Below are 45,426 nucleotides of genomic sequence, written 5' to 3'. Positions count from 1 at the left end.
GACGGCCGCATCGTCGACGAACTCCACAACCCCACCGCCGACACCGTCCTGGACCGCATGCGCCGCTTCGACGCCAAGGGCCGCACCAGCTGACCTTCCGGCACCCGAACGCCCGCACCTGAACCCAGGACACCTCATGTATCGCACCGCTTTGCGCAACGTGCTGGCCCACAAGGGCCGGCTGCTGATGACGGCTCTGGCCGTCATGCTGGGCACCGCCTTCGTCGCCGGCACCATGGTCTTCTCCGACACCTTCGGCAAGGCCATGCGGGACAGCAACTCCAAGAGCTACTCGGACGTCTCGGTCCAGGTCGTGGACAACGCGGCCGGCTCCCGCGTCTCGGCCAAGGAGAAGAGCGAGAACGGCTCCGCCACGCTCACCGACGCCAGTGTCCAGCAGTTGGCCGCACTTCCGGGCACCGCCGGCGCCCGTGGCGTCGTCAGCGGCTTCACCGGCGTCGCCGACCGCAGCGGCAACCTGATCGGCCAGTTCTGGGCCGCCAGGGGCGCCAACTTCACCCCGGGCCAGGACGGCAGGGACGCGCGCTACCCGATGGCCGAGGGCAGGGGGCCGACGAACGGCAAGGAGCTCGCGCTCGACCGCAAGACCGCCGACAAGGCCGGTTACAAGGTCGGCGACACCGTCCGGGTGGCCGCCAACGGGCCGGTCATCGAGGCGAAGCTCACCGGCATCTTCACCACCGACGACCCCGTGGTGAACACCGGCGGCACGCTCACCCTGTTCGACCGCACCACCGCCCAGCAGCTGCTCCTGGAGCCGGGCCGCTACAGCAGCATCGTGCTCACGGCCAAGCCCGGCACCACCGAGGACGCGCTGCTCGCCCAGGTCCAGCCCGAGGTGCCGGCCGGCAACCAGTTCGACGTCGAGACCGGGGCCAAGCTCAAGGCCGACGAGCAGAAGCAGATCGCCGAGGGTACCGACACCCTGCGCACCGTGCTGCTCGCGTTCGCCGGCATCTCGCTCTTCGTCGGCATCTTCATCATCGCGAACACCTTCACCATGCTGGTCGCCCAGCGCACCAAGGAACTCGCGCTGCTGCGGGCGATCGGCGCCAGCCGCAAGCAGGTCACCCGCTCCGTCCTGGTGGAGGCGCTGGCGATCGGTGTCGTCTCCGCGGTGGCCGGTCTGCTCGCCGGCGTCGGGATCGGCGCCGGGCTGCAGTCCCTCATGCGCACGCTGAACGCGGACATGCCGCAGGGCTCGCTGGTGATCAAGCCGGTCACCATCGGCGTGACCCTGCTGGTCGGTGTCCTGGTGACGGTGCTGTCGGCCCTGCTGCCGGCCATGCGCGCCTCGCGGATCGCCCCGGTGGCCGCGATGAGCAACGGCGACCAGCCGACCAGTCAGAAGAGCCTGGTGGTCCGCAACACGATCGGTTCCCTCCTCGCCGCCGGCGGTCTCGCGCTGATCGGCTTCGGTGCCTCGACCGGCAACGACACCGGCCGGATGCCGGTCGCGATCGGCGCCTTCCTGGCCCTGATCGGCGTGTTCGTCCTGCTGCCGCTGCTCTCCCGTCCGGTCATCGCCCTGGTCGGCCCGGTGCTGCGCAAGCTGGCCGGCACCCCGGGCAAGCTGGCCCAGCAGAACGCCGTGCGCAACCCGCGCCGCACCGCCTCCACCGCCGCCGCGCTCACCATCGGCCTGACCCTGGTCACCGGCCTCACCGTGCTGGGCGCCTCGGTCACCGGCGTGATCGACCGGGCCATCACCAACTCGATGAAGGCCGACTACGTGGTCGGCGCCGCCAACGGCATGGGCCTGTCCGACCAGGTGCCCGGCGAGATCGCCAAGGCCCCCGGGGTGGCAGCCTCCTCGCCGCTCACCTCCGTCTACTGGAAGCTCGACGGCACGAGCAAGTCGATCAGCGGCCTGAACGCGGACAGCTTCGACCAGCTCGCCGCGGTCAAGCTGACCAGCGGCTCCACCGCCGCCCTCGGCCAGGGCCGACTCCTGGTGGACCAGGACGTCGCCACCAAGTTCAACGTCACCACCGGCTCGACCATGGCCGTGACCTTCCCGGACAAGTCCACCGGGCAGCTCACCGTCGGCGGCGTGTACGAGAAGGGCGGCATGCTCGGCCCGGTCGTCCTGGCCAACAGCGAGATCGTCAAGCACGAGCCGAAGGCGCAGATCACCGACGTCCTGGTCAAGGGCAAGGACGGTGCCACCGACGCGCTCAAGCAGTCCCTCAAGGACGCCACCGGCGCCAACCCGGTGATCGAGGTCAAGTCCAAGCAGGACGTCCGGGACCGCTTCAGCCAGTCCATCACCTTCGTCCTGAACCTGATGTACGGCCTGCTGGCGATGTCCGTACTGGTCGCGGTCCTCGGCGTGATCAACACGCTGGCGATGTCGGTCTTCGAGCGCAAGCGCGAGATCGGCATGCTGCGGGCGATCGGCCTGGACCGCCGGGGCATCAAGCGGATGGTCCGTCTGGAGTCCGTGGTGATCTCGCTGTTCGGCGCCGGGATCGGCGTGCTGCTCGGCTGCTTCATCGCCTGGGCCATCAACGGCACCCTGAAGTCCAGCCTGGCCGGGCTCACCACGGTCGTGCCCTACGGCCAGCTGCTGCTCTTCCTCGCGCTGGCCGGGCTGGTCGGCCTGGTGGCCGCGATCTGGCCGGCCCGCCGGGCGTCCAAGCTGGACATCCTGGAGAGCATCAAGACCGACTGACGGTCGGTCCGGGAACGCGGAAGGCCCCTGCCGGAGAGTTCGGCAGGGGCTTTCCAACTTCTGTACTCCGCCCGGTCACACGGCCGGCTGAGCACCACGGAGGTCGTGGTCCGGCGACACTGCCGGGCGGAGGGCCTCCGACTCATACCCCGGCGCTCCCACACCGGGGTCTCAGTCGCTTACTTGCTCGCGAGTTCCTTCTCGGCGGCCGGCTTGGCGGCCTCCACGGGCTTCGTGGGCGGGGTGACCTCCTGGATGGGCAGGTACGGCTGCTCCATCTGGGACAGGCCGACCATCTCGCGCTTCAGGAAGACGGCGAGGGTCCAGTCGGTGAAGACGCGGACCTTGCGGTTGAAGGTCGGCACCATGGCGCCGTGGTACGCGCGGTGGAACCACCAGGCGAGGCGGCCCTTCAGCTTGAACTTGCCGAAGAGGATCGCGACGCCCTTGTGCAGGCCGAGACCGGCCACCGCACCGAGGTTCTTGTGCTTGTACTCCTTCTGCGGGAAGCCCCGCATGCCGGAGATCACGTTGTCGCCGAGGACGACGGCCTGGCGGCAGGCGTGCTGCGCGTTCGGCGGGCACCAGGCGCCCTCGCCGGCGGCGAGGTCCGGCACCTGGGCGTTGTCGCCGGCGGACCAGACGTAGTCGAAGCCCTGGACCTGGAGGGTCGGCGCCGTGTCGACGTGGCCGCGCGGGCCCAGCGGCAGGCCGAAGTGGGCCAGCACCGGGTTCGGCTTCACGCCGGCCGTCCACACGATGGTGGAGGCGTCCATCTCCATGCCGTTCTTCAGCACGACGTGGCCGTCGACGCAGGAGTCCATGGAGGTCTCGATGTAGACCTCGATGTTGCGCTCGCCGAGCTTCTCCTTGGTCCACAGACCGAGGTCCGGGCCCATCTCGGGGAGGATGCGGTTGGCCGCCTCCACCAGGATGAAGCGCATGTCGTCGCGGCTGACGGTCTTGTAGATCTTGGCGGCGTCGCGCGCCATGTCCTCGACCTCGGCGATCGTCTCGACGCCGGCGAAGCCGCCGCCGATGACGACGAAGGTCAGGGCCTTGCGCCGGATCGCCTCGTCCGTGGTGGACTCGGCCTTGTCCAGCTGCGCCATGACGTGGTTGCGGAGGGCGATGGCCTCCTCGACCGTCTTCATGCCGATGCCGTTCTCCGCCAGACCCGGGATCGGGAAGGTGCGGGAGACCGAGCCGGTGGCGACGACGAGGTAGTCGAAGGGCAGCTCGTAGGAGTCGCCGGCCGCGGGCGCGATGGTGGCGACCTTGCGGGCGTGGTCCACAGCGGTCACGTGACCGGTGAGCACCTCCGCCTTCTTGAGGGCGCTGCGCAGGGGCGCGACGAGGTTGCGGGGCGCGACGTTGCCGCCGGCCGCCTCGGGGAGGAAGGGCAGGTACGTCATGTACGACCGCGGGTCGACGACCGTGACGGTCGCTTCGCCGTAACGCATCTTCTTGAGGATGCGCATCGCGGCATACAGGCCGACGTAACCACCGCCGACAATGAGGATGCGAGGACGCTCCGTGGTGCTCATATCCGAAAGTATCCAGCACCGTCCGGAGCAGCCTTCGTGAGCCCGGTCACAAGCGGATGGACACCCCGTGCTACACTGCGCGGCCACAAAACGGCCCCCTCGGGGACACCTCACCGCACCCACGGGCACCCCGTGAGCACCGGGGGCCACACCACCCGGCTGAGCAGCAACGATCCGTACAGCACCCGGGTTCCCGCTCGTGATTCCGATTTTCAAACCTCAAGTGAGGCCTGACCTGCGATCCAACGGGCCACGCGCGGCGGCAGCCTTCGGTCCCACAATTCGGACGTAGCGGACGAGCGGGTGCGACGAATGGCCGGATCGCCATGTGAAGAAATTCACGAACTTTTCCGCCCGTCCCCGGGCGCGCCCCGGCCCCGGCCCCCCGTTCGGGGTTCCGGAGCCGGTCGGGTAAGGCCCGCAACGGGTCAGGAGGCAATACTCCAGGCGATGCCGTCCAGGATGTCGTGCTCGCTCACGACGACCTCGGCGGCGCCGGTGCGCTCCATGATCTCCAGCAGCTCCAGCGCGCCGGCCGCGATCACGTCCACCCGGCCCGGGTGCATCGACGGGATCGCCGCGCGCTCGGCGTGGGTGGCGGCCAGCAGCTCGCGGGCGATCTCCGCGACCCGCTCCCGGCCGATCCGCGAGTGGTGGATCGCCGCCGAGTCGTAGGCCGGCAGGTCCAGGGCGATCGCGGACACCGTGGTGACCGTCCCGGCGAGGCCCACCAGGGTGGCCGCGCCGGTCAGCGGGACGGTCTCCTCGGCCTTGTCCAGCTCGGCCCGCACGTGTGCCCTGGCCTCGGCGACCTGCTCCTGGGAGGGCAGCTCGGCGCCGCCGAAGTGCCGCTCGGTCAGCCGGACGCAGCCGATGTCCACCGAGCGCGCGGCCTGGACGTCGTCCGTGCCGAGCACGAACTCGGTCGAACCGCCGCCGAGGTCGAACACCAGGTACGGCGCGGCGAACTGACCACCGGTCAGCTCCTTGGTGGCGCCGACGAAGGACAGGTGCGCCTCCTCCTCGCCGGAGACCACCTCGGGCTCGACGCCGAGGATCTCGCGCACGCCCTTGACGTACTCGTCGCTGTTCTCGGCGTCCCGGGAGGCGCTGGTGGCGACGAAGCGGATGCGCTCCGGGCCGACCCCGAAGCCGTCGACGACCTCCCGGTACTCCCGGCAGGCCGCGAAGGTGCGGGCCAGCGCGTCCGGGTGCAGCCGGCCGGTGCGGTCCACGCCCTGGCCCAGCCGGTTGACGATCATCCGGCGGTCCAGGTCGGTGATCTCGCCGGTCGCCGGGTCCAGGTCGGCGACCAGCAGCCGGATCGAGTTGGTGCCGCAGTCGATCGCGGCCACGCGGGTCGTGCTCACTCGGACTCCCGCGCCTCGGCCTCGTTCGCGGCGCGCTTCTTCGCGGCGCGCTCGGCGGCCTTCTGCTCCTTGGCGGCGATCACGGCCGCGTGGTCCTGGTCCTTGGCCCGGTTGCGCAGGACCCGCTCGCCGGCCGCCTCGACCTCGGCCGGGGAGACGCACGGGCCCTTGGCCCACCAGTCCTCCAGCATGCCGATCGCCTCGTCGCCGAGCGGGTTGACGCCCTCTCCGGCGGCCAGCGAGTGGCCGACCAGGACGTGCAGGCACTTGACCCGGTCCGGCATGCCGCCGGCGCTCGGGAAGCCCTCCAGCACCTCGATGGCATCGCGCCGGGCGATGTAGTCCTCGTGCGCCTTCTGGTACGCGGCCGCCAGCTCCGGGTCCTCGGCCAGCCGGGCGGTCTGCTCCTTCATCACGCCGTCCGCCTCCAGGGTGCCGATCAGCGAGGCGGCCTTGGGGCAGGTCAGGTAGTAGAGCGTCGGGAACGGCGTGCCGTCGGGCAGCCGGGGGGCCGTCTCCACGACGTCCGGGTTGCCGCACGGGCAGCGGTGGGCCACGCCGCGCAGGCCGCGCGGGACCCGGCCCAGCTGGGCGGCGATCGCGGCGACGTCGGCGTCGGAGACGGCGGGGTGGTTCTCAGTGGTCATGGGGGGAGGGGTCTCCAACGGGGGACGGTGGGAGCGGACGGGTCGACGGCGCGATGGGGGCCAGGGCCGCGGTGTCGGCGGCGTCCACCGAGTCCCAGACGCTGGAGTACCAGGGCTTGGCGGCCTTCACCGCGCCGCCGGCCGTGCCGTCGGAGGGGGCGGGCGGAGGGGCGGAGGACGGGGCGGCGCCCGCTCCGGCCGGATCCACCGCGATGTACGGGGTCTCCCCCGGCATCGCGTAGTGCAGCCGGGCACGGGCCTGCGCCTTGACGTACTCCGGGTCCTGCCAGCGGGCCTTGTCCCGGCGCAGCTGCTCGACCTGCTGCCGGGCGTGCTCGGCCTTCGCCCGCTGGGCGGAGATCTCGGCGCGCTGGGAGATGAACTGCCGCGTCGGGTAGGCGAGGATCGCCACCAGCGAGCAGAGCACCAGGACGAGGACGGTCGCCCGGCTCGTGAAGCGAGGACGGGCCGCCAAGCCCGGGATCCTCCAGCCAGCCATCTCCCGTTCCCCTCCTGGTCGCGACGGTGCCCCGCCGTCCACCCTACGGGGTGAACGGCGGGGCACCGGTCAGGCGTGCACCACCGGAGGTGTCCAGCCCTCGTACCTGCCGTGCTTACTGGTCCGCGGAGCGGAAGCGCGGGAAGGCGCCGCGGCCGGCGTACTCGGCGGCGTCGTCGAGGATCTCCTCGATGCGCAGCAGCTGGTTGTACTTGGCGACGCGCTCGGAGCGGGCCGGGGCACCGGTCTTGATCTGGCCGCAGTTGGTGGCGACGGCCAGGTCGGCGATGGTGACGTCCTCGGTCTCGCCGGAGCGGTGCGACATCATGCAGCGGTAGCCGTTGCGCTGGGCCAGCTCGACGGCGTCCAGGGTCTCGGTCAGCGAGCCGATCTGGTTGACCTTCACCAGCAGCGCGTTGGCGGTGCCGGTCTCGATGCCCTTGGCCAGGCGGGCCGGGTTGGTGACGAACAGGTCGTCGCCGACCAGCTGGACCTTGTCGCCCAGCTTGACGGTCATGGCCTTCCAGCCGTCCCAGTCCGACTCGTCCAGCGGGTCCTCGATGGAGACCAGCGGGTAGGCGGCGACGAGCTCGGCGTAGTACTCGATGAGCTCGGCGGCCGAGAGGGCCTTGCCCTCGAACTGGTAGGCGCCGTCCTTGTAGAACTCGGAGGCGGCGACGTCCAGGGCCAGCGCGACGTCGCGGCCGGGCACGTAGCCGGCCTTCTGGATGGCCTCGGTGATGAGGTCCAGGGCCTCGCGGTTGCTGTCCAGGTTCGGCGCGAAGCCGCCCTCGTCGCCGAGGCCGGTGGACAGGCCGCGCTCCTTCAGCACGCCCTTGAGGGTGTGGTAGACCTCGACGCCCCAGCGGACGGCCTCGGAGAAGGACTCCGCGCCGATCGGGGCGATCATGAACTCCTGGATGTCGACGTTGGAGTCCGCGTGCGAGCCGCCGTTGAGGATGTTCATCATCGGGACCGGCAGGACGTGCGCGTTCGGGCCGCCCAGGTAGCGGAACAGCGGCAGGTCGCTCGCCTCGGAGGCGGCGTGCGCGACGGCCAGCGAGACGCCCAGGATGGCGTTGGCGCCGAGCGAGGACTTGTCCGGGGTGGCGTCCAGGTCGAGCATGGCCTGGTCGATCAGGCGCTGCTCGGTGGCGTCGTAGCCGACCAGCTCCGGGCCGATCTGCTCGATGACGGCCAGGACGGCCTTCTCGACGCCCTTGCCGAAGTAGCGGTTCTTGTCACCGTCGCGGAGCTCCAGCGCCTCGAAGGCGCCGGTGGAGGCACCCGACGGGACAGCGGCACGACCGGTGCTGCCGTCGTCGAGGCCGACCTCGACCTCGACCGTGGGGTTGCCACGCGAGTCGAGGATCTCACGGGCTACGACGACATCGATGGACGGCACGAGGCATCTCCTTGCGGAAGCAGGGTCCCGCTGACCAGTGGTGCGGTCGGCGGGATGATTGCGGAGTCGTTACGACCAGAGCCTAACCGCACGTGGTCCCGGGGCCACGCCGACCTCGGTACCGTCTCAGCGTGTGGCCGGGCTACTTACCGGTAGTTCACCTGGGCTCCCCGGGAAAAGGGACGGAAGCGGACGAAGGGGGCCGATCCGGGGTCGGCCCCCTCCGTGGCGTGTCGCACCGGTGCCGGCCGGCGTCAGCCGAGGTGCAGCACCTGGCCGGGCAGGATCAGGTTCGGGTCGCCGCCGACGGTGCCGCGGTTGCCGTCGTAGACGGACTGCCAGCCGCCGTGCACGCCCTGGGCGGACGCGATGCCCGACAGCGTGTCACCGGCGCGGACGGTGTAGTCGTGGCCGCCCTGCGGGGCGACGGCGGCGCGCGGGGCCTGCTGCTGCGGCTGGACGTACTGCTGCTGGACCTGCTGCTGGACCTGCTGCTGGGCGGCCTGCTGCTGGGCCTGGCCCGCGTACTGCTGGTAGACGCCCTGGTGGCTGGTCCAGTACCAGGTGCCGTTGTTCTGGTACCAGTACACCTTCGCGTCGGCGTCCCAGCCGGCCTTGCCGGAGAAGCCCGGGGCCTGCGGCTGCTGCTGGGCCTGCTGGGCGTGCTGCTGGTACTGCTGCTGAGCGGGCTTCTGGGCCGGCTTCGGCTGCGCCGGCTTCGCCGCGGGCTGCTGCTGCGCCGGCTGGGAGTGCTGCTGCGCGGCGGGCTTGGCGTCCGAGGTGTCGACGGCGGCGGGGGCGCCGCCCTTCGACAGGCCGGCCTTCTTCGAGCAGACCGGCCAGGCGCCCGGACCCTGCGAGGCCAGGACCTTCTCGGCGACCGCGATCTGCTGGCCCTTGGTGGCCTGGTTCGCCTGAGCCGCGTACGCGGTGCCGCCGAAGGCCTTCCAGGTGCTGGAGGTGAACTGCAGGCCGCCGTAGAAGCCGTTGCCGGTGTTGATGCCCCAGTCGCCGCCGCTCTCGCACTGGGCGACGGAGTCCCAGGCGGAGGCCGGGGCGGCGGAGGCACCGGTGGCGGTGAGGATCGGCATCGCGAGTCCGACGCCGGCCACTCCGGCGACGGCGATGGCCTTCTCGGTCTGGGTGCGACGGCGGTGACGACCGGTTCCAACGAACAGCATGAAGGGGTCCCTCTCCGCACGCCTGCGAGGTGAGCTGTCGGGTTCGGACCGGGAGGTGGCCCGGCCGCCGTCTGCGGAAACGATTCCGCTCGGGCGGCTTCACCCCAAGCCGTGGAGGAACGGCAACAAACCTGGTTCCCCCGCCCCTGCCCAGGGTTCTGGTCGGTTTCCCGTGGCGCGGCGGGCAGGACTCGGCGTTCCGCGCTCGGGGTCCGCAGCTGCGAACTCCAGGGAGAGTAGACAGATCCTCAGACCAATCACAAGCTCATATCGCCGACATCACACAGAAATTACGGCACGTGGCCGATCGCCTACCAACGGCGGCCGTTTGTCCGGATTGATGGGTGTTCATGCGGCCTAACCCTGCCGATTCGCGACGCACCGTCAGTGTGTCGGAGCGTCTGGAAGCGCGTGCGGCGAACGGCGCTCGGGACTGAATTCGACCGGAAGTTCGCGCAATCCGCGCATGATCAGGCCACCACGCCACCGCAGGTTCTCCGGGCTTTCCGCCAGGGCGATATCGGGCAGCCGGGACAGCAGCGTGGCCAGCGCCGACCGGCCTTCGAGCCTGGCCAGCGGGGCCCCGATGCAGTAGTGGATGCCGTGCCCGAAGCCCAGGTGCGGGTTGTCCGCCCGGGCCAGGTCCAGGGTGTTCTCGTCCGAGAACCTGGCCGGATCCCGGTCCGCCGCCGCCAGGACCACCAGCACCGGGTCGCCGACCGGGATGTCCACCCCGCCGATGCTCAGCGGGCGGGTCGCGAACCGCCACGTCGCCAGCTCCACCGGACCGTCGTAGCGCAGGAGTTCCTCGATCCCGGTCTCCAGCAGCGCCGTCTCGCCGCGCGCCACCGACTCCTGCAGCAGACGGCGCTGCTCCGGGTTGCGCAGCAGTGCGTACGTCCCGTTGCCGATCAGGTTGACGGTCGTCTCGAAGCCGGCGAACAGGAGGATGAACGCCATCGCGGCGGCCTCGTTCTCGGTGAGGTGCTCGCCGTGGTCGCTCGCCCGGATCAGTCCCGAGATCAGGTCGTCCCCGAGGTCCGCCCGCTTGCGGTGGATCAGCTCCAGCAGGTACGCCCGCATCCGCTTCACCGCCCGCCCCACGCCGCCGCGTTGGCCGCCCCCATGTCGGATCATCATGCCGGCCCAGTCGCGGAAGTCGTCCTGGTCCTCGGCCGGCACGCCGAGCATGTCGCAGATCGCGTAGATGGGGAGCGGGAACGCGAACTCGTGGATGAGGTCCGCCGAACCGCGCTGCGCGAAGCCGTCGATCAGACGGTCGGTGAGCTGCTGCACCCGCGGCTCGAACTCGGCCACCCGGCGCGGCGTGAACGCCTTCGACACCAGTCGGCGCAGCCGGGTGTGGTCCGGCGGGTCGATGTTCAGCAGGTGCGTCATCAGGTCCGCCTGCCGCTCCCCCGGGATCCCGACCCGGCCGGTGCGGTGCGCCTGCTCGCTGTGGTGCGCCGGGTTCTTCGACAGCCGGCCGTCCGCCAGCGCCTGCCGCGCGTCCGCGTACCGCGTCACCAGCCAGGCCTCCACCCCGCTCGGCAGCGTGGTGCGGTGCACGGGGGCGTGCTCGCGCAGCCACGCGTACGCCGGGTACGGGTCGGCGGCGAACTCCCACGTGAAGAGCGGCGGGCGGGCGGCGTCGGGCTGAACTGGCATGGGACGACCGTATCCGGTGGGTCGGGGGCACCCCGTCATCTACGGTGAGTAACCGGCTCGTCGACGGCCCGCGGACCGCCCCTCAACACCCCGCGAACGCCCTGTGGACAGTGCGTGGACGGGTCTTGGACAGCTCTTGGACGGTGGGCAGGCGTGAGCCTGGTCACCTGAGGGGTAACCCCTGTTGCGGAGGGTCAGGACCTGCCTACGATCCTCGGCAGAAATCGTGGGCGTCAGTGCGGACCGCCCACAGGGAGGAGCGCACCATGCGGGTCACCGGGGCAGTCGTCGTCATCGCGGTACTCGACGGCGGGTCGGGGGCCGACCTCGCCCGCCGGTTCGCCGCGGCCGGCGCCGCCGGAGTGCTGATCGCCGACCAGCGGGTCGGCGTCGCCGAGGACCTCGCCGGCGAACTCGACCGGCCCGGCTGCCCCGTCGTCGGCGTCGGTGGGGACGTCCGCCGCCCCAGCGACGTCGCCGCGCTCGTCGACACCGCCGAGAAGCACCTCGGGCCGATCGACCTGTTCTGCGTCGCCGGCCCGGACGGCGAGCGGATCGTCTCCCTCGCCGACCTGCCCGACCACCTCGGCCTGGAGCGCCTCGCCGAGCTCGTCGCCCTCGTCGGCGAGGCCATCGGCGAGGTCGTCCTGCCGCAGCCGCGGACCGCCGTCCAGAACGCGGTGACGGCGGCCTGAGGCCCCTCCTCTTCCCTCCCGTCTACTCCGGCTCGAGGCCCTCGGCCTCGCGGACCGCGTCCCGGTAGGCGCGCGCCGCCGCGCGCAGCGCCGCGTCCACGTCCACCCCCGCGTCGTGCGCCCGCTGCGCCACGGCCAGCAGCAGCCTGCCCGCGGACTCCTCCGTGAGCTCCGCGGGCAGCTCGTACGGCTCGTCCGGCACGCCCTCGAACCCGGCCCGGCGCACCCGCGACACCAGCTTCGCCGCGTACGCGAGCGACGGCAGCCCGGCCGGCACGCCGTCCAGCACCGACTCGCGGTCCGCCTTCTCGGCCGCCTTCAGCTGCTCCCAGTTCGCCTCGACCTCGGCGGCGCCCTCCGCCTCGACGTCCCCGAACACGTGCGGGTGCCGGTACATCAGCTTCTCGACCAGGTCACCGGCCACGTCGTCGATCGAGAAGGCGTCGGTCGGGTGCTCCTCGGCGATCCGCGAGTGGAAGAGGACCTGGAGCAGAACGTCCCCCAGCTCCTCGCGCAGCGTCTCCCGGTCCCCCTCCTCGATCGCCTCGACCAGCTCGTACGCCTCCTCGACCAGGTACTTCACCAGGCTCGCGTGCGTCTGCTCGGCGTCCCACGGGCAGCCGCCCGGCGAACGCAGCCGGTCCATCACCGAGACCAGGTCCAGCAGGCGGGCGCCGGGCAGGTCGTACGACCCCGGCAGCACCTCGATCTCCGGCACCTCCCCCGCGTGCTCCACGGCCAGGCGCGCCAGCGCCGCGGTCAGGCCCGGGTCCCCGTCGGGGCTGCCCAGCCACACCGTGGGGGCCCGGCCGGCGGGCTCCTCGGTCAGCAGCCGCGCCAGCGCCGGCGCCGAGGCCGGCGCCACGATCTCCACGTCCACCCCGGCCTGCCGCACCGCGGCCACCTGCGGATGCCCGGCGTCCCCCGCCAGCACCCGTCCCGCCGACCTCAACGCCTCCCACGCCGGCCACGCCAGCAGCCCGGGGGCCACCCGGTGGGTGGTGGTGAGCAGGATCAACTTCGCGCCCGGAGTATTCGTCGTCACACCCCGAACCTACCCGTCCCGGCCCCCTGCCCGACCGGCCGAACCCGGTCCGGGCCGCCGTCCCGCAGATCTTCGCGCGGTCGGCACCACCGACTTCCAGCGCACCCCGCCATCCCCACCCGCGGGCCCACACAAGAAGTCGGCGCCATCGACTTCCTGCGCCGCAGCCCAGTGTGCGGGGGCGACGGGGGCGGCTCTCGGGCTGGGGTGGGGGTCAGCGGGTGGTGCGGTGGGGTTGGAGGGTGTCCAGGGAGTGGCGGAGGCGGCGGACGGCGGGGTGGTGGGGGCCGTCGCGGCGTTCGCGTTCGAAGAGGAGCTGGAGGAGCCACTGCCAGGCGTTCTCGGTGTCTCCCGCAGCGGCGAGCCGGAGGCCGATGCGTTCGCGGAGGTCGAAGGCGCGTTCCGGGTCGGGGTCGTGGGCCGCCGTCGTGAGGAGGGACTGGTACTCGGCCATCGCCTCCGCGTCCTGCCCGAGGTGGTCGAGGCAGATCGCCGCGCGGTAGCGGTGGTCGAGGGCCTGGGGTCCGTACGGACCGCCCTCGGCGGTGGCGGCGAGGCGGCGGTACTCGGGGAGGGCCTGCGCGTGGCGCCCCTCCTGGAGGAGAGTGCGGGCGTAGATGGTGCGGATCGTCCGCACCAGCGGCGCGCCGTCGCCGAGTTCGGCCTCGGCGCGGGGCAACAGGCGGGCCGCGAGGCCGAGGACCTCGGTGTGGCGGCCGGCGTCGACGAGGTCGGAGAGCCGTCCGCACTCCGCGCCGAGGTCCGGGGCGGACGGGACGGCAGGGACGAACGGGACCACCGGCGGCAGCGCCGGTGGCGGCGGGGTCGCGGGGGCCTGCGGCACCGGTACCGGCACCGGCCGCTGCGGCACCGGCCCGGCGGCCGACGGCTGCGGCTGGTGCGGGAAGCGGTACGGCCGGGTGGGGTCGGGCAGCGGCGCGTACCGCGGTTGGGCGGCCGCCTCGGGCGCGGGCAGCAGTGGGAGCAACCGCCCGTACACCTGCTGGGCGTCGGCGGGGCGGTCGGCGGGCTGCTTGGCGAGCAGGTCGAGGACGAGGCGTTCGAGCGGCTGCGGCACGTCCGGCCGCAGGTCGCGCAGCGGGACCGGCGGCTCGTCCACGTGGCGCCGCAGCACGCCGAGCGCGGTCGCCGCACGGAACGGCTCCTCGCCGGCGAGCATCTCGTGCAGCAGGCAGCCGAGCGCGTAGAGGTCGCTGCGCGGGTCGGTCGTGGTGGCCAGCGCCTGCTCGGGGGCCATGTAGGACGGACTGCCGATCGGCACGCCGGTGAGGGTGAGGCGGGTGGCGCCGGGGTCGAGGGCGGTGGCGATGCCGAGGTCCAGCAGGACCGTCCGGCCGTCGTGCCGGACCATCACGTTGCTGGGCTTGAGGTCCCGGTGGACCACCGGTACGGCGTGGACGGCGGCCAGCGCGGCGCACAGTTGGGCGGCGACGGCGACCGCCCGCTCGATCGGGAACGGCGCGTCCTCGGCGATGAGGTCGGCGAGGCTCACCCCGGGGACGCGCTGCATGACGAGGTAGAGCTCGCCCTCGTCCTCCCCGGCGTCGAAGACCGTGACCAGCCCGGGGTGGTCCAGCGCGGCCGTGACCCGGCACTCGCGCAGGAAGCGGCGGCGCAGCTCGTCGCCGTGGCGGCGTCGTCCGGTGCCCGTGGGGGCGGAGTCGGGACCGGCGGCGAGGAGGTGGTCGGTGTGGAGCAGCTTGACCGCGACCGGGCGGTCCAGGCGCTCGTCGTAGCCGCCCCACACCTGGCCCATGCCGCCGTGGCCGATCTTCTCGGCGAGGCGGTAGCGGCCCGCGATGACGCGGTCGGCGGTCACGACCGGCCTTCGCGGGCCTGCCGGCGCAGGAGTTCGCCGAGTTCGCGCAGGTCGTCGGTGGGCGGCGGGGCGGTGTGGGGCGGCGGGGCGGTGTGGCCGGGCACGGCCGCGCCGTACGGGGCGGTCGGCGGCGGGGCGTGGGGAACGGCGGGCGGCGGGGCGTACGGGGCGGGCGCCCAGAGGGACCGGCGGTCCATCACGAGGTAGTGCAGCGTGGGGGTGAGCCAGAGGAGGGCCAGGGCGATCTCGCCGACGACGTTCGCGGCCGAGGCTTTGGTGTCGCTCGCGACGCCCGCGCAGACGACCATGGTGAGGAGCAGCAGGCAGTAGACGACGGCGCCCGCGATGTCGTACGGGCGCCTGCGGCGTATCGCCAGCACGAGGGAGGGCAGCGGGCCGAACACGCCCGCCGTCAGCAGCGGGACGAGCGCGCACAGCACCCGGACCGAGGTCGAGGGACGGCCCGGCGCCTGGACGGCGGCACCGGGCGGGGGTCCGAACGTCCCGGGGTACTGCCCTGCCATGTGCGCTCCTGAGCTGGTGAGGACGGACGGACCGAGCACACGGTACCGCCCGGAGTCCCTCCCGGAGAGCGGGTTCAGAAGGAGCGTCAGCTCGGCGCGAGGGCACCCGGCGCGCAGGAGGTCGGCCGGGCCGACTTCCCTGCGCAGCAGTGGGCCTGGGGTCAGGGAGCCAGGGAGCCGGTTGCCAGGGCGTCGGTGGCGGCCTGGGTCAGGGTCTGGGCCAGGGAGGCGGCCTGGGTGAGGGTGGCGGCGAAGGCGGCCAGGCGGGCGAAGGCGGTGCCCTGACGCTGCTGGTCGGGCAGCGGGAGGCGGGGCAGCTCGACCCGGCGGATGTCGAGGCGGGCGGTCGTGGTGGCGTGGCTCGCGGCGCGGCGGGTACCGGCGGTGGAGCGGAGGTGGCCGGCCAGGAACTCGGCGTCGAGGGCGGCCGGGTCGGGGCGGAGCAGGTGGAGGCGGCTGCCGAGGGCGGCGCCGACGAGGGGGCCCTCGGCCGGGACGACGCGCGCGAGGCCACCGCGGAGGGCGGGGACGAGGACGTCGCCGGGGCGGGTGCGGAGGTCTCCGGCGGGGCCGGGGGCGGCGAGCGCGGCGGTGGGCGGATTGCCGGTGACGAGGTCCTGGTCGGTGACGACGAGCACGTCGCCCGGGCCCGGGCGGGTGGTGGCACCGGTTCCGGAGGAGTGCACCTCCAGCGCGCCGGCGCGCACGAGCTCGCCGACGGTGACGACGCCGGCGGCGGGTTCCGCGCCGGGCGGGGGCAGGAGGGTGGCGGGGTCGGCGAGGCCGGCCAGGAGTTCCGTCAACCTCCCGCTGAGGTGGGACAGTTCGGCGGCGCCGCCGAGCGGGGCGGCGGGCGGGACGTGGCGGGCGGGTGAGAGGTCCGTCTCGTCGTCGAGCAGGTCGATCGCGTTCATGGCCCGGTGGACGCCGGGGACGTCGGCGGGCACCGGCCCGCCGTCCCGGGCGGCCCGGTCGAAGGCGCGCCAGGCGTGGACGACGGTCCGCCGCAGTCCGGGCCAGTCGACCTTGTCGCGCCCGCCGTCCAGCGGGGCCGACCCGGCGTCGAGCAGCAGCACCTGACGGAAGTCGTCCCCCGGCTTCGGCGCGCGGAGCACCCAGAGGTGCAGCGGCACCCCGTACGGCGGGGCGGCGCCGGCCGGCAGGGCGACGACGGCGCGCAGGGCACCGGAGCGCAGGAGTTCGGCGCGGACGCGGCGCCCGGCCCGGCGTCCGGCGACGGCGGGGGGCAGCAGGAGGGCGGCGACGCCGCCGGGGCGGGTGTGCGCGAGGCAGTGCAGGACCCACGCGAGTTCGGACTCGCCGCGGGGCGGGACGAGACCGCCCGGCCACCGGGTGTCGAACTGCAACGCCTCGTGCCCCCAGTCCCGTTCGTTGTACGGCGGCTGGCAGAGCACCGCCTCGAAGGTGTCGCCGGGGTAGGCGTCGGCGCGCAGCGCGTCGCCGGGGCGCAGCGCGAGCGGGAGCGGGCCGGGTTCGTCGGCGGGGGTGTGCAGGGCGAGCCGGAACCGGGCGAGGGCGGCGGTGACGGGGTCGGCGTCCTGGCCGTAGCGGCCGGTGGTGTGCGGATGTGCGAGCAGGACGGCGCCGAGGCCGGCGGCCGGGTCGAGCACGGTGGCGGGGCCGCCGGCGATGGCGGCGAGCAGGTCGGCGGCCTCCGGCGGGGTGGGGCTGAGCTGGCGGGTGTTGGCCTCGGCGTAGCGGGTGAGCAGCTGCTCGTACACCGCGGCGGCGCCGGTGTCGGCCGCGAGGGCGGCGAGCAGGCGGGCGAGGTCGAGCTGGGTGCTGCCGAGGAGTCCGGGGAGGGGGAGGTTGTCGGCACCGTCCGCGTCGAAGGTGTGAACGACGGTGTCGGCGACGGCCCTCGGGAGCGCCGTCGCGAGGCGCGCGTCGGGCTCGGTGGTGAGGGCGGCCCAGCGGTCGGGGGCGCGGTGCAGCAGGAGCAGGAGGGCGCCGGCCTCGACGAGCGGGGCGGCGGGGTGGCCGGCCGGGTCGCGGAGGGCGTCGACGAACTGCCAGGCCCGCTCCAGGGGCGGGAGTTCGGCGATCTTGCCCTGCGCGCGCAGCCAGGCCTCGACCTCACCGAGGGCGAAGGTCGGGCTGGCGTCGCTGCCGCCGACCGGGCGCGGGAAGTCGGCGTGGCGGCGGCGCCAGTTGCTGACCGCGGCCCGGCCGACGCCGGCCAGCCGGGCGATCTCGACGGCGGTCACTTCGGGGCGGTCCGGCACGGGGGCTCCTTCGATCGTGTGGCCGCACATCAAGTCGTTGTGACCACACAGCATAGCCAGCACCTCCGATCCACACGTTCACACGTGAACAGAGCTGTTTCATAAAGCGCCGTTGACAATGTTCACAGTGAGTGGTGTGATTTCTTCGCCGCCACCGGACGGGGCGGCCCCAGGAAGACCACCGATCACCGGGAGAACAGCCATGTCCGCCACCACTCGCCGCTCCGCCGCCCTCCTGCTGGGCGCCGCGCTGATCACCCTCACCGCGACGGCATGCAACTCCACCGGCACCACCGTCTCCACCGAGGCGAAGCAGACCGCCCCGGCCGCCGCCGCGCCGAGCAAGCCCGCCGACGCCCCCAAGGCCCCCGCCAAGATCGGCGACACCATCGCGCTCAAGGGCACGGACAAGGCCAACACCGCCGACGTCGTCGCGGTGAAGGTGGTCGACCCGGCGGAGAGCGCCAACGAGTACCTCAAGCCGGCCGACGGCAAGCACTACGTCGCGGTGCAGTTCCAGATCAAGGCCACCGGCGGCCAGGCGTACGGCGAGGTCCCCGCCAGCAGCGCCAAGGTCGTGGACACCCAGGGCCAGGCCTACGGCCCGAACCTGGAGGAGACCAAGGCGGGGCCGGCCTTCCAGACCCCCACCAACATCGCTCCCGGCGAGACCGGCAAGGGCTTCGTCACCTTCGAGGTCCCTGACGGCGTCAAGCTCGACAGGGTCCAGTTCGCCCTGGACAACGGCTTCGCCAACCAGGTCGGCCAGTGGAAGATCGGCTGACCCCGGGCCGCGCCCCCGCACGAACGCAACGGCGGCCCCGGGCAGAGCCCGAGACCGCCGTGCGCCGACCGCCCGCGGGTGCTACTTCCGCGCCCCCGCCAGGTCGTCGAACATCGCCGACAGGAACTCGCTGCACCACCCCAGCAGCTCCCGCCCGACCAGCGGCTTGCCGCCGATCCGGCCGGTGCTCGGCCGGGGCACCAGCAGCTGCCGGCTGGCGGCCTTGACCTGGCTGCGCGGGTAGAGCCGGTTCAGCCGCAGCTGCTGCGACTCACGCAGCTCCACCGGCCCGAACCGGACGTTCGCCCCCTGCAGGGTGATGTCCGAGATGCCGCACCGCCGGGCGTACAGCCGCAGCGCCGCGACCAGCAGCAGGTTCTCCACCGGCTCGGGCAGCTTGCCGTAGCGGTCCACGAGTTCGTCCCGGACCTGCTGGATGTCCTCCTCCGAGTTGACGGCCGCGATCGAGCGGTAGGCCTGCAGCCGCAGCCGCTCGCCGGGCGCGTAGTCGTGCGGCACGTGCGCGTCGACCGGCAGCTCGATCTTGACCTCCAGCGGCTCCTCCTCCGGCTCGCCGCCGCCGTTCGCGAGCGACTCGCGGAACTCGGCCACCGCCTCGCCGACCATCCGCATGTAGAGGTCGAAGCCGACGCCGGCGATGTGCCCGGACTGCTCGCCGCCGAGCAGGTTGCCGGCGCCGCGGATCTCCAGGTCCTTCATCGCGACGTACATGCCGGCGCCCATCTCGGTGTGCTGGGCGATGGTGGCCAGCCGCTCGTGCGCCGTCTCGGTGAGCGGCTTCTCCGGCGGGTACAGCATGTAGGCGTAGCCGCGCTCGCGCCCGCGCCCGACCCGCCCGCGCAACTGGTGCAGCTGCGAGAGGCCGAAGGTGTCGCCGCGCTCGACGATCAGGGTGTTGGCGTTGGAGATGTCGATGCCGGACTCGACGATCGTGGTGGACACCAGGACGTCGAACTCCTTCTCCCAGAAGTCGACGACGACCTTCTCCAGCAGGGTCTCCCCCATCTGCCCGTGCGCGGTGGCGATCCGCGCCTCGGGCACGAGGTCCTTGAGCCGGGCGGCCGCCTTGTCGATCGACTCGACCCGGTTGTGGATGTAGAACACCTGGCCCTCGCGCAGGAGTTCGCGCCGGATCGCGGCCGAGATCTGCTTCTCGTCGTACGGACCGACGAAGGTCAGCACCGGGTGCCGCTCCTCCGGTGGGGTGGTGATGGTGGACATCTCGCGGATGCCGGTGACGGCCATCTCCAGCGTGCGCGGGATCGGGGTCGCGGACATCGTGAGCACGTCGACGTTGGCGCGCAGCTTCTTCAGCTGCTCCTTGTGCTCGACGCCGAACCGCTGCTCCTCGTCGACGATCACGAGGCCGAGGTCCTTGAACCTGGTCTCGGAGGAGAACAGCCGGTGGGTGCCGATGACGACGTCCACCGAGCCCTCGAACAGGCCCTCCAGGACGGCCTTCGCCTCGCTGTCGCTCTGGAAGCGGGACAGCGCCTTCACCGTCACCGGGAAGTTGGCGTAGCGCTCGGCGAAGGTCGAGAAGTGCTGCTGCACCAGCAGTGTGGTCGGCACGAGCACGGCCACCTGCTTGCCGTCCTGCACCGCCTTGAACGCCGCGCGTACCGCGATCTCGGTCTTGCCGTAGCCGACGTCGCCGCAGATCAGCCGGTCCATCGGCACGGACTTCTCCATGTCCGACTTGACCTCTGCGATGGTGGTCAGCTGGTCCGGCGTCTCCGCGTACGGGAAGGCGTCCTCCAGCTCGCGCTGCCACGGGGTGTCCGGGCCGAAGGTGTGGCCGGGCGCGGCCATGCGCGCCGAGTACAGCTTGATCAGGTCGGCGGCGATCTCCTTGACCGCCTTCTTGGCCCGCTGCTTGGTCTTCGCCCAGTCCGCGCCGCCGAGCCGGTGCAGCGTCGGGGCCTCGCCGCCGACGTACTTGGTGACCTGGTCGAGCTGGTCGGTCGGCACGAACAGCCGGTCGCCGGGGTGGCCGCGCTTGGCCGGGGCGTACTCCAGCACCAGGTACTCGCGGGTCGCGCCCTGGACGGTGCGCTGCACCATCTCGACGTACCGGCCGACGCCGTGCGCCTCGTGGACGACGTAGTCGCCGGCGGCCAGGGCCAGCGGGTCGATCGCGTTGCGGCGCCGGGAGGGCATCCGGCGCATGTCCTTGGTGGAGGACTTCTGGCCGGACAGGTCGGTCTCGGTGATGACGGTGAGCTTGAGGTCCTCGTCGACGAAGCCGCGCTCGATCGAGCCGCAGGAGACGTGGACGACGTCCCGGGTGGGCGCGTCGGCGAGGTCGGCGACGAGGCGGGCCGGGATGCCCTCGTTGCCGAGCACCTCCGCGAGCCGGGAGGCGGGCCCGTGGCCCTCCGTCACCATGACGACGCGCCAGTCGGAGGCCAGCCGCTCCTTGGCGTCGGCGATCGCGCGCGCGGTGTCGCCGCGGTAGGCCTCGACGGCGCGCATGCCGAGGGTCAGCGTGTTCGCGTCGAACTGGAGGACGTCGTCGACCGCCGACTCGCTGGTCGCGAACGGGCTGACGGACCACCACGGCAGCCCGAGCTCGTCGGCGTGCTCGCGCACCTCGGCGAGCGAGCGCAGCGAGGCGGCGGAGACGTCGATGGTCTCCAGGTCGATCGGCCGGTCCCCGCCGGCCGCCGCGGCCACCCAGGAGGCGTGCAGGAACTCCTGGCTGGTGGCGACCAGGTCGGCGGCCCGGGTGCGCACCCGCTCGGGGTCGCAGACCACGGTGACCGAGCCGAGCGGCAGCACGTCGACCAGCAGTTCCATGTCGTCCACCAGGACCGGCGCGAGGGACTCCATGCCCTCGACCGCGATGCCCTCGGCGATCTTGTCCAGGATCTCGGCCAGCCCGGGGTGCCCGGCGGACAGCTCGGCGGCCCGCGCCCGCACCTCGTCGGTGAGCAGCAGTTCGCGGCAGGGCGGCGCCCACAGGCCGTGCTCGGCGATCTCCAGGGAGCGCTGGTCGGCGACCTTGAAGTAGCGGATCTCCTCGACGTCGTCGCCCCAGAACTCCACCCGCAGGGGGTGCTCCTCGGTCGGCGGGAAGACGTCCAGGATGCCACCGCGGACGGCGAACTCGCCGCGCTTCTCGACGAGTTCCACGCGTGCGTAGGCAGCGGCGGACAGCCGTCGGGCGACCTCCTCCAGGTCGTGCGACTCCCCGCGCCGGGCAGCGACCGGCTCCAGCTCGGCCAGCCCCTTCACCTGCGGCTGGAGCACCGAGCGCACCGGGGCGACGATCACCTGGACCGGCCCGGCCGCCGGGTCGTCCGCGCGCGGGTGCACGATGCGGCGCAGCACGGCGAGCCGGCGCCCGACGGTGTCCGAGCGGGGCGACAGCCGCTCGTGCGGCAGCGTCTCCCAGGCCGGGTACTCGGCGACCGCGTCGGGCGGCAGCAGCGAGCGCAGGGAGGCGGCGAGGTCCTCGGCCTCGCGGCCGGTGGCGGTGACGGCGAGCACCGGACGGCCGCGGTCTCCCGCCGCCGCGGCGGCGAGCGCACGGGCGAGCGCGGCGATGGCGAACGGCCTGGCGGCGGGCGGTCCGACCAGGTCCAGGTGGCGGCGGCCGCCGGCCGCGGCGCCGGTGGCGGTGGCCGCCTCGATCGCCTCGGCGAGCGCCGCGTCCCGCGCGACGACATCGAGCAGTCCGGTCAGGCTCATTGGGGTCTCTTCTTCGTCCCGTGGCTGGTGCTGCCCCGGGGCGGCGAAGGCCCGCCGGGGCAACGCGAACGGCCCGGCACGCCGAGCGGCCGGGGGTCTCCAGCCTACGCCGCGGTAGCGACACGCACGCGGTGTACGGGCCCGGCGGGGCCGGACGCGGACGAACCTTTCACCGGGGCCGTGCGGGAGCGCCCGCGGACGAACCACTGGACGGAACACCGGGCGGGCTCGTGGACGAACCACCGGCCCGGCGGTCCAGCTCCGGCTCCGCGATCTGCCATGAAGTGGACATACTCCTGTCACTGCCCGTCCATGGAGATCGCGCACCATGGTGAACGTGCCCGCCGCACCCAACCGTGGGGGATGGCTGCGGAGGCACTGTCGCACCCCCGATGGGGGTCGGAGGTGCGAGGCCGGGCGACCCTGGGTGGGGGCGCCCGCCCAAGCGCCGGGAACCGTGGCGCCCTTTCCTGGAGGGCGCCACGGGTCTCGGCCTCACACGTTTCCGGCCAGGACGAGAAGCTCACCGGACTGCCGGCGGACGGCGCGCCGCCGCAGTAGCCGGGGTGTCTCAGCGGCGGCGGTAGGAGACGGTGTTCGGGGTCGCGTAGCCGGCGCCGTCGTCCACGATGACGATCTTCGGGATGATCCGGGTCTCCTCCGGCTCCGCGTCCGCGGCGACGGGTTCGGCCGGACCGGTCTGCGGCGGCGCGGCCGGCCTCGGCGGGACCGGGCCGGTCGCCACGGGCACGTCGGCCGGAGCGTCCGCGGGAGCGGCGTCGGCCGGGGCCGGGGCGGCGACCTGCGCGGACGGCAGCCGCAGGACGGCCGTCTCCTTCCCCGCGCCCGCCGCGTCCCGCTTGCGCAGGTCGGGAACCGGGATCTCACCGGTGTCGGCCTCGGGGTCCGCGGGCCCGGTGACGTCGTCGGCGACGACGACGGCCTCGACCTCGGCAGGCGCGTCCGCGGCCCCGGGCACCGGCACGGCCGCCGCCTCGATCTGGCCGACCGCCGCCCCGGTGAGCGAGGCCAGCGTGGCCTTGATGTGGTCGAGGTGCTGCTGCACCGTCTCCAGCCGGGCCGCGAACTCGGTCTGCTCCCGCTCGCTCGCCGCGTTGATCTTCTCCGCCTCCCGGCGGGCCCGCTCGACGCTCTGGTCGGCCTTGGCCTGGGCCTCGGTCTCCAGCTGCTTGATCTGGCCGAGCACGGTGTCCCGGTGCTGCTCGGCCTCCCTGACCCGGCGCTCGGCGGTCGCCGCGACCTCGGCGTCCTCCGCGTCGGCCCGGGCCTGCGCCTCGGCGAAGGCCTCGTCGGCGGCGCGCCGCCGGTCGGCGAGCTCGGCCTCGGCCTGCTCGCTCGCCTCGGCGGCGGCGACGCGCACCTTGGCGGCGTAGGCGGTGGCGGCGTCCCGGACGGTCCGGATGTCGCGGTCGGCGTCGCCGCGGATCGTCTCCGCTTCGGCGCGGGTGCGCTCCTCGATGCGCCGCGCGGCCTGGTCGGCCTCGGTGCGGGTGGTGGCCGCGTACTCCTTGGCGGCGTGCTCGGCGGCCTGGCCGGCCTCGTACACCTCGTCGCGCAGGTCCTCGGCGAAGCGCTCGGCCTTCTCCCGGACGGCGCGGGCCTCGGTCTCCGCCATGACGGCGAGGCCGGCGGCCTCCTCGCTCAGCACGGTGTAGTCGGGCGCGGGCGCGTCCTCAGCGGCCTGGCGGACCTCCGCCAGCCTGCCCTCCATCTGCCGGATGCCGGCGCCGAGGACGCTGAGCCGCTCCCAGGCCTCGTCCCGCTGCGCGGTGAGCGCGGCCAGGGCGCGGTCGACCTGTTCGGGCGCGTAACCACGCCGGGCCGGGGTGAAGCCGTACTGGGAGACGGCGTCGCTCATGGGCTCTTCCCCTCGTGTCGCGGGCTGCGGAGCCCATGATCGGACGGAACGGACGGCTCCGGGACCGGTTCGGCGACCGGGTCCGGATCCGTCCGTCGGACGGATCGAAATAGGTCGAGGACCGGACGGATAGACCCATCCTCTTGACCTATTTTGCGCAGATCCGGACGAAACCCCAACGAGGCACCGCCGCGACGGCACGTCGAAGGGGCCGTTCCGGACACCGGAACGACCCCTCCCCACCTGCGAGGATCCGGAACGGTCCGCTACAGCAGACCGTCCCAGAACTGCTCCAGCAGCACGGCCCACCAGGTGTCCGCGTTCTGCAGGGCCGCCGGGTCGATCGCGGCGAGCTCCGCCTGGAAGTCGGCCGTCCAGCGTCCGGCCTGCTCCGGCGTCAGCCCGTACCGCAGCCGCCACATGCGGCCCAGCAGGGCCAGCGAACGGACGAACTCCGGTACACCGGTGTTGACGAACCGGGGCGGCTGCCCGGTTCCGTCGACGTCCACGGCGACCACGTTCGCGGTGCCGTACTGGACGCACAGCTGACGGCCGTAGTCGTTGCCGAGCACCAGGTAGCCGGCGAAGTCCGGGCCCTGCGGCAGGCCGCGCTCGGCGGCCAGCTCGGCGAGCGTCGGGATCGGCCGCCCGTCCTGCGCCTGCGCCCAGAAGAACGGCCCGAAGTCGCGCGGCAGCCCGGCCCACATCAGGGTCTGGGCGACCGGCTCCGGCACGCCCTGGCGCGAGACCGCGCGCTGCTCGAAGCGGAACACGTTCGGCCCGAAGTGCAGCCCCAGCTCCTGCGCCAGCTGCTGCGGCGGGAGCTGCGGCAGCACCTGGACGCTGCCCGGGGCCGGCGGCGGCACCCGGAACGGGCGGACCCGCTGCGGGCCCGAGGCGAGCTGGTGGAGCTCGTCCAGGTGGTCGAGCAGCTCGGCCATCCCCGCCTGCCGGGACGCGTGGTCGCGCCCGTAGGAGGCGGTGTGGGTGAGCCGGACGTTCGGCCAGGACGCGGCGATCATCCGGTTGCAGTAGCCGCCGGGCAGGTCGCAGGACTCCAGCTCGGTGTAGAGCTCCAGCACCTGGTCCGGCGGCACGTTGAGCCGCCGCAGGTCCTGGAGGATCTTCCACTCCGGGTGCGGGGTGCCGGGCTCGCTGCGGTGCAGCAGCTTCTGCTCGGAGCCGTCCGGGCCGCGGTAGCTGAGCGCGGCGAAGTAGCCGGGGCCGACCGTGGGCACGCCCGGCGGCACCGGGGCCGCCTGCGGCGCGCCAGGCGCCGGCCCGCCGCCCGCGTTCGGGTAGCCGTAGCCCGCGGGCCCGGCCGGAGCCGCCGGACCGCCGGGCGGCGGCGGGACGGCGGGGCCGCCGGACGGCGGGGTACCCGGGTCCGCCGGGCCGGCGCCCAGCAGCGCCGGGTCGATCGCGCTCGCCAGCTGGGTCGCCTCGTACGCGATCCCGGGCGAGGGCGCGCCGGGTGCCGGCGTGCCGCCGGCGGGCGTGCCCTGGGCGGGCGCGGGCGCCGGGGCGGCCTGCGGCGCGGCGCCGCGCAGACCCGCCGGCGGCGGGGGCGGCGGGGCGGAGGCGGCACCGCGGCCGCCCGGGTTGGCGGCGGGCGCGCCGGAGCCGGGGGTGTGCCGCAGCCCGGCGGGCGGGGGCGGCGGCGGGGCCGACGCCGAGCCGCGGCCGAGCGCGCCGCCGGGGGCCGCGCCCGGACCGGACGCGCCGCCGCGCAGCGCTCCCGGCGGGGGCGGCGGAGGTGCGGAGGCCGCGTTGCGGCCGAGCCCGCCGCCCTGCGCCGCCTCGGCGGGCGCGGGGGGCGCCGAAGGCCCGGGGTGCGCCGGCGCCCCGGGCAGGCCGCCCAGGCCGGGGCCACCGGGAGCCAGCATGGTCGGCGCGTACTCCACGGCCGGTCCGGCCGGCGGCGCGGCGGGCGGTGCCGAGGGGGCGGCCGTCTCCGGCGCACCGGGCAGGCCCATCAGGCCCGGCATCGCCTCCGGCGGCGCCAGCAGCGTCGGCGCGGGCTCGGCCACCGGAGGCTGGACGGGAGCGGGTTGCGGGGCGGACGCGGGCGGTGCCGGCGGCAGGCCCGGGGTGCTCCTGGGCATCAGCGCGGTCGCGGCCTCGGAACCGGCCGGCGGGGGCGCGTCGGACGGCTCGGAGCCGAGCGTGCGCAGGCCCTCGGGCATCAGCATGGTCGCCGCCTCGGAGCCGGCCGGGGCGGGCCCCGGCGCGACCGGCGGAGCCGACTGCACCTGCGGCGGGACGGACGGCTCGTCGTGGCCGGGCGGTGGGGCGAGCATGGTCGGCGCGTCCCCGGCGGGCCGGTCGGAGACCGGCGGCGCGGTGAGGACGGCCGGCGGGGGCGTCGGCGGCCCGGTCGGCGGGGCCCACGAGGCGGCCTCGGCCGGGAGGCCGGTCGCCTCGGGCGCGGACTGCTCGGCCGGAGCGGGCGCCGGAACCGGAACGGGAGCCGGGGCCTGAGCCCCGCCCAGCCGCTCCGCCTCCGCCGCGATCGCCGCCGCGCCCGCCTCCTGCAACCACTGCGGCGGGCTGAGCAGGAAGGACGTCGCCTCGACGGGCCCGGGCGCGGGCTTCGCCGCCCCCGCCGGGTTGGCCGCGACCGGCCGCCCGTACACCTCCTCGTACTGCCGGACGACCTCGTTGACCGGCAGTGCGGGCCAGAGCGTGCTCGCGCCGGAGTCGCGGGCGATCACCAGCCGCGCCCCGCCCGTCGGGCCGCCCTGCTCCGGGGTCCCGTCCCCCGGCTGCACCGCCCAGCAGACGAAGCCCAGGTCGAACTCCCGGACCCGCACCTCGCGCTGCTGCGACCCCGGCACCCCGCCGTTGATCCACTCGTCGGCGAGCTCATGCGCCTGCGCGTACGTCACCACGCCCGGTTCACCCCTGTCCCCATCCTCGTCGTCCCCGTCGTCCCCGTCGTCCCGGTCACTCGCCCGGGACGGCCCGGGCGAACCCGCCGTCCACCATCAGCTCCGCGACCGTCTCCAGCTCGGGCGGGCTGCCCGCGAGCCGCAGCAGGAAGTCGTCGAAGTCCTCGCCGCAGGGCAGCAGCAGCCGCTCGACCCGGTCCTCCGGGGCCTCCGGGAGGCCGGTGTCGCGGGCGTCGTCGTACAGGTGGAACCAGACCGTGCCGATCCGGTCGCCGCGGACCTTGAGCGCGACGATGCCGCCCTGGGCGTAGGCGATGCCGAGGTAGTCCTTGGTGAGGTGGTCGCGCAGGCACTTGTTGGCGTACACGACGTCCGCCGTCCCGTACTCCTCGGTGAGGGTCAGGAACGGCTGGTCGAGCAGCATCCCCAGCTCGGTGTCGAGCGCGACCCCGACCGGGGCGCGGCCGCCGCCGAGCTTGAGGAAGCTGCGGTAGGCACCCGGCAGCCGGTAGCCGAGGCGGTCCTCGGCGCGCTGGAGCAGGTCCTCCGGGACGCTGATCGGGTCGCTGCCGTCCAGGGCCAGCGGGAAGTGCACCGGCCGGCGCTCCTGGAGCGGGCGGGTGCCGCGCTGGCCGTGGTTTGCGGCGGAGGTGGCGAGGCCGCCGTGGTGCCGCAGCAGTGCCTTGACCTCGACCGGGACGAGCTCCATCCGGCGCCAGCCGGGGGCGGCCCGGCCGGCGACGTGGTGCCAGGTCCAGCCGGGCGGGGTCGCGACGGCGGTGTGCAGGTCGGCCCAGAGCGGGTGGCCCTGGGTGAACAGCGCGGCGTTGGCCGAGACGTAGTCGGTCAGCCGCAGCTCGTCCACGCCGAGGCCCTCCGGCGGGTCGGCGACCTCGGCCGCCGCGGCGGCGTACGGGGCGAAGTCCGGGTAGCCGTGCTCGTCCACCCGGACCCCGGCGGGGTAACGCTCCGCGCGGACCGGGTCCGGGAAGTGCACCACCTGACCTGCGTATGCCGCGTTCGGTGCGGCGGCGGCGCCGGGCCGACCTGTCGTCATCTGGGAGCCCCCACTGGCTGCTGCAAAATCGGTGCGTCTGCTGGACACCAGCGTAGGGGGTCACCCTCCTGGCCGAACCCCCGCACCTACGCGTGACCAGTACGCAGCGCGGCCAGCAGGGCCTCGGCCACCCGGACCTGCTGCGCCTCGGTGATCTGCGGGTAGAGCGGGAGCGTGAGCAGTTCGCGCGCGGCCCGTTCGGCCGTCGGGAAGGCGCCCTCGCGGTGGCCGAGGGAGCGGAACGCGGGCTGGAGGTGCACGGGGACGGGGTAGTGCACACCGGCGCCGATCCCGGCGGCGTGCAGCGCGGCGAGCACCGCGTCGCGGTCCCGGCCGGGGCCGATCCGCACCGCGTACAGGTGCCAGACGTGCTCGTTGCCGGGGGCGGTGCGGGGCAGGGCGAGGCCGTCGACGCCGCCGAGCAGCGCGTCGTAGCGGGCTGCGGCGGCGCGGCGGGCGGCGTTCCAGGCGGGCAGGCGGCGGAGTTTGGCGCGCAGGACGACGGCCTGGAGGGCGTCCATCCGGGAGTTGAAGCCGAGGCGTTCGTGGGTGTACTTCTCGCGGGCACCGTGGTCGCCGATGAGCCGGACGGCGTCCGCCAGTTCGGCGTCGTCGGTGAGCACCGCACCGGCGTCGCCGTAGCCGCCGAGGTTCTTGCCGGGGTAGAAGCTGGTGGCCGTGATCCGCCCGTACGCGCCGCGCCCGTGCTGCCGGGCGCCCTGGGACTGCGCGGCGTCCTCCACCACCGGCCGTCCGTCGGCCAGTTCGAGCAGCGGGCCCATGGGGGCGAGCTGGCCGTTGAGGTGGACGGGCAGCAGCGCGACGGCCCCGGGGAGCGCGTCGGCGGCGCGCGCGGGGTCGATCAGCAGGTGCGCCGGGTCGGCGTCGACGAGCACCGGGTGCAGTCCGGCCCGCAGGACGGCCTCGGCGGTGGCGACGAAGGTGTTGGCGGGCAGCACGACGCCGCCGCCGGGCGGCAGGTCGAGGGCGCGCAGGGCGAGTTCGAGGGCGTCGGTGCCGTTGGCGGCGCCGACGCAGTGCCGGGTGCCGGTGAAGTCGGCGTACTCGCGCTCGAAACCGGCCACTTCGGGGCCCTTGACGTAGCCGCCGGACGCGAGGACGCGCTCGAAGCCGGCCCGGACCTCGGCCGCGATCTCCGCGTGGGCGGCGGCCAGGTCCACCAGCGGGATGCCGCCGGTGCCCCCGGCGCCGCCGCTCACCGGACCACGGCCCACGGGACCTCGTCGGCCCGGTCGGCCACCCCCACCGGGATGGTGACCCCGCCGAGTCGGAGGCTCAGCGAGGCCGCCTCCAGCAGCCGCAGCACCCGCACCCCCGCGCGCCCGTCGGTGAGCGGCGCGCGGCCCTCGACGATCGCGGCGGCGAACTCGGCCATCACGTTGCGCAGCGCCTCCTGTTCGACCAGCGCGGGCGCGACCATCTCACCGACGCGGTAGGAGATCAGCGCCCGGTGCCGGATCGCGTCGGTGACCTCCTCGGGCGGGGTGAGGTCCACGCCCCGGTCGTGCACGGCGAGGCGGGCCTGCGGGTTGAGGTCGTCCCAGACCAGGGTGCGCCGGGAGCCGCCGATCAGCGTGGTGCGGACCTTCGTCGGGGAGAGCCAGTTGACGTGGCAGTGGGCGAGGGCGCCGTTGCTCAGCCGGACCGTCAGGTAGGCGACGCAGGCCCGCCCGGCGCCGATCGGGTCGGCGCCCTGGGCGGACACCCCGACCGGCTCGACGCCGGGCGGCAGGACGAAGTCGAGGATGGAGAGGTCGTGCGGGGCGAGGTCCCACAGCACGTCCACGTCCGGCTGCACCAGCCCGAGGTTGATCCGTACCGAGTCGAAGAACTGGACGTCGCCGATCTCGCCGCCGTGCACGAGCTCGCGGATCCGGCGCACCGCCGGGGTGTAGCAGAAGGTGTGGTCGCACATCAGCACGAGCCCGCGCCGCTCGGCGAGTTCGACGAGCTCGGCGGCCCCGTCGGCGGAGGTGGTGATCGGCTTCTCGACCAGCACGTGCTTGCCGGCCTCCAGCGCGGCCCGGACGAGCCCGTGGTGCGCGGCGGCGGGCGCGGCCACCGCGACGGCCCCGACCCGCTCGTCCTCCAGTACCCGCCGGTACGAGGAGGTCGCGCCGACGGTGCTGTACTCCCCCAGCACCGTACGGGCCTTGGCCTCGTCGAGGTCGCAGAGCCAGTGCAGCCGCAGCGCCGGGGTGTGCTGGGCGTTGCGGACCAGCTTGGGACCCCAGTAGCCGGCGCCGACCACGGCGATGCCGACCGGCCTGGCGGGGACGGGCCGGGGCGGTTCGCCCGGGGTGGGCACGTGCCCGCCGGGCGCCTCGTTGGCGTCCCCGGCCGCGTCCGGTCCGCCGGCGCGTCCCCCGTCCCGTCCCGACGTCGGAGAAGTCATCGCACGAGCCCCCTCGCTCCGGCACCGGGCAGGCGCACCCCGGCGGCCCCAACGGTCGGCGCGGGCACCGGGTCCGGGCCCGCCGCCGGGCGTTCCGGGCGGGCGGCCGCGTCCCCTCGGCTCGCTGCCGGAACGGTACCGGCCGCCACCGGGGCACCGGGGCGGTTTCGGTAAATCGGCGGACAAGTCGTGACGGCGGCGTGCAGATTGAGCCAGTGTTCCGTCGGGACCGCATCCTGAACCCGCCGGGGCCCGGCACCCGTTCGCGCACCCCCGCACCCCGGTTGTACGGATGTCGGTGTCGTTTGACAGGCTTGCCCCCGGACCGGACCGACCAGTCCGGCCGTCAGCGCGGACGAGGAGGCAGACGCATGACCACCGGTGAGCCGGCGGGCCCGCCCGTGCTGCGCCACCTCCGCGACAGCCTGCTGCCCGCCGTCGCCGCCGCGTTGTCGCTCAAGGGCGGCGAGGTGCACACCCTGGCCGGGGACAAGTCAGCCCGGCGCCCCGTCCTGCACCCGCTGGTCGGCGAGTTCCTGGACGGCCTGCCGATCGAGCTGCGCGAGCGCTTCACCGGCCGCTGCCCGGAGGCGGTGCTGCTGTCGCAGTACCTGGCCACGGTGGACGGCAAGCGCTCCAAGCGCGCCGCCCGCAAGCCGATGAGCCTGCACGAGGCCCGCAAGGCGCTCAAGGGCTCCCGGATGACCACCGTCCGGATCCGCGAGGAGGACGACCCGGCGCACGGCACCCACGCGCCGCCGTGCCGCTCGTGCGTCCCGATGCTGGAGCACTTCACCGTGCAGAGCGTCGCGGTCGGGCCGCCCGCCCGCTGACCGCCGGCCCGCGCCGACGCCCTCCGCCGGCGCGGTGCCGCGTCCCAGCCGCCGTCCTGTCCCCGAACCACCGGAGCCCGTCCTGAATCCGCCCAGCCCGCCCCCGCCCCCGCCGGCCACCCTGCCCGTGGGCTCCCCCGGGCGGACCCGCCCGCGCTTCCCCGCCGACGTCGCCGCCGAGCTCAAGGCGGCCGGCTGGCACCCCGGCCGCTGGGAGATCCGGCGGGCCGAGGAATGGGCCGACACCCTGGTGGGTTACGGCGAGCCGACCGGCGTTCCGCACACGGTGTTCCCGGCGGCGGTGGAGGCCTGGGCCGAGTTCGGCGGCCTCGCCTTCGACCTGTCCGGCGCGGGTCGCCAGCTGGCCCGCACGCCGTTCCTGATCGACCCGATGTGCGGGCTGCACCAGCCGCGCACCCTGGCCGACCTCGGCCGCGCGCTGGGCAGCAAGGTCGCGCCGCTCGGCGAGGAGGCGCACGGACAGGCCCTGTTGGCGGTCGACGAGGAGGGCCGCGTCTACAGCCTGGATCACACGGGAGAGTGGTTCCTCGGCCACGGGATCGACCAGGCGATCACGACCCTGGTCCTCGGTACCGCCCCGGAACGGCTGCGCACCGCGGACGAGTACTAGGGACGGGCACCGCTACCGCAGACGGCACCGCTACCGCAGCGGTTCGGCGCGGACGGCCAGCCGGGAGGGCAGCACCGCCTCCACCCGGAACCCGCCGTCCGCCTCCGGCCCGGCCGAGAAGGTGCCGCCGAGCGCGATCACCCGCTCGCGCATCCCGACCAGCCCGTTGCCCCCGCTCGGCAGCTTCGCCGCGCCGAGCTCGACGCCCGGGCAGGCGTTGACGACGCTGACCCGGACCCCGTTCGGCGCGTACGCGAGCAGGACGGACACGTCGGCGCCGCCGGCGTGCTTGTGCGCATTGGTCAGGCCCTCCTGGACCACCCGGTACGCGGTCTGCTCGGCCTCGCCGGTGAACTGCTGCCGGCTGCCGCTGACCGTCAGGGTGACCGCCATCCCGGCCGCCCGGGACTGGTCGACCAGCCGCGGCAGCGCGGCCAGCGAGTCCGGTTCGGCCGGGCGCTCGTCGTCCATCCGCAGCACGCCGAGGATCTCCCGCAGCTCGTTGAGCGCCTGCCGGCCGACCTCGCCCATCAGCTTGGCGCTCTGCGCGGCCTTCTGCGGGTCCTTCGCGGCGATCCGCTCCAGCGCCCCCGCGTGCACCACCATCAGCGAGACCCGGTGTGCGACCACGTCGTGCATCTCGCGGGCGATCCGCGTGCGCTCCTCCAGCCGGGCCCGGCGGGCGCGTTCCTGGGCCTGTTCGGCCAGCAGGTCCAGCTCGGTCTCCAGGCCGTGCGCGCGGTCCTTGAGCGACTCGATGAGCCGCCTGCGCGCACCCACGTAGAGGCCGGTCACCACCGGCGGGACGGTCAGGCCGACCGCCACCAGGACGGCCACCAGCACCTGCACCCAGAGCGGCGTCGGGTCCGGGGGGCCGTCGCGGCCGGGCAGGAGCATCGACACCAGCATGACGGTGACGGCCTCCGCGAAGGCCAGCGCCGACAGCGCGACCACCCGCCGGCGCCGCGAGGGCCACTCCCAGGTCGCGGCCAGCGTGTACAGGGCCACCACGAGCAGCACGACGCCGAGCATCCCCGGCATCGCCACCAGCGTCACCAGCACCGGCACGGCCGGCCAGCGCCGGCGCAGCACCAGCGAGCCGCCCGCCAGCGCGCCGAGCACGGCGATGCCGGCCGCGCCGGCGGCGCTCAGGTGCGCGCGGGCGGAGAGGAAGGCGATGGTGCTGAGCGAGCACTCCACCGCGGCCAGCAGCGCCAGCCCGATGTCGAGGAATGCGCTGCGCGGCCGTTCCCACCACCAGAACGACCGGACCGGCGCGCGCTCCCCAGGCGACTTGCTCATGCCCGACAGCCTAAGGCGCAACCCCGTCCCCTCCCCACCGGGATGGCCCCGGTAACTTCCCCAGACCTTGAAGTGGTCCAGACCACATGGCGGCCGCGGTGATCCTGTCCGCCATCCGGCCACCTCGCGGACACCGACCTCCCCGACACCTATGCTGGTCGCGTCGGACAGCGCGGTCCGCACGCGTCACACCTGCCACACGCGGGCGGACCTGTGACGATGAGCCGTTGCCGAACCCCACCACCACAGGGAGCCCAGCCGTGACCGCTCCGGTCCCCAACCCGGCCGACAGCCCCACCTCCGTCGCCGCCGCCGGCCCAGACGCAGACAACGCGGCCCTGCGCGCGGACATCCGCCGCCTCGGCGACCTGCTCGGCGAAACGCTGGTCCGTCAGGAGGGCCCCCAGCTACTGGGCCTGGTCGAACAGGTCCGCCTGCTCAGCCGCACGGACGGCGAGGCCACCGCCGAACTCCTCTCCGGCATCGACCTGGAGACCGCGGCGAAGCTCGTCCGCGCCTTCTCCACCTACTTCCACCTCGCCAACGTCACCGAGCAGGTGCACCGCGGCCGGGAGTTCGCCACCCGCCGCGCCCGGGAGGGCTCGCTGCTCGCGCAGACCGCCGACCAGCTCGCCGACGCCGACCCCAAGCACCTCCAGGACACCCTGGCCCACCTCGCGGTCCGTCCGGTCTTCACCGCGCACCCCACCGAGGCCGCCCGCCGCAGCGTCCTCAACAAGCTCCGCCGGATCGGCGAACTCCTCGACCGCATCCACCGCGAGCAGCTCAGCTCCGGCCTCGCCGCCGCCGGCCCGGCCCGCACCTCCAGCGCCAAGCGCTCCGCCGACCGCCGCCTGGCCGAGGTCATCGACCTGCTCTGGCAGACCGATGAGCTGCGCATCGCCCGCCCCGAGCCCACCGACGAGGCCCGCAACGCCGTCTACTACCTGGACGAGCTCTACCGCGAGGCCGTCCCCGAGGTCCTGGAGGAGCTGCAGGAGGAGCTCGCCCGGGTCGGCCTCAGCCTGCCCGACGGCGTCCGCCCGCTCACCTTCGGCACCTGGATCGGCGGCGACCGCGACGGCAACCCCAACGTCACCCCGCAGGTCACCTGGGACGTCCTCAACCTCCAGCACGAGTACGGCATCAAGGACGCGCTCGCCGCGATCGACGACCTGCGCAACACGCTCTCCACCTCCGAGCGGCTGGCCGGCGCCTCGGCCGAGCTGCTCGCCTCGCTCAACACCGACCTGCACCTGCTCCCCGAACTCAGCCCGCGCTACAAGCGGATGAACGCCGAGGAGCCCTACCGCCTCAAGGCCACCTGCATCCGGCTCAAGCTGGAGAACACCCGCGAGCGCCTGGCCGGCGGCACCCCGCACGTCGAGGGCCGCGACTACCTCGGCACCCGCGAACTCATCGCCGACCTGCGCCTGATCCAGGAGTCGCTGCGCGCCCACCGCGGCGAGCTCATCGCCGACGGGCGCCTCGCCCGCGCGATCCGCACCATCGAGGCCTTCGGCCTCCAGCTCGCCACCATGGACGTCCGCGAGCACGCCGAGGCCCACCACCACGCGCTCGGCCAGCTCTTCGACCGCCTCGGCGAGGAGGCCTGGCGCTACGCCGACATGCCCCGCGAGTACCGCCAGCGGCTGCTCGCCAAGGAGCTCCGCTCGCGCCGCCCGCTCGCCCCCACCCCGGCCCCGCTGGACGAGGCCGGCACCAAGACCCTCGGCGTCTTCAACACCATCCGCCAGGGCTTCGAGCGCTTCGGCGACGAGATCGTCGAGAGCTACATCATCTCCATGTGCCAGGGCGCCGACGACGTCTTCGCCGCCACCGTCCTGGCCCGCGAGGCCGGCCTGATCGACCTGCACGGCGGCATCGCGAAGATCGGCATCGTGCCGCTCCTGGAGACCACCGACGAGCTCCAGCAGGCCGACCGCATCCTCGACGAGATGCTCTCCGACCCCTCCTACCGGCTGCTCGTCTCGCTGCGCGGCGACGTCCAGGAGGTCATGCTCGGCTACTCCGACTCCTCCAAGTTCGGCGGCATCACCACCTCCCAGTGGGAGATCCACCGCGCCCAGCGCCGGCTGCGCGACGTCGCCCACCGCTACGGCATCCGGCTGCGCCTGTTCCACGGCCGCGGCGGCACCGTCGGCCGCGGCGGCGGCCCCTCGCACGAGGCCATCCTGGCCCAGCCGTGGGGCACCCTGGAGGGCGAGATCAAGGTCACCGAGCAGGGCGAGGTCATCTCCGACAAGTACCTGCTGCCCTCCCTCGCCCGGGAGAACCTCGAACTGACCATCTCCGCGACGCTCTCCGCCTCCGCGCTGCACACCGCCCCGCGCCAGGCCCCCGAGGAGCTGGCCCGCTGGGACGCCGCGATGGACCGGGTGTCCGAGGCCGCCCACACCGCCTACCGCGCCCTGGTCGAGCAGGAGGACCTGCCGAAGTACTTCTTCGCCTCGACCCCGGTCGACCAGCTCGCGTCCCTGCACCTGGGCTCCCGCCCGTCCCGCCGCCCCGACTCCGGCGCCGGCCTGGACGGACTGCGCGCCATCCCGTGGGTGTTCGGCTGGACCCAGTCCCGCCAGATCGTCCCCGGCTGGTACGGCGTCGGCTCCGGCCTCGCCGCCGCCCGCGCGGCCGGCCTCGGCGACGTGCTGGACGAGATGCACGGGCAGTGGCACTTCTTCCGCAACTTCCTGTCCAACGTCGCCATGACGCTGGCCAAGACCGACCTGCGGATCGCCCGCCACTACGTCGAGCAGCTGGTGCCGGCCGACCTCCAGCACGTCTTCGACCAGATCGTCGCCGAGCACGAGCTCACCCTGCGCGAGGTGCTGCGGCTCACCGGCGAGAGCGAACTGCTGGAGCACAACCCGGTGCTGAAGCAGACCTTCACCGTCCGCGACGCCTACCTCGACCCGATCTCCTACCTCCAGGTCGCGCTGCTGCGCCGCCAGCGCGAGGAGGTCGCGGCCGGACGCCAGGAGGACCCGCTGCGCGCCCGCGCGCTCCTGCTGACCGTCAACGGCATCGCCGCCGGCCTGCGCAACACCGGCTGACGGCAGACGCGTCGAAGGGGCCGGTGTCCACCCCGTCGGACACCGGCCCCTTCGCTCGCGCTCCGCTAACGGACCTCGACCACCAGGGAGCCGTACTTCGCCTTGATCTCCGGACCGGCGGACTCCCACTGCGGGGTGTCGACCACCAGCCCGGAGCCGTCGTTGGCGACCTGCGCGGCCAGCTGTACCCCCTTGTCCTGCCAGTACCCGCGATCGGAGTTGATCCGGTCCGCGAGCCGGCGCTGTTCGTCGAGCGATCCGGCCGCGTCGGTGAACCGCAGCTTCACCGCGGGCCAGTCGGCCAGCACCCGCGCCACGGCGGCATCGAGGTCACCGCTGCCCGGGACCCGCATCACGTAGAGGACGGCGCTCTGCGGGTCGTGGCAGACGCCGAAGTAGTGGTCCCGGTAGCCGTCCGACGCCATCCGGTCGACGGCCTCGGCCGCCCGCACCAGGTCGATCTGCACCGACTGGGCCGACGACAGCGGCGACGGCGAGCCCGACGCCGTCGGGGTGAACCGGATCGTCGGTGGCGGGACCGGCGGCCCGCTCGAAACCGGCCGCCCCGACGACGGGACGACGGACGACGGCGTGAACGAGGGCGGCGGCGCGGTCGGGTGGAAATGCATGCCCGGCGTCCGCAGCGAGGACGGCCCCGCGTTGCAGCCGAAGATCATCTCCTGCCCTCTGACCCAGGTCCGTCCGGCCGACGGCGACGCCGCTCCTCCCGCCGGCGCCCCGGCCGGTCCTCCGCCAACGCCCACGCCCTCCCCGGAGGACGTCCCCCCGCCGCCCAGCTGCGTCAGCGCCCCGGCACCGACGGCCAGCACCGCGACCGCCGTCACGCCCCGCACCGCGCCCTGCTGCCGCGCCCGCCTCCGCCCGGCCGCCTTGAGCGCGGCCAGCGGAGGGCTGCCGCCCACCGCCGCAGCCCGCAGCCCGAGCCGGCGGGCCAGCTCCTCCTCGAACCCGTCCTCAGCGCTCACGTCCCACCAACTCCTTAGCCGGTTCCAGTTCCTGCCGAAGCGTCCTGACCGCCCGCGCCAGGTGGGTCTTGACCGTCGCCACCGTGCAGCCCAGTTCCTCCGCCACCTGCGCCACCGGCAGGTCGACGTAGTACCGCAGCACCACCGCCGCGCGCTGGCGCCGCGGCAGTGCGCCCAGGGCCGCCGCCAACTCCTCGTCCCGCTCGGCCTCCTGGGCCGCCGGCCCGTCCGGCAGTGCGGAGGTCAGCACCTCGCGCCTGGTCCGGCGCCACCGCGAGACGTGTGTGCGGATCATCGTCCGGCGCACGTACCCCTCCGTCGCCGCCGGCTCCCGGATGGCCGACCGCTTGGCGTACACCCGCGCCAACGCGTCGTGCAGCAGGTCCCGGGCGTCGTGGACGTCGCCGGTGATCAGGAAGGCACTGCGCAGCAACGCCTGGTACCGCGCCGCGACGAACTCGTCGAACGGGTCCCCGTCGACGCCCCCCGGGCTCATCGATTCGCGCTTCATACCCACAGGACGCCCCGCCCGGCGGAAACGGATGACAAGCCGGCGCCCGGATTCCGGGCACGCGAAAGGGCCGGGGCCCACGTTGCGTGGACCCCGGCCCCGTGAGCCGTTCTTCCCCCTACTCGGGCGATCCGCCGGCGCGATGGCGCTTGAGCCACAGCGCGGCACCGCCGGCCACGACCACCAGGCCGCCGCCGACCGCCAGCAGTCCGGCGTCCGGCCCGACCGAATCGCCGAGCACCGGCGCGAACTGGGCCGCCGCAGGCTCCGGCGACGCCGCCTGGTCGGGCTCCGCCACCGGATCGGCGTGCGCCACGCCGCTGGACAGCAGCATCCCCGCCGCCCCCAGCGCACCGGCCGTTCCCATCCGCCGGCCGAACCGCCGCAACCGCATCACCCGGATCCGCCGCAGTCGGCGGACCGGACGCAATCTCCGCATCGAGCAACTCCCCAGGACCCGTTCGCGTATCGGGACCGACGCTATCCGATCGCGCACGGGGTTCTCACACCTATTCAGGTGTGGAACGTCAAGCGTTGTACGACTGTTGCCGACCCGGCGCGCCGCCTTGACCCCCGGTCACACCCTCAGGAGTTGTACGTCCCCTGCGCCCGCTCCAGGCCCTCCGACAGCAGGGCCTCCACCGCGTCCGCCGAGCGGTCGACGAACCACTCCAGTTCCTTGCGCTCGGTGGCGGAGAAGTCCTTGAGGACGAAGTCCGCGACCTCCATCCGGCCCGGCGGGCGGCCGATGCCGCAGCGGATCCGGTGGTAGTCGGGCCCGAGCGACTTGGTGATCGACTTCAGGCCGTTGTGCCCGTTGTCGCCGCCGCCGAGCTTGAGCCGCAGCGTCGCGTAGTCGATGTCCAGTTCGTCGTGGACCGCCACGATCCCGGCTGCCGGGACCTTGTAGAAGTCACGCAGCGCCGTCACCGGACCGCCGGACAGGTTCATGAACGACATCGGCTTGGCGAGCACGACCCGCTTGCCGACCAGCCGCCCTTCGGCCACCTGCGCCCGGCTCTTGTGCGCCTTGAACTTGGCGCCCATCCGCTGCGCCAGCAGGTCGACCACCATGAAGCCGATGTTGTGCCGGTTCCGGGCGTACTGCTCGCCCGGGTTCCCCAGCCCGACGACCAGCCACGGCCCCTCGTACGCCTCTTCCGCCATGTCTCCACTCCTCACCATCGCGCTCCACGCCATCTTCCCGGACGCACCGCTGCCCCGGCCGCTCCAGCGGGAGCGACCGGGGCAGCGGTCTCAAGCAGTCGTCAGCGCGAGGCTCAGGCCTCGGCGCCCTCGGCCTCGGCGGCCTCCTCGGCCGGGGCGGCCTGGGCGGCGATGACCTGCAGCACGACGGCGTCGGCGTCGACGGCCAGGGTGACGCCGGCCGGCAGGGCGATGTCCTTGGCGTGGACGGAGGCACCGGCCTCCAGGCCCTCGACCGAGACGGTGACGGCCTCGGGCAGGTGGGTGGCCTCAGCCTCGATCGGCAGGGCCTGCAGGACGTGCTCCAGCAGGTTGCCGCCCGGGGCCAGCTCGCCCTCGGTGTGGACCGGGATCTCGACGGTGACCTTCTCGCCGCGCTTCACGAGCAGCAGGTCGACGTGCTCGATGGTGCGCTTGATGGCCTCGCGCTGGACGGCCTTCGGCAGGACGTACTCGTCCTTGCCCTCGATCGGGACGACCAGCAGGGCGTTCGGGGTCTTGAGCGCCATCATCAGGTCGTGGCCGGGCAGGTTCAGGTGAACCGGGGCGTGGCCGTGGCCGTAGACGACACCGGGGACGAAACCGGCGCGGCGGGCGCGGCGGGCGGCACCCTTGCCGAACTCGGTACGGGTCTCAGCGGCAAGGCGGATCTCGGACACGACTGCACTCCTCGTGAAGAACGGCGCGGGGGTGCAGGCAACGCGAAAAACCGCCGGGACCACACCCTCAGTACGTTGGGGGTCACTCGGCGGCAACGACCTCTGCCAGGGTCCGGGGAACCGGCACCGGCAGCGCGTCGATCACGGAGCGGGCACCCTTCGAACGGGCACACGGCATCCCTCGCCGAGCAGTTTCACGAGTCTAACCGCACCTGCGCCCTCCCGCGAAATCGGCGGCGGCCCCGGCCCGTTCCGGACCGGGGCCGCCTGCGCGGGCCTTCGTCAGTGCACGCCCTCGAAGAGGCTCGTGACCGAACCCTCCTCGAACACCTCGCGGATCGCGGCGGCGATCGACGGGGCGATGGACAGCGTGGTGATCTTGTCCAGCTGGAGCTGGGCGGGGGTCGGCAGCGTGTTGGTGAACACGAACTCGCTGACCCGGGAGTTCTTCAGGCGGTCCGCGGCCGGGCCCGAGAGCACGCCGTGGGTGGCGGCGACCAGGACGTCCGCGGCACCGTTGTCGAACAGCGCGTCGGCGGCGGCGCAGATCGTGCCGGCGGTGTCGATCATGTCGTCGACCAGGACGCAGACCCGGCCCTTGACGTCACCGACGACCTCGGCCGACAGGATCGTGTTGGCCTGGGTCATGTCGCGGCGCTTGTGGATGATCGCCAGCGGCGCGTTCAGGCGGTCGCACCACTGGTCGGCCACCTTCACCCGGCCGGCGTCCGGCGAGACGATCGTCAGCTTGGAGCGGTCGACCCGCTCGCCCACGTAGTCGGCCAGCAGGGGCAGCGCGAACAGGTGGTCGACCGGGCCGTCGAAGAAGCCCTGGATCTGCGCGGTGTGCAGGTCCACGGCCATCAGGCGGTCGGCGCCGGCCTGGCGCAGCAGGTCGGCGACCAGGCGGGCCGAGATGGGCTCGCGGCCGAGGTGCTTCTTGTCCTGGCGGGCGTAGCCGTAGAACGGCAGGATCGCGGTGATGCTCTTGGCGGAGGCCCGCTTCAGAGCGTCGATCATGATCAGCTGCTCCATGATCCACTGGTTGATGGGAGCCGTGTGGCTCTGCATCACGAAGCAGTCCGCACCGCGCGCGGAGTCCAGGAAGCGGACGTAGATCTCGCCGTTGGCGAAGTCCAGGGCCTTGGTCGGGACCAGCTCGGTCCCCAGCGCCGCGGCCACCTCCTTCGCCAGCTCCGGGTGGGCACGGCCGGAGAAGAGCTTCAGTTTCTTCTCACCCGACGTCGTGATCCCGCTCACTGCACCGTCTCCTCGCGTTGCGGACGCTGAACCCCGACCATCCAACGCGAGCAGGCGCAGCCCGCACGCAAGATGGGTTCGGGGAATGTCGGTACGCCTGGACACGGGCGGTAAGCCCAGTGGCGCACGTATGTCCCCAAGGTTACGCGCCCGCGCAGAAACCGTCCGCCCCGGGACCGCCCCTCGGACGCCCGCGCGTCCCGTCAGGCCTCAGCCGCCCCGTCCGTCGCAACCTTCGCGGCCTGCGCCGATGCGGTCCCGGGGCGCTTGCGCTCCACCCAGCCCTCGATGTTGCGCTGCTGCGCCCGGCTCACGCCGAGCGCGCCCGGCGGGACGTCGGAGGTGATGACGGAGCCGGCCGCGGTGTAGGCGCCGTCACCGATCGTGACCGGTGCGATGAACATGTTGTCCGAGCCGGTCCGGCAGTGCGCGCCGATGACCGTGCGGTGCTTGTTGACGCCGTCGTAGTTCACCGTGACGGAGGCCGCGCCGACATTGGTGCCCTCGCCGATGGTGGCGTCGCCGATGTACGACAGGTGCGGCACCTTGGCGCCCTCGCCGAGCTCGGAGTTCTTGACCTCGACGTAGGTGCCGACCTTCGCCTTGCGGAGCAGCTTCGCGCCCGGGCGCAGGTAGGCGTACGGGCCGGCGCTGGCCAGCTCGCCCACCTCGGCACGGTCGGCCGTGGTGTTGCTCACAACGGCGCCGGCGCCGACCCGGGTGTCCCGCAGGGTCGAGTTCGGACCGACCTCGCAGCCCTCGCCGAGGTGGGTGGCGCCCTGCAGCTGGGTGTTCGGCAGCACGACGGCGTCCGCCTCGTACGTCACCTGGACGTCGATCCAGGTCGTCGCCGGGTCGACCACGGTGACGCCCTCGCGCATCGCGCGCTCCAGCAGGCGGTCGTTGAGCAGGCGGCGGGCCTGGGCGAGCTGCACGCGGTCGTTGATGCCGAGGATGTCCCGGGGGTCCTCGGCCACGACGGCGCCGACGCGGTGCCCGGCCTCGCGCAGGATCCGCAGGGTGTCGGTCAGGTACTCCTCGCCCTGCGAGTTGTCCGTGGTCAGCTCGGCCAGCGCGGCGGTCAGCAGCTTGGCGTCGAAGGCGAAGACCCCGGAGTTGATCTCGGTGATCAGGCGCTGGGTGTCGGTGGCGTCCTTCTCCTCGACGATCGCGGCCACCGAGCGGTCCTCGTCGCGCAGGATCCGGCCGTAGCCGAACGGCTCGGGCACGACGGCGGTCAGCACGGTGACGCCGTTCTCCTGCTCGGCGTGCGCCCTGGCCAGGCGCCGCAGCGTCGCCCCGGTCAGCAGCGGCGAGTCGCCGGCGGTGATGATCACGGTGCCGTCCAGCACCACGCCGTCGGCGGCGAGCGCCTCCAGCGCCGTGCGCACCGCGTGGCCGGTGCCGTTCTGCTCGTGCTGGACGACCGGGCGGGCGGCCGGGTAGAGCGCCGCGAGGTGCTCCTCGACCTGCTCCCGCTGGTGGCCGACGACGACGACCAGCTGCCCCGGCGTCAACTCCTGCGCCGCCGAGACGGCGTGACCGACCAGTGTCCGTCCGCACACCTCGTGCAGCACCTTGGGCAGCTTGTTCGACTTCATCCGTGTCCCGCCACCGGCGGCAAGAACGACAACGGCGGCAAGCGAATTGGCACCCATGCGGGGAGGCTCCTCGGTCGGTTCACAGAGAGGGCAGAGCGGCCAGGGGCGAGGATCCGCACATAAGCCCTGGCGGTTCGAGGATAGTGCGAGGAAAGTGACCGAAAAGCCACCCCCTGGCCCGCCGCAATACCGGGCCGGGGCCACTCAGATTGCTCCCGGAGGAGGATTCGAACCCCCATAAGCTGGACCAAAACCAGCTGTCCTGCCCTTAGACGATCCGGGACCGGCACGCCGGCCCGAAGGTCGCCGGAGGCGCGCTGGGGCAAGACTACGGGGAATGCGGCTCCACATCTACCTCCATGGGCCGACCCGCGCCCGCCGGCGCACGGTCCGCCTCCGGCGCGCGTGACGCTCCGCCGCACGGGCGGCGGTTCATCCATCCAGTCGGGTGAATTCACTCAAACGCCGGGCGGCGGTGTGTTCCCTTCGCCGCGGAGCGCAACCTACGATGCCGTAGGTTACGGCACCGTAGCCTTCCCACCCCGCCCGCCGAGGGCCCCCGCCGAGGGACGAGAACATGACCATCCAGGCCGGTGAGGCGCGCGCCGGTTCCGCCGCGCCGCCCAGCGACTCCTCCGAACCGTCCCCCGCGATGCTGCCCGCCACCCGTGGCGGGGAGCGCCAGGGCCTCGCCGAGCGCCTCGCGCTCGCCCTCTTCATCGTCGTGCCGTTCGCGGCCCTGCTGGCGGCCGTCCCGGTCGCCTGGGGCCGGGGCCTCGGCTGGACGGACGTGGCGGTCACCGTCGCCATGTACTTCCTCACCTGCCACGGCATCACCGTCGGCTACCACCGCTACTTCACCCACGGCGCCTTCAAGGCCGGCCGCCGGATGCGCCTCGCCCTCGCCGTCGCGGGCAGCCTCGCCGTCGAGGGCCCGCTGGTGCGCTGGGTGGCCGACCACCGCAAGCACCACCGCTTCAGCGACAAGGACGGCGACCCGCACTCGCCGTGGCGCTACGGGGAGAGCCTGCCTGCGCTGCTGAAGGGCCTGTGGTGGGCACACATGGGCTGGATGTTCGACGAGGAGCAGACCCCGCAGGCCAAGTACGCGCCGGACCTCGTCAACGACCCGGCGCTGCGGCGGATCTCCCGGCTGTTCTGGCTCTGGACGTCGATCTCCCTGCTGCTGCCCCCGCTGGTCGGCGGGCTGGTGACGCTGTCCTGGCAGGGCGCGCTGTCCGCTTTCTTCTGGGGCTCGCTGGTCCGGGTCGCACTGCTGCACCACGTGACCTGGTCGATCAACTCGATCTGCCACGCCGTCGGCCGCCGCCCGTTCCGCTCCCGGGACCGCTCGGGCAACGTCTGGTGGCTGGCCGTCCTCTCCTGCGGCGAGTCCTGGCACAACCTGCACCACGCCGACCCGACCTCCGCCCGGCACGGCGTCCTGCGCGGACAGATCGACTCCTCGGCCCGACTGATCCGCTGGTTCGAGCTGGCCGGCTGGGTCCGGGACGTCCGCTGGCCGGACGCGCAGCGGATCGCCGCCCGCCGCGCCGCATGAGGGCGCGCTTCCAGCATGATGTAGGGGTGAACGGGAGCAGCGCAGACAGCACAGGCGGTCACGACGGAACGCGGACGGACGCGGCGCCCGGAGCGGCGCAGGCCCGTCCGCGTGCCGCTGCCCCGGTGGAGGGGGCCGCGCCCCGGGGTGCGGCAGCGCCGGGGCCGCGCCGCCGCGGCGGGCGGGTGCGGATGACCGGCAAGCAGCGGCGCGAGCAGTTGCTGGAGATCGGCCGGACGGTCTTCGCGGAGCGCGGCTACGACGGCACGTCGGTGGAGGAGATCGCCGAGCGGGCCGGGGTGTCGAAGCCGGTGGTGTACGAGCACTTCGGCGGCAAGGAGGGGCTGTACGCGGTGGTGGTGGACCGCGAGATGCAGCTCCTGCTGGACATGGTCACCGGGGCGCTGACCGGCGGGCACTCGCGCGAGCTCCTGGAGCAGGCCGCGTTCGCGCTGATGGACTACATCGACACCTCGACGGACGGCTTCCGGATCCTCGTCCGGGACTCGCCGGTGGCCCAGTCGACGGGCACCTTCGCCTCGCTGATCAGCGACATCGCGACGCAGGTGGAGGACATCCTCGGGCTCGAGTTCAAGTCCCGCGGGTTCGACCCGCGACTGGCCCCGATGTACTCGCAGATGCTGGTCGGGATGGTCGCGCTGACCGGGCAGTGGTGGCTCGAGGTCCGCAAGCCGGACAAGGCTCAGGTCGCGGCGCACCTGGTGAACCTGGCCTGGCACGGGCTGGAGGGCCTGGAGCGGCACCCGAACCTGGTCGGCGAGCGCAAGCTCTGACCTGCCGCGCCGACCGGGTTCCGCCTGCCCGCCCGCCTACCGCCTCGTCGCGACCGCGAAGATCCGCCGGAACGGGAAGACCGTGCCGTGCGGCCCGGCCGGGTAGGCCTCGCGCAGGAGCGCCCCGTACTCGGCGAGGAAGGCGGCCCGCCGCTCCGGGTCGGCGAGCCGGCCGAGCACGGGCCGCAGGGCGGTGCCCTTGACCCACTCCAGGACGGGATCCGGGCCGGTCAGCAGCGTGCTGTAGGTGGTCTCCCAGACGTCGGCGGCGCAGCCGGCCCCGGCGAGTACGTCGAGGTACCGCCCGGGCTCGTGGACGCCGCTGCGGGTGGCGTCGTCGCCCAGGACGTCGGCCCAGCGCGGACTGCGGCGCAGCCCGGCGAGCAGCGTGTGGCTGGGCGCGTCGAAGTTGCCGGGCACCTGGAAGGCGATGACGCCGCCCGGCCTGAGCGCCTCGGCCCAGCGCGGCAGCAGCGCCAGGTGGCCGTCGGTCCGTTCCTCCTCGCCCGCCTGCGGCCAGGAGGAACCCTGTCGGGGCCGGCGCTTCTCCACGTTGATCCATTGCAGGGCCGCGTTGGAGACGATCAGGTCGGGCCTGGCCGGGGCCGGGTCGTACTCCGCGGCGTCGGCGAGGACGTACGCGGCGCTCGGCTCGCCCTGCGTACGGGCGGCCTCCAGCATCGGGGCGGAGTTGTCGACGCCGGTGATCCGGGCCTGCGGCCAGCGCTCGCGCACGACGGCGGTGGAGTTGCCGGGCCCGCAGCCGATGTCCAGGATCGTCGCGGCGGGCTCGTGCGGCAGGGCGGGGACGCGGGCGAGCAGATCACGCAGCGGACGCGTCCGTTCGTCGGCGAAGCGCAGGTACTGGGCCGGGTCCCAGGTGGGAGCGGGCATGGCACACCTCG

General features: G+C 73.7%; 33 protein-coding genes, 1 tRNA gene, 2 pseudogenes and 1 riboswitch. Of the genes and pseudogenes, 9 read left to right on the top strand and 27 right to left on the bottom strand.

Annotated elements, in window-relative coordinates; all coding sequences use genetic code 11:
* Positions 1–93: pseudogene (locus tag AB0C76_RS22605) on the top strand (ABC transporter ATP-binding protein); the annotation flags it as partial.
* A 43-nt stretch (positions 94–136) separates the two neighbouring features.
* Positions 137–2,695, top strand: a complete 2,559-nt coding sequence (locus AB0C76_RS22600; protein ID WP_359968205.1) for an FtsX-like permease family protein — start codon at positions 137–139, stop codon at positions 2,693–2,695.
* Positions 2,696–2,874: 179 nt separating this feature from the next.
* Here AB0C76_RS22600 and AB0C76_RS22595 read toward each other — a convergent pair whose 3' ends face one another.
* The 7 genes and pseudogenes from AB0C76_RS22595 to AB0C76_RS22565 all read right to left on the bottom strand — a co-directional run bounded on the left by AB0C76_RS22595 (position 2,875) and on the right by AB0C76_RS22565 (position 11,012).
* Entirely contained in the window at positions 2,875–4,242 is a 1,368-nt protein-coding gene (locus AB0C76_RS22595; protein WP_359968203.1) for an NAD(P)/FAD-dependent oxidoreductase, read from the bottom strand.
* A 428-nt stretch (positions 4,243–4,670) separates the two neighbouring features.
* Positions 4,671–5,612, bottom strand: a complete 942-nt coding sequence (locus AB0C76_RS22590; RefSeq protein ID WP_359968201.1) for a Ppx/GppA phosphatase family protein — start codon at positions 5,610–5,612, stop codon at positions 4,671–4,673.
* Between the two features lie 149 nt (positions 5,613–5,761).
* Positions 5,762–6,277: pseudogene (locus AB0C76_RS22585) on the bottom strand (DUF501 domain-containing protein); the annotation flags it as partial.
* The gene (locus AB0C76_RS22580) at positions 6,249–6,734 is read right to left on the bottom strand and encodes a septum formation initiator family protein (protein WP_359968199.1); all 486 of its coding nucleotides are present in this window, start codon (positions 6,732–6,734) and stop codon (positions 6,249–6,251) included. The gene AB0C76_RS22580 and the pseudogene AB0C76_RS22585, both read right to left, overlap by 29 nt.
* A gap of 139 nt (positions 6,735–6,873) precedes the next feature.
* Positions 6,874–8,163, bottom strand: a complete 1,290-nt coding sequence (gene eno, locus AB0C76_RS22575) for a phosphopyruvate hydratase (protein WP_359968197.1) — start codon at positions 8,161–8,163, stop codon at positions 6,874–6,876.
* Between the two features lie 254 nt (positions 8,164–8,417).
* A complete protein-coding gene (locus tag AB0C76_RS22570) occupies positions 8,418–9,344 on the bottom strand; it encodes a transglycosylase family protein (protein ID WP_359968194.1) in 927 nt (308 codons plus the stop codon).
* Positions 9,345–9,349: 5 nt separating this feature from the next.
* Positions 9,350–9,518: riboswitch (cyclic di-AMP (ydaO/yuaA leader) on the bottom strand.
* 210 nt (positions 9,519–9,728) lie between these two features.
* Entirely contained in the window at positions 9,729–11,012 is a 1,284-nt protein-coding gene (locus tag AB0C76_RS22565; RefSeq protein WP_359968191.1) for a cytochrome P450, read from the bottom strand.
* Between the two features lie 266 nt (positions 11,013–11,278).
* On the opposite strand from AB0C76_RS22565, the gene AB0C76_RS22560 reads away from it, so the two are divergent.
* The gene (locus AB0C76_RS22560) at positions 11,279–11,707 is read left to right on the top strand and encodes an SDR family NAD(P)-dependent oxidoreductase (protein WP_359968189.1); all 429 of its coding nucleotides are present in this window, start codon (positions 11,279–11,281) and stop codon (positions 11,705–11,707) included.
* A 22-nt stretch (positions 11,708–11,729) separates the two neighbouring features.
* Here AB0C76_RS22560 and AB0C76_RS22555 read toward each other — a convergent pair whose 3' ends face one another.
* The 4 genes from AB0C76_RS22555 to AB0C76_RS22540 all read right to left on the bottom strand — a co-directional run bounded on the left by AB0C76_RS22555 (position 11,730) and on the right by AB0C76_RS22540 (position 17,362).
* Positions 11,730–12,752, bottom strand: a complete 1,023-nt coding sequence (locus tag AB0C76_RS22555; RefSeq protein WP_359968187.1) for a MazG family protein — start codon at positions 12,750–12,752, stop codon at positions 11,730–11,732.
* 214 nt (positions 12,753–12,966) lie between these two features.
* Complete coding sequence (locus AB0C76_RS22550) at positions 12,967–14,592, bottom strand: serine/threonine-protein kinase (RefSeq protein ID WP_359968184.1); 1,626 nt, start codon at positions 14,590–14,592, stop codon at positions 12,967–12,969.
* A complete protein-coding gene (locus AB0C76_RS22545; RefSeq protein ID WP_359968181.1) occupies positions 14,589–15,116 on the bottom strand; it encodes a hypothetical protein in 528 nt (175 codons plus the stop codon). The genes AB0C76_RS22550 and AB0C76_RS22545 overlap by 4 nt, the downstream gene beginning before the upstream one ends.
* A 161-nt stretch (positions 15,117–15,277) precedes the next feature.
* Positions 15,278–17,362: an N-6 DNA methylase gene (locus AB0C76_RS22540; RefSeq protein ID WP_359968178.1), complete on the bottom strand. Its 2,085-nt coding sequence runs from the start codon at positions 17,360–17,362 to the stop codon at positions 15,278–15,280.
* A gap of 202 nt (positions 17,363–17,564) precedes the next feature.
* Here AB0C76_RS22540 and AB0C76_RS22535 point away from each other — a divergent pair, with 202 nt between their 5' ends.
* On the top strand, positions 17,565–18,146 hold the full coding sequence (locus tag AB0C76_RS22535; RefSeq protein ID WP_359968175.1) for a DUF4352 domain-containing protein: 582 nt from the start codon (positions 17,565–17,567) through the stop codon (positions 18,144–18,146).
* Between the two features lie 81 nt (positions 18,147–18,227).
* Here AB0C76_RS22535 and mfd read toward each other — a convergent pair whose 3' ends face one another.
* The 6 genes from mfd to AB0C76_RS22505 form a co-directional block, all read right to left on the bottom strand.
* Positions 18,228–21,860, bottom strand: coding sequence for a transcription-repair coupling factor (mfd, locus tag AB0C76_RS22530; protein WP_359968172.1), 3,633 nt, complete (start codon positions 21,858–21,860; stop codon positions 18,228–18,230).
* A 571-nt stretch (positions 21,861–22,431) separates the two neighbouring features.
* Positions 22,432–23,739 (bottom strand): hypothetical protein, encoded by a 1,308-nt coding sequence (locus AB0C76_RS22525; RefSeq protein WP_359968169.1) that lies wholly within the window; start codon positions 23,737–23,739, stop codon positions 22,432–22,434.
* A gap of 266 nt (positions 23,740–24,005) precedes the next feature.
* Entirely contained in the window at positions 24,006–26,630 is a 2,625-nt protein-coding gene (locus tag AB0C76_RS22520) for an SUKH-4 family immunity protein (RefSeq protein WP_359968166.1), read from the bottom strand.
* Between the two features lie 55 nt (positions 26,631–26,685).
* Positions 26,686–27,687 (bottom strand): HNH endonuclease, encoded by a 1,002-nt coding sequence (locus AB0C76_RS22515; RefSeq protein ID WP_359968163.1) that lies wholly within the window; start codon positions 27,685–27,687, stop codon positions 26,686–26,688.
* An 86-nt stretch (positions 27,688–27,773) separates the two neighbouring features.
* The gene (locus tag AB0C76_RS22510; RefSeq protein ID WP_359968160.1) at positions 27,774–28,922 is read right to left on the bottom strand and encodes a DegT/DnrJ/EryC1/StrS family aminotransferase; all 1,149 of its coding nucleotides are present in this window, start codon (positions 28,920–28,922) and stop codon (positions 27,774–27,776) included.
* Positions 28,904–30,103, bottom strand: coding sequence for a Gfo/Idh/MocA family oxidoreductase (locus tag AB0C76_RS22505; protein ID WP_359968158.1), 1,200 nt, complete (start codon positions 30,101–30,103; stop codon positions 28,904–28,906). The genes AB0C76_RS22510 and AB0C76_RS22505 overlap by 19 nt, the downstream gene beginning before the upstream one ends.
* A gap of 371 nt (positions 30,104–30,474) precedes the next feature.
* Here AB0C76_RS22505 and AB0C76_RS22500 point away from each other — a divergent pair, with 371 nt between their 5' ends.
* Complete coding sequence (locus AB0C76_RS22500; RefSeq protein ID WP_359968156.1) at positions 30,475–30,936, top strand: YwqJ-related putative deaminase; 462 nt, start codon at positions 30,475–30,477, stop codon at positions 30,934–30,936.
* 127 nt (positions 30,937–31,063) lie between these two features.
* Complete coding sequence (locus AB0C76_RS22495; protein WP_359968153.1) at positions 31,064–31,567, top strand: SUKH-3 domain-containing protein; 504 nt, start codon at positions 31,064–31,066, stop codon at positions 31,565–31,567.
* A 30-nt stretch (positions 31,568–31,597) separates the two neighbouring features.
* Here the strand turns inward: AB0C76_RS22495 and AB0C76_RS22490 are convergent, their stop codons facing one another.
* Positions 31,598–32,869 (bottom strand): histidine kinase, encoded by a 1,272-nt coding sequence (locus AB0C76_RS22490; protein WP_359968151.1) that lies wholly within the window; start codon positions 32,867–32,869, stop codon positions 31,598–31,600.
* A gap of 338 nt (positions 32,870–33,207) precedes the next feature.
* On the opposite strand from AB0C76_RS22490, the gene ppc reads away from it, so the two are divergent.
* On the top strand, positions 33,208–35,943 hold the full coding sequence (ppc, locus tag AB0C76_RS22485) for a phosphoenolpyruvate carboxylase (RefSeq protein WP_359968217.1): 2,736 nt from the start codon (positions 33,208–33,210) through the stop codon (positions 35,941–35,943).
* A 65-nt stretch (positions 35,944–36,008) separates the two neighbouring features.
* Here ppc and AB0C76_RS22480 read toward each other — a convergent pair whose 3' ends face one another.
* The 8 genes from AB0C76_RS22480 to AB0C76_RS22445 form a co-directional block, all read right to left on the bottom strand.
* Positions 36,009–36,929: a hypothetical protein gene (locus AB0C76_RS22480; RefSeq protein ID WP_359968148.1), complete on the bottom strand. Its 921-nt coding sequence runs from the start codon at positions 36,927–36,929 to the stop codon at positions 36,009–36,011.
* Positions 36,919–37,440: a SigE family RNA polymerase sigma factor gene (locus tag AB0C76_RS22475; RefSeq protein WP_359968145.1), complete on the bottom strand. Its 522-nt coding sequence runs from the start codon at positions 37,438–37,440 to the stop codon at positions 36,919–36,921. The genes AB0C76_RS22480 and AB0C76_RS22475 overlap by 11 nt, the downstream gene beginning before the upstream one ends.
* 118 nt (positions 37,441–37,558) lie before the next feature.
* Positions 37,559–37,879 carry a hypothetical protein gene (locus AB0C76_RS22470; RefSeq protein WP_359968143.1) on the bottom strand — a complete coding sequence of 107 codons (321 nt, stop codon included), beginning with the start codon at positions 37,877–37,879 and terminating at the stop codon, positions 37,559–37,561.
* 146 nt (positions 37,880–38,025) lie between these two features.
* A complete protein-coding gene (gene pth, locus AB0C76_RS22465) occupies positions 38,026–38,607 on the bottom strand; it encodes an aminoacyl-tRNA hydrolase (RefSeq protein WP_359968140.1) in 582 nt (193 codons plus the stop codon).
* Positions 38,608–38,720: 113 nt separating this feature from the next.
* Complete coding sequence (locus AB0C76_RS22460) at positions 38,721–39,305, bottom strand: 50S ribosomal protein L25/general stress protein Ctc (protein ID WP_359968137.1); 585 nt, start codon at positions 39,303–39,305, stop codon at positions 38,721–38,723.
* 282 nt (positions 39,306–39,587) lie between these two features.
* Positions 39,588–40,565, bottom strand: a complete 978-nt coding sequence (locus tag AB0C76_RS22455) for a ribose-phosphate diphosphokinase (RefSeq protein WP_359968135.1) — start codon at positions 40,563–40,565, stop codon at positions 39,588–39,590.
* Positions 40,566–40,768: 203 nt separating this feature from the next.
* Entirely contained in the window at positions 40,769–42,223 is a 1,455-nt protein-coding gene (gene glmU / locus AB0C76_RS22450) for a bifunctional UDP-N-acetylglucosamine diphosphorylase/glucosamine-1-phosphate N-acetyltransferase GlmU (RefSeq protein ID WP_359968132.1), read from the bottom strand.
* A 155-nt stretch (positions 42,224–42,378) separates the two neighbouring features.
* Positions 42,379–42,449 (bottom strand) — tRNA-Gln (locus tag AB0C76_RS22445).
* Between the two features lie 369 nt (positions 42,450–42,818).
* On the opposite strand from AB0C76_RS22445, the gene AB0C76_RS22440 reads away from it, so the two are divergent.
* Positions 42,819–43,727, top strand: a complete 909-nt coding sequence (locus AB0C76_RS22440) for an acyl-CoA desaturase (protein ID WP_359968214.1) — start codon at positions 42,819–42,821, stop codon at positions 43,725–43,727.
* A gap of 191 nt (positions 43,728–43,918) precedes the next feature.
* Positions 43,919–44,521 carry a TetR/AcrR family transcriptional regulator gene (locus AB0C76_RS22435; RefSeq protein ID WP_359968129.1) on the top strand — a complete coding sequence of 201 codons (603 nt, stop codon included), beginning with the start codon at positions 43,919–43,921 and terminating at the stop codon, positions 44,519–44,521.
* Between the two features lie 36 nt (positions 44,522–44,557).
* Here AB0C76_RS22435 and AB0C76_RS22430 read toward each other — a convergent pair whose 3' ends face one another.
* On the bottom strand, positions 44,558–45,415 hold the full coding sequence (locus tag AB0C76_RS22430; RefSeq protein WP_359968127.1) for a methyltransferase domain-containing protein: 858 nt from the start codon (positions 45,413–45,415) through the stop codon (positions 44,558–44,560).
* Positions 45,416–45,426: the final 11 nt, after the last annotated feature.

Origin of the sequence: Kitasatospora sp. NPDC048722 (assembly GCF_040650235.1) — a bacterium.
GTDB lineage: Bacteria > Actinomycetota > Actinomycetes > Streptomycetales > Streptomycetaceae > Kitasatospora.
This window is presented reverse-complemented; position numbering and strand designations above follow the sequence as displayed.

What these genes read in the sequence shown, in the direction of transcription:
- AB0C76_RS22430 (WP_359968127.1), bottom strand. Translation starts at nt 45,415, where the DNA reads ATGCCCGCTCCCACCTGGGACCCGGCCCAGTACCTGCGCTTCGCCGAC.
- AB0C76_RS22570 (WP_359968194.1), bottom strand. Translation starts at nt 9,344, where the DNA reads ATGCTGTTCGTTGGAACCGGTCGTCACCGCCGTCGCACCCAGACCGAG.
- AB0C76_RS22600 (WP_359968205.1), top strand. Translation starts at nt 137, where the DNA reads ATGTATCGCACCGCTTTGCGCAACGTGCTGGCCCACAAGGGCCGGCTG.
- AB0C76_RS22505 (WP_359968158.1), bottom strand. Translation starts at nt 30,103, where the DNA reads ATGACTTCTCCGACGTCGGGACGGGACGGGGGACGCGCCGGCGGACCG.
- pth (WP_359968140.1), bottom strand. Translation starts at nt 38,607, where the DNA reads ATGGCGGAAGAGGCGTACGAGGGGCCGTGGCTGGTCGTCGGGCTGGGG.
- AB0C76_RS22440 (WP_359968214.1), top strand. Translation starts at nt 42,819, where the DNA reads ATGCTGCCCGCCACCCGTGGCGGGGAGCGCCAGGGCCTCGCCGAGCGC.
- AB0C76_RS22515 (WP_359968163.1), bottom strand. Translation starts at nt 27,687, where the DNA reads ATGACGACAGGTCGGCCCGGCGCCGCCGCCGCACCGAACGCGGCATAC.
- AB0C76_RS22545 (WP_359968181.1), bottom strand. Translation starts at nt 15,116, where the DNA reads ATGGCAGGGCAGTACCCCGGGACGTTCGGACCCCCGCCCGGTGCCGCC.
- AB0C76_RS22525 (WP_359968169.1), bottom strand. Translation starts at nt 23,739, where the DNA reads ATGAGCGACGCCGTCTCCCAGTACGGCTTCACCCCGGCCCGGCGTGGT.
- AB0C76_RS22475 (WP_359968145.1), bottom strand. Translation starts at nt 37,440, where the DNA reads ATGAAGCGCGAATCGATGAGCCCGGGGGGCGTCGACGGGGACCCGTTC.
- AB0C76_RS22535 (WP_359968175.1), top strand. Translation starts at nt 17,565, where the DNA reads ATGTCCGCCACCACTCGCCGCTCCGCCGCCCTCCTGCTGGGCGCCGCG.
- AB0C76_RS22560 (WP_359968189.1), top strand. Translation starts at nt 11,279, where the DNA reads ATGCGGGTCACCGGGGCAGTCGTCGTCATCGCGGTACTCGACGGCGGG.
- AB0C76_RS22435 (WP_359968129.1), top strand. Translation starts at nt 43,919, where the DNA reads ATGACCGGCAAGCAGCGGCGCGAGCAGTTGCTGGAGATCGGCCGGACG.
- AB0C76_RS22470 (WP_359968143.1), bottom strand. Translation starts at nt 37,879, where the DNA reads ATGCGGAGATTGCGTCCGGTCCGCCGACTGCGGCGGATCCGGGTGATG.
- AB0C76_RS22500 (WP_359968156.1), top strand. Translation starts at nt 30,475, where the DNA reads ATGACCACCGGTGAGCCGGCGGGCCCGCCCGTGCTGCGCCACCTCCGC.
- AB0C76_RS22595 (WP_359968203.1), bottom strand. Translation starts at nt 4,242, where the DNA reads ATGAGCACCACGGAGCGTCCTCGCATCCTCATTGTCGGCGGTGGTTAC.
- AB0C76_RS22490 (WP_359968151.1), bottom strand. Translation starts at nt 32,869, where the DNA reads ATGAGCAAGTCGCCTGGGGAGCGCGCGCCGGTCCGGTCGTTCTGGTGG.
- AB0C76_RS22565 (WP_359968191.1), bottom strand. Translation starts at nt 11,012, where the DNA reads ATGCCAGTTCAGCCCGACGCCGCCCGCCCGCCGCTCTTCACGTGGGAG.
- mfd (WP_359968172.1), bottom strand. Translation starts at nt 21,860, where the DNA reads ATGAGCCTGACCGGACTGCTCGATGTCGTCGCGCGGGACGCGGCGCTC.
- glmU (WP_359968132.1), bottom strand. Translation starts at nt 42,223, where the DNA reads ATGGGTGCCAATTCGCTTGCCGCCGTTGTCGTTCTTGCCGCCGGTGGC.